This window comes from Variovorax durovernensis (genome assembly GCF_977011995.1).
This window is the reverse complement of record NZ_CDRNCW010000001.1, coordinates 252,501-309,149: the sequence shown is the minus strand read 5'-3', so window position 1 is coordinate 309,149 and position 56,649 is coordinate 252,501. Positions and strand designations below refer to the sequence as shown.

48 protein-coding genes, 2 rRNA genes and 1 riboswitch (2 of these 51 running past the window's edge) are annotated in these 56,649 nt (G+C 67.1%); of the genes, 11 read left to right on the top strand and 39 right to left on the bottom strand.

Annotated elements, in window-relative coordinates; all coding sequences use genetic code 11:
• From ACWV14_RS01440 to ACWV14_RS01385, 12 genes are all read right to left on the bottom strand, one after another.
• Positions 1-1,179 carry the start of a molybdopterin cofactor-binding domain-containing protein gene (locus tag ACWV14_RS01440; protein WP_454902050.1) on the bottom strand. 2,601 nt of this gene lie to the left of the window's left edge, so the window shows 1,179 of its 3,780 coding nt (coding positions 1-1,179); the start codon lies at positions 1,177-1,179; its stop codon lies off the left edge, out of view.
• A complete protein-coding gene (locus ACWV14_RS01435) occupies positions 1,176-1,676 on the bottom strand; it encodes a (2Fe-2S)-binding protein (protein WP_454902048.1) in 501 nt (166 codons plus the stop codon). The genes ACWV14_RS01440 and ACWV14_RS01435 overlap by 4 nt, the downstream gene beginning before the upstream one ends.
• Complete coding sequence (locus ACWV14_RS01430) at positions 1,654-2,814, bottom strand: ABC transporter substrate-binding protein (protein ID WP_454902046.1); 1,161 nt, start codon at positions 2,812-2,814, stop codon at positions 1,654-1,656. The genes ACWV14_RS01435 and ACWV14_RS01430 overlap by 23 nt, the downstream gene beginning before the upstream one ends.
• Positions 2,815-2,858: 44 nt before the next feature.
• The gene (gene pncA, locus ACWV14_RS01425; protein WP_454902044.1) at positions 2,859-3,584 is read right to left on the bottom strand and encodes a bifunctional nicotinamidase/pyrazinamidase; all 726 of its coding nucleotides are present in this window, start codon (positions 3,582-3,584) and stop codon (positions 2,859-2,861) included.
• A gap of 161 nt (positions 3,585-3,745) precedes the next feature.
• Complete coding sequence (locus tag ACWV14_RS01420; protein WP_454902043.1) at positions 3,746-4,480, bottom strand: ABC transporter ATP-binding protein; 735 nt, start codon at positions 4,478-4,480, stop codon at positions 3,746-3,748.
• Between the two features lie 61 nt (positions 4,481-4,541).
• Positions 4,542-5,342 carry an ABC transporter ATP-binding protein gene (locus tag ACWV14_RS01415; RefSeq protein WP_422088843.1) on the bottom strand — a complete coding sequence of 267 codons (801 nt, stop codon included), beginning with the start codon at positions 5,340-5,342 and terminating at the stop codon, positions 4,542-4,544.
• Positions 5,339-7,273 carry an ABC transporter permease gene (locus ACWV14_RS01410; RefSeq protein WP_454902040.1) on the bottom strand — a complete coding sequence of 645 codons (1,935 nt, stop codon included), beginning with the start codon at positions 7,271-7,273 and terminating at the stop codon, positions 5,339-5,341. Before ACWV14_RS01410 ends, ACWV14_RS01415 begins: the two co-directional genes overlap by 4 nt.
• A 29-nt stretch (positions 7,274-7,302) precedes the next feature.
• The gene (locus ACWV14_RS01405; RefSeq protein ID WP_422088845.1) at positions 7,303-8,508 is read right to left on the bottom strand and encodes an ABC transporter substrate-binding protein; all 1,206 of its coding nucleotides are present in this window, start codon (positions 8,506-8,508) and stop codon (positions 7,303-7,305) included.
• 70 nt (positions 8,509-8,578) lie between these two features.
• Positions 8,579-9,163, bottom strand: a complete 585-nt coding sequence (locus ACWV14_RS01400) for an amino acid synthesis family protein (RefSeq protein ID WP_454902038.1) — start codon at positions 9,161-9,163, stop codon at positions 8,579-8,581.
• Between the two features lie 41 nt (positions 9,164-9,204).
• Complete coding sequence (locus ACWV14_RS01395; RefSeq protein WP_454902036.1) at positions 9,205-9,846, bottom strand: amino acid synthesis family protein; 642 nt, start codon at positions 9,844-9,846, stop codon at positions 9,205-9,207.
• Between the two features lie 21 nt (positions 9,847-9,867).
• The gene (locus ACWV14_RS01390) at positions 9,868-10,773 is read right to left on the bottom strand and encodes a UPF0280 family protein (RefSeq protein WP_454902034.1); all 906 of its coding nucleotides are present in this window, start codon (positions 10,771-10,773) and stop codon (positions 9,868-9,870) included.
• 8 nt (positions 10,774-10,781) lie between these two features.
• Positions 10,782-12,401 carry a 6-hydroxynicotinate reductase gene (locus ACWV14_RS01385; protein ID WP_454902032.1) on the bottom strand — a complete coding sequence of 540 codons (1,620 nt, stop codon included), beginning with the start codon at positions 12,399-12,401 and terminating at the stop codon, positions 10,782-10,784.
• 324 nt (positions 12,402-12,725) lie between these two features.
• Here ACWV14_RS01385 and ACWV14_RS01380 point away from each other — a divergent pair, with 324 nt between their 5' ends.
• From ACWV14_RS01380 to ACWV14_RS01370, 3 genes are all read left to right on the top strand, one after another.
• A complete protein-coding gene (locus ACWV14_RS01380) occupies positions 12,726-13,499 on the top strand; it encodes a ferredoxin--NADP reductase (protein ID WP_454902030.1) in 774 nt (257 codons plus the stop codon).
• A gap of 118 nt (positions 13,500-13,617) precedes the next feature.
• Positions 13,618-14,364, top strand: coding sequence for a TetR family transcriptional regulator (locus ACWV14_RS01375; protein ID WP_454902028.1), 747 nt, complete (start codon positions 13,618-13,620; stop codon positions 14,362-14,364).
• The gene (locus tag ACWV14_RS01370) at positions 14,319-15,518 is read left to right on the top strand and encodes an amidohydrolase family protein (protein ID WP_106936149.1); all 1,200 of its coding nucleotides are present in this window, start codon (positions 14,319-14,321) and stop codon (positions 15,516-15,518) included. The genes ACWV14_RS01375 and ACWV14_RS01370 overlap by 46 nt, the downstream gene beginning before the upstream one ends.
• Positions 15,519-15,548: 30 nt before the next feature.
• Here the strand turns inward: ACWV14_RS01370 and ACWV14_RS01365 are convergent, their stop codons facing one another.
• From ACWV14_RS01365 to metH, 4 genes are read right to left on the bottom strand one after another with little or no spacing between them, the layout of a single operon-like run.
• A complete protein-coding gene (locus ACWV14_RS01365; protein WP_454902026.1) occupies positions 15,549-15,950 on the bottom strand; it encodes a GtrA family protein in 402 nt (133 codons plus the stop codon).
• Positions 15,947-16,921, bottom strand: a complete 975-nt coding sequence (locus tag ACWV14_RS01360) for a glycosyltransferase (RefSeq protein WP_454902024.1) — start codon at positions 16,919-16,921, stop codon at positions 15,947-15,949. The genes ACWV14_RS01365 and ACWV14_RS01360 overlap by 4 nt, the downstream gene beginning before the upstream one ends.
• Complete coding sequence (locus ACWV14_RS01355) at positions 16,918-18,750, bottom strand: ArnT family glycosyltransferase (protein ID WP_454905983.1); 1,833 nt, start codon at positions 18,748-18,750, stop codon at positions 16,918-16,920. The genes ACWV14_RS01360 and ACWV14_RS01355 overlap by 4 nt, the downstream gene beginning before the upstream one ends.
• A 54-nt stretch (positions 18,751-18,804) precedes the next feature.
• Positions 18,805-21,519, bottom strand: a complete 2,715-nt coding sequence (gene metH, locus ACWV14_RS01350) for a methionine synthase (protein WP_454902022.1) — start codon at positions 21,517-21,519, stop codon at positions 18,805-18,807.
• 79 nt (positions 21,520-21,598) lie between these two features.
• A riboswitch (S-adenosyl-L-homocysteine riboswitch) is annotated at positions 21,599-21,674 on the bottom strand.
• 188 nt (positions 21,675-21,862) lie between these two features.
• Between metH and ACWV14_RS01345 the strand changes: the two genes are divergently transcribed.
• Together ACWV14_RS01345 and ACWV14_RS01340 are read left to right on the top strand one after the other, a co-directional pair.
• Entirely contained in the window at positions 21,863-22,819 is a 957-nt protein-coding gene (locus ACWV14_RS01345) for an esterase/lipase family protein (protein WP_454902020.1), read from the top strand.
• Positions 22,820-22,829: 10 nt separating this feature from the next.
• The gene (locus ACWV14_RS01340; RefSeq protein ID WP_454902018.1) at positions 22,830-23,768 is read left to right on the top strand and encodes a lipase secretion chaperone; all 939 of its coding nucleotides are present in this window, start codon (positions 22,830-22,832) and stop codon (positions 23,766-23,768) included.
• Positions 23,769-23,780: 12 nt separating this feature from the next.
• On the opposite strand, the gene ACWV14_RS01335 is transcribed toward ACWV14_RS01340, so the two are convergent.
• On the bottom strand, positions 23,781-24,218 hold the full coding sequence (locus tag ACWV14_RS01335) for a PACE efflux transporter (RefSeq protein ID WP_237677728.1): 438 nt from the start codon (positions 24,216-24,218) through the stop codon (positions 23,781-23,783).
• Between the two features lie 119 nt (positions 24,219-24,337).
• Here ACWV14_RS01335 and ACWV14_RS01330 point away from each other — a divergent pair, with 119 nt between their 5' ends.
• Positions 24,338-25,264 carry a LysR family transcriptional regulator gene (locus ACWV14_RS01330; protein WP_454902016.1) on the top strand — a complete coding sequence of 309 codons (927 nt, stop codon included), beginning with the start codon at positions 24,338-24,340 and terminating at the stop codon, positions 25,262-25,264.
• 7 nt (positions 25,265-25,271) lie between these two features.
• On the opposite strand, the gene ACWV14_RS01325 is transcribed toward ACWV14_RS01330, so the two are convergent.
• The 15 genes from ACWV14_RS01325 to ACWV14_RS01255 all read right to left on the bottom strand — a co-directional run bounded on the left by ACWV14_RS01325 (position 25,272) and on the right by ACWV14_RS01255 (position 40,474).
• A complete protein-coding gene (locus tag ACWV14_RS01325) occupies positions 25,272-25,937 on the bottom strand; it encodes an SH3 domain-containing protein (RefSeq protein ID WP_454902014.1) in 666 nt (221 codons plus the stop codon).
• Between the two features lie 167 nt (positions 25,938-26,104).
• Positions 26,105-27,157: a homocysteine S-methyltransferase family protein gene (locus tag ACWV14_RS01320; RefSeq protein ID WP_454902012.1), complete on the bottom strand. Its 1,053-nt coding sequence runs from the start codon at positions 27,155-27,157 to the stop codon at positions 26,105-26,107.
• 40 nt (positions 27,158-27,197) lie between these two features.
• Entirely contained in the window at positions 27,198-28,022 is an 825-nt protein-coding gene (hutG, locus tag ACWV14_RS01315; RefSeq protein ID WP_454905981.1) for an N-formylglutamate deformylase, read from the bottom strand.
• Between the two features lie 11 nt (positions 28,023-28,033).
• Positions 28,034-29,416, bottom strand: a complete 1,383-nt coding sequence (locus tag ACWV14_RS01310; RefSeq protein WP_454902010.1) for a formimidoylglutamate deiminase — start codon at positions 29,414-29,416, stop codon at positions 28,034-28,036.
• Entirely contained in the window at positions 29,413-30,639 is a 1,227-nt protein-coding gene (hutI, locus tag ACWV14_RS01305; RefSeq protein ID WP_454902008.1) for an imidazolonepropionase, read from the bottom strand. The genes ACWV14_RS01310 and hutI overlap by 4 nt, the downstream gene beginning before the upstream one ends.
• Positions 30,640-30,666: 27 nt before the next feature.
• Positions 30,667-31,239: a HutD/Ves family protein gene (locus ACWV14_RS01300; protein ID WP_454905980.1), complete on the bottom strand. Its 573-nt coding sequence runs from the start codon at positions 31,237-31,239 to the stop codon at positions 30,667-30,669.
• A gap of 11 nt (positions 31,240-31,250) precedes the next feature.
• The gene (locus ACWV14_RS01295; protein ID WP_422088865.1) at positions 31,251-31,919 is read right to left on the bottom strand and encodes an amino acid ABC transporter permease; all 669 of its coding nucleotides are present in this window, start codon (positions 31,917-31,919) and stop codon (positions 31,251-31,253) included.
• A gap of 7 nt (positions 31,920-31,926) precedes the next feature.
• On the bottom strand, positions 31,927-32,688 hold the full coding sequence (locus ACWV14_RS01290; protein WP_454902006.1) for a transporter substrate-binding domain-containing protein: 762 nt from the start codon (positions 32,686-32,688) through the stop codon (positions 31,927-31,929).
• Between the two features lie 45 nt (positions 32,689-32,733).
• Positions 32,734-33,468 carry an IclR family transcriptional regulator gene (locus ACWV14_RS01285; protein WP_454902004.1) on the bottom strand — a complete coding sequence of 245 codons (735 nt, stop codon included), beginning with the start codon at positions 33,466-33,468 and terminating at the stop codon, positions 32,734-32,736.
• A gap of 143 nt (positions 33,469-33,611) precedes the next feature.
• Entirely contained in the window at positions 33,612-35,339 is a 1,728-nt protein-coding gene (hutU, locus tag ACWV14_RS01280) for a urocanate hydratase (RefSeq protein ID WP_454902002.1), read from the bottom strand.
• Between the two features lie 30 nt (positions 35,340-35,369).
• The gene (gene hutH, locus ACWV14_RS01275; protein ID WP_454902000.1) at positions 35,370-36,929 is read right to left on the bottom strand and encodes a histidine ammonia-lyase; all 1,560 of its coding nucleotides are present in this window, start codon (positions 36,927-36,929) and stop codon (positions 35,370-35,372) included.
• Between the two features lie 61 nt (positions 36,930-36,990).
• The gene (hutC, locus tag ACWV14_RS01270) at positions 36,991-37,728 is read right to left on the bottom strand and encodes a histidine utilization repressor (RefSeq protein ID WP_422088870.1); all 738 of its coding nucleotides are present in this window, start codon (positions 37,726-37,728) and stop codon (positions 36,991-36,993) included.
• Between the two features lie 139 nt (positions 37,729-37,867).
• Positions 37,868-38,662, bottom strand: a complete 795-nt coding sequence (locus tag ACWV14_RS01265; protein WP_454901998.1) for an ABC transporter ATP-binding protein — start codon at positions 38,660-38,662, stop codon at positions 37,868-37,870.
• Positions 38,647-39,522, bottom strand: a complete 876-nt coding sequence (locus ACWV14_RS01260) for an ABC transporter permease (RefSeq protein ID WP_454901996.1) — start codon at positions 39,520-39,522, stop codon at positions 38,647-38,649. The genes ACWV14_RS01265 and ACWV14_RS01260 overlap by 16 nt, the downstream gene beginning before the upstream one ends.
• The gene (locus tag ACWV14_RS01255; RefSeq protein WP_081271417.1) at positions 39,503-40,474 is read right to left on the bottom strand and encodes an ABC transporter substrate-binding protein; all 972 of its coding nucleotides are present in this window, start codon (positions 40,472-40,474) and stop codon (positions 39,503-39,505) included. The genes ACWV14_RS01260 and ACWV14_RS01255 overlap by 20 nt, the downstream gene beginning before the upstream one ends.
• A 290-nt stretch (positions 40,475-40,764) precedes the next feature.
• Here ACWV14_RS01255 and recQ point away from each other — a divergent pair, with 290 nt between their 5' ends.
• Both recQ and ACWV14_RS01245 read left to right on the top strand, forming a co-directional pair.
• Positions 40,765-42,657, top strand: coding sequence for a DNA helicase RecQ (gene recQ, locus ACWV14_RS01250; RefSeq protein WP_454901994.1), 1,893 nt, complete (start codon positions 40,765-40,767; stop codon positions 42,655-42,657).
• A 20-nt stretch (positions 42,658-42,677) separates the two neighbouring features.
• Complete coding sequence (locus ACWV14_RS01245) at positions 42,678-43,559, top strand: LysR family transcriptional regulator (RefSeq protein ID WP_454901992.1); 882 nt, start codon at positions 42,678-42,680, stop codon at positions 43,557-43,559.
• Positions 43,560-43,561: 2 nt separating this feature from the next.
• Here the strand turns inward: ACWV14_RS01245 and ACWV14_RS01240 are convergent, their stop codons facing one another.
• From ACWV14_RS01240 to ACWV14_RS01220, 5 genes are all read right to left on the bottom strand, one after another.
• Positions 43,562-44,554: a tripartite tricarboxylate transporter substrate binding protein gene (locus ACWV14_RS01240; RefSeq protein WP_454901990.1), complete on the bottom strand. Its 993-nt coding sequence runs from the start codon at positions 44,552-44,554 to the stop codon at positions 43,562-43,564.
• Positions 44,551-45,390, bottom strand: coding sequence for an amidohydrolase family protein (locus tag ACWV14_RS01235; RefSeq protein ID WP_454901988.1), 840 nt, complete (start codon positions 45,388-45,390; stop codon positions 44,551-44,553). The genes ACWV14_RS01240 and ACWV14_RS01235 overlap by 4 nt, the downstream gene beginning before the upstream one ends.
• A gap of 127 nt (positions 45,391-45,517) precedes the next feature.
• A complete protein-coding gene (locus ACWV14_RS01230; RefSeq protein WP_454901986.1) occupies positions 45,518-46,696 on the bottom strand; it encodes a nucleoside hydrolase in 1,179 nt (392 codons plus the stop codon).
• A gap of 152 nt (positions 46,697-46,848) precedes the next feature.
• Complete coding sequence (locus tag ACWV14_RS01225; protein WP_454901984.1) at positions 46,849-48,465, bottom strand: S41 family peptidase; 1,617 nt, start codon at positions 48,463-48,465, stop codon at positions 46,849-46,851.
• 120 nt (positions 48,466-48,585) lie between these two features.
• Positions 48,586-50,910, bottom strand: coding sequence for an ATP-binding protein (locus tag ACWV14_RS01220; protein ID WP_422088878.1), 2,325 nt, complete (start codon positions 50,908-50,910; stop codon positions 48,586-48,588).
• A gap of 115 nt (positions 50,911-51,025) precedes the next feature.
• Between ACWV14_RS01220 and ACWV14_RS01215 the strand changes: the two genes are divergently transcribed.
• The 3 genes from ACWV14_RS01215 (at position 51,026) to ACWV14_RS01205 (ending at position 54,514) form a co-directional block, all read left to right on the top strand.
• Complete coding sequence (locus tag ACWV14_RS01215) at positions 51,026-52,225, top strand: threonine ammonia-lyase (protein WP_422088879.1); 1,200 nt, start codon at positions 51,026-51,028, stop codon at positions 52,223-52,225.
• Positions 52,226-52,336: 111 nt separating this feature from the next.
• Positions 52,337-52,489, top strand: coding sequence for a hypothetical protein (locus ACWV14_RS01210; RefSeq protein ID WP_454901981.1), 153 nt, complete (start codon positions 52,337-52,339; stop codon positions 52,487-52,489).
• A gap of 153 nt (positions 52,490-52,642) precedes the next feature.
• The gene (locus ACWV14_RS01205; RefSeq protein WP_454901979.1) at positions 52,643-54,514 is read left to right on the top strand and encodes a phosphoenolpyruvate carboxykinase (GTP); all 1,872 of its coding nucleotides are present in this window, start codon (positions 52,643-52,645) and stop codon (positions 54,512-54,514) included.
• Positions 54,515-54,675: 161 nt separating this feature from the next.
• Here the strand turns inward: ACWV14_RS01205 and rrf are convergent.
• Positions 54,676-54,788, bottom strand: a 5S ribosomal RNA gene (rrf, locus tag ACWV14_RS01200).
• Positions 54,789-54,916: 128 nt separating this feature from the next.
• A 23S ribosomal RNA gene (locus tag ACWV14_RS01195) occupies positions 54,917-56,649 on the bottom strand; it runs 1,138 nt beyond the window's last position.

Below are 56,649 nucleotides of genomic sequence, written 5' to 3'. Positions count from 1 at the left end.
CTGAACGTCTTCCACGCCCATGAGCTTCGCGAGATCGGCGCGCAGCACGTGGGGGTTCTGCGAACCGGCCCAGCAACGCAGTTGCATGCCGCTGCCATCGGCCGGCTGCCACTCGGCCAGCGCGCACGACGGGCCGATGGACGCATGCATCTGGTACGGCCACACGTAGGTGCGGTGCATCGGCTGCGCAGCGGCGGCGATGGCGCCATCGACATCGCCTTCGTCGACCAGCAATCGCTGCGTCGATGGGTTGTCGCGCAGCGCCTGAGCCACGTCGCTCAGGTCTGGCATGCCGGGCCACGGCTTCCAGGTGACGCGCAGTTCGCGCAGTGCCTGTTCGGCATGCTCCTCGCGCTCGGCCACGACGCCGACGAAGTCGCGGATGACCACCACCGCGCGGATACCGGGGATGTGCGCGATCGACGATTCGTCGACCGCCTCCAGCGTGTTGCCGATGAACTCGCCGTGGTCCGCGCCCGCATACGGCGGACGCACCACGCGGCCGTGCAGCATGCCAGGCACGCGCATGTCGTGCACGAACACCAGCTCGCCGGCGAGCTTGGCCGGAATGTCGACGCGCGCCTGCCGCGTGCCGACCACGCGATAGTCCGCGGGGTCCTTGGGCTGTGCCTTGGGATCGAGCCGCAGCACGGTGCGCTGGCCCGCGACGAGATCGGCGTAGCTGACATGGCGGTCCGGCGCTTCGGTGACGCGCACGATGCCGTTGCGCACCTGCAGCGCATCGACAGGCACGCCGAGCCGTTCGGCAGCGCGCGCCAGCAGCCATGCGCGCGCCTGCGCGGCCGCGAGGCGCAACGGCTGCGCATGGAGCTGGATCGACGCGCTGGCGATGGTCGCGCCCTGGTTGGGCGCGCGTGCGGTGTCGCCGAGCATCATGCGCACGCAGGGCATGCCGAGGTCGAGTTCCTCGGCCACGATCTGCGCGAGCGCGGTCTGGATGCCGGTGCCCAGGTCGACGTGGCCGTTGAGCGCCGAGGCGCTGCCGTCGTCCCACACGGCGAGCAGTACCTCGTCGCCTTCGACGGGGTTGCCGGCGATGAAGGCGGGCTGGCCCTTGGCCGGAGGCGGCGGTGGCGGCGTCTCGCGCAGCACCAGCAGCACGCCGGTGGCGGCGAGGAACTCGGCGCGCGTCTGCGGCAGGTCGGCGCGGCGCGTCATGGCTCTCGCCCGACGCGCATGCGCAGGGAAGCGCGCTGCACGGCATCGAGGATCTCGATGTGCGTGCCGCAGCGGCACAGGTTGCCCGACAGCTCGCTGCGGATGCGCGCCTCGCTCGCATGCGGATCGCGCGCCAGCAAGGCCGCGGCCTGCATGACCATGCCGTTGAGGCAGTAGCCGCACTGCGCGGCCTGCGCGTCTTCGAAGGCGGCCTGCACCGGATGCCAGTTGCCGCGCGAACCCAGCCCTTCGAGCGTGGTGATGGCACGCCCGACCACGCCGTGCGCGGGGATCACGCATGAGCGCGCAGCCACGCCGTCGACGTGCACGGTGCAGGCACCGCACTGCCCCAGGCCGCAGCCGTACTTGGGGCCGTTCAGCCCCAGGTCGTTGCGCAGCAGGTGCAGCAGCGTCGCCTCGCGCGGCACGCCCTCGATCGATTGCGCCTGGCCGTTGACCAGCAGGTGCAGCGGCTCAGCGCCGCAACTGGCCGTCACGGGTGTACATCTCCAGGTCCACGAAGGTCGAGCCGTTGTGGTTCTTCGCGCTGTATTCGACGGGGAAGTCGCCGAAGCGCGTGCTGCCGATGCTCTCGAGCCCGGCGATGAAGCTGTCGCGCGTGAGCGTCTTGCCCGCGCGGCGCAGGCCCTCGACCATCACGCGCGCGACGATGTAGCCCTCCAGCGCGGTGTAGCTGTCGATCTTCTCGCCGAACTCGGCGCGGTCGTGCTGGTAGTCGGCCACGATGGGCACGCGCTGCGCCTGCGGCGGCGGCACGATGCTGGCCGTGACCAGCCCTGCGAGCTTGCCGTCGAGCCGCTTGGCCGAGCCTGCCGCGTCGGTGATGCCGACCGACAGCGTGTACAGCGGCGCGCCCGCGCCGCTGGCACGGTAGTCGCGCATGAAAACCTCGACCATGCGCCCGGCCATGATCATCAGCACGGCGCCGGGCTTCGCATCGGCAAGGCCCGCGACGACCGGCTTCGCGTCTTCGGCGGCGATGGCCAGCGGGAAGGTCTTCACCACCTTCACCTTGTGGTCGGCCGCCAGCTCCTCGCAGGTCGCGAGGTTCGACTTGCCGAAGGCGCTGTCCTGGTAGACCACAGCAATCGACTGGATGCCGATGGTCGACAGGTGGCTGATGATCTTGCGCAGCTCGAGGTCGTAGCCCGCGCGCACATGGAACAGGTAGCGGTTGGTCTTGGTGCGGAACGACGTGGTGCCCACCAGCGGCGCGAACATCGGCACGCCGGCCTTCTCGGCGAGCGGCATCGCGGCCGCGAGGTTGCCGGTTGCCACGTAGCCGGTGAGCGCGAAGACCTTGTCCTCGTCGATCAGCTTCGCGGTGTTGACGGCGGTCTTCGCGGGGTCGTATGCATCGTCATAGGTGACGAGTTCGATCTTGCGGCCGTTGACGCCGCCCGACTTGTTGACGCGGTCGAAGTACAGCTTGATGCCCGCGCGGTAGTCGACGCCGAAGTCTTTTGCCGGCCCGCTGAACACGGCCGACTGGCCAATGCGGATGGCGGTGTCGGTCACGCCGTTTTCCGCGCGTGCCGACCGCAGCAGGCCGGGGCCGAGGGCCAGGGCAGCGCTGCCCGCCACCATGGCGCGCCTTGAAATGGAGAGCTTCATGCGTCGTGGGTCCCGCTTTTTTTGCTGTTCTTCGCGGCTCGGGCTCAGGCGGCCTGTATGTCGGCCGACTGGATGCGCTTGACGCCCTTGGCCGTCATCTGTTTCCACGCCGCGGCCAGCGAGCCGTTGAGGTCGATGCCGCGCGTGGCGTCCTCGATCACGTAGGCCTCGAAGCCGGCCTTGCGCGCGTCCATCGCGGTCCAGGCCACGCAGAAGTCGGTGGCCAGGCCGGTGACGAACACGGTCTTTATGCCACGCGCCTTCAGGTAGCCGGCCAGGCCGGTGGCCGTCTTGTGGTCGGCTTCCTCGAAGGCGGAGTAGCTGTCCATGTCCTTGTGGAAGCCCTTTCGGATGATGAGCTGGGCGGTGGGCACCTTCAGCTCCTTGCCGAGCGCGGCGTCCTCGGTGCCCTGCACGCAGTGGTCGGGCCACAGCACCTGCGTGCCGTAGCTGAGCTTGGTGGTCTCGAAAGGCTTCTTGCCGCTGTAGGTGCTGGCAAAGGACGCATGGCCCGCCGTGTGCCAGTCCTGCGTGACCACGATGTTCTGGAACGCGGGCGCCAGTGCGTTGATGACCGGAATGACTTCGTTGCCGCCCTTCACCGCCAGCGTGCCGCCGTCGAGAAAGCAGTTCTGCACGTCGACCACGATCAGCGCGGCCTTGTCGCCGGGCTTGATCTTGCCCGCCGCGAAAGCGTTGAAACCGACACTGCCGAGGCCGCTTGCCAGCCCGAGGGCGGCGGCGGATTTCACGAGGGTTCTGCGATGCATGGCGTGGACTCCTGTAGGACTGGAAGAGGAACTGGGATCAGGACGCGAGAAACTTTCCAGGAAAACCACGGAACCGGCTTTGCCGGGCCGTCGGTGTTGCCCCCTGCAAGGGGGTTGGCGAAGCGACACGAAGTGTGCGAAGACTGGGGGTGTGCTTCATGCTAGACGCTCAAATACGCACGGCGCACTTCGTCGTTGGCCGCAAGCTCGGCCATGGTGGCGTGATAGCGGATCTGCCCCTTCTCGAGCACATAGGCGCGGTCGGACACCAGTTCGGCGAAGTGCATGTTCTGCTCCGACAGCAGGATGCTCACGCCCTGCGCCTTGAGCTCCAGGATCATGTTGGCCATCTGCTCGACGATCACCGGCGCCACGCCCTCGGAAGGCTCGTCCAGCAACACGAGGTAGGGGTTGCCCATGAGCGTGCGCGCCACGGTGAGCATCTGCTGCTCGCCGCCGCTCATGCGGCCGCCGGGGCGGTTGGGCATTTCGCCGAGATTGGGGAACAGCTTGAACAGGCGCTCGGGCGACCACAGCGGCGCGTCGGTGCCATCGGCCCAGCGGCGCGCGGGCTGCTTGCCGACCTCGAGGTTCTCCATCACCGTGAGGTCGGTGAACACGCGCCGGTCTTCGGGCACGAAGCCCAGGCCCAGGCGCGCCGCATGATGCGGCTCGCTCTTCGAGATGTCGTGGCCCAGGAAGCGCACCGCGCCGCGGCGCTTGGCCAGCATGCCGATCAGCGCCTTCAGCGTGGTCGACTTGCCCGCGCCGTTGCGGCCCATGAGCGCGACCACTTCGCCGCGCCGCACTTCGAGGTCCACGTCATAAAGAATCTGCGCGGCCCCGTACCAGGCGCACAGGGCCTTGGCCTGCAGAAGGGGTTCATGCGTGTTCATCAAACTACCTCCGTGCTTCGCACCACGGTGCGAGCTTGCTTGGGGCGGCCCGGCGCTGCGCTCATGCGGCTTCTCCAACGGCCGCGGCCTTCTTCTCGAATGTCTTGCCGGTGCCGAAGTACACCTCCTGCACCTTGGGATGGTCGCGGATCTCCAGCGGCTTGCCCTGCGCGATGAGTCGGCCGCGCGCCAGCACGATCATGCGGTCGGCATACGCGAACACCACGTCCATGCTGTGCTCGGTGAAGAGCACGGCCATGCCGCGCTGGATGACCAGGTCCTTGGTCAGCGCCATGAGCGAGTTGCGCTCCTTGGGCGCCATGCCGGCGGTGGGCTCGTCCATCAGAAGCAGCTTGGGGCTGTTGGCCATCGCGATCGCGAGCTCGACGCGCTTCACGTCGCCATACGCCAGCACGCTGCAGGGCCGGTCGGCCTGCGACTTCATGCCGACCTGCTCGAGCAGCGCCAATGCCTCGTCGCGCTTGTGGTCGGCCGCGCGGCGCCACATCGAGAACAGCTTGCCGTCGTGCGACAGCAGCGCCATCTGCACGTTCTCGACCACGGTGAGCGAGGCAAAAGTTTCGGCAATCTGGAAGGTGCGGCCCACGCCCCGGCGCCAGATGGCACGCGGCTTCTGGCCCACGAGCTCGTGGCCGTCGAACAGGATCGATCCCTGGTCGGCCTTGAGCTGGCCGTTGACCATGTTGAAGGTGGTGGACTTGCCGGCACCGTTGGGGCCGATGAGCGCGAGTAGTTCGCCGGCGTGCAGCTCGAAGCCGATGCCGTCCACGGCCTTCACGCCACCGAAAGACTTGCCCAGGTTCTCGACCTTGAGCAGGGGGGTGTTGGAGGCGGTCGTCATGCCTTGGCCTCCTTTGCCTCGACGGCCACGGGCGCCGCATCGGGCTTGGCGCGGCGCAGCAGCTTGTCGGTCAACTGCTTCGCGAAGCCGGCGATGCCCTGCGGGAACAGCAGCACGAGGATCAGGATGATGGCGCCGAGCGTGGCGCGCCAGTAGTCGGTGTTGCGCGCCACGGTGTCGTGCAGCCAGCTGAAAGTAACGGCGCCGACCACCGGCCCGGCCAGCGTCTGGATGCCGCCCAGCAGCACCATCACCAGGCCGTCGACCGACTTGTCGACGCTGAGGCTCTCGGGCGAGATGCTGCCCTTGGAGAAGGCGTAGAGCGAACCGGCCAGACCGGCCGCGGCGCCCGCGACGATAAAGGCCGTCCACTGCATGCGCTTGACGTCGATGCCGATGGCGTCGGCGCGCAGCACCGAATCGCGGCCCGCGCGCAACGCATAGCCGAAGGGCGAGAACAGCACGCGGCGCAGCATCAGGATGCCGGCGGCCACGAGCACCAGCGTGAGCCAGTAGTAGGTGCGCTTGTCCGACAGCCATTCCGACGGCCACACGCCCGTGAGGCCGTTGCTGCCGCCGGTGAACGAATCCCACTGGTAGACGACGGCCCAGGTGATCTGCGCGAAAGCCAGCGTGAGCATCGCAAGGTACACGCCCGACAGCCGCACTGCGAACCAGCCGTAGACGAAGGCGCCGATGGCCGCGACCAGCGGGGCCACGATGAGCGCCGCTTCCATCGGCAGGCCGCTCGCGCGCACCAGCAGCGCGGCGCCGTAGGCCCCGAGGCCGAAGTAGGCGGCATGGCCGAACGAATGCATGCCGGCCGGCCCCATGATGAAGTGCAGACTGGCGGCGAACAGCGCGGCGATCAGCAGGTCGATCATCAGCACCGTGGTGTAGGGCGAGTCGGCGGTGAGCAGCGGCATCGCCATGAGCACCACGCCCAGCGCCGCGACCAGCCACAGGTAGCCCTTGCTCGCGCGGCGCAGCGGCTCTTCGGCCATGCCCACATAGCGGCTCGGCGCCTGCGGCCGTCCGAACAGGCCCCACGGGCGCCACACCAGCACGATGGCCATGACGATGAAGTCGACCACCAGCGTGAGCTTCGAGAAGGACACGCTGTAGCCGAAGATTTCCACCACGCCGAGCCAGATGCACACGGCCTTGATCTCCGAGATCAGCAGCGCCGCCGCATAGGCACCCGGAATGGAACCCATGCCGCCCACCACCACGACCACGAAGGCCGCGCCGATGGTGTTGAGGTCCATCGCGAGCGTGGCCGGCTCGCGCGGCAACTGCAGCGCGCCGCCCAGGCCCGCGAGCATGGCACCGAGCGCGAACACCGCGGTGAAGAGCCAGGCCTGGTTCACGCCCAGCGCGCTGACCATCTCGCGGTCTTGCGTGGCGGCACGCACCAGCGTGCCCCAGCGGGTGCGCGTGAGCAGCAGCCACATGAGGCCGAGCACGACAGGGCCGACGACGATCAGGAACAGGTCGTAGGTTGGGAACTGCCGGCCCAGGATTTCGACGGAGCCCGACAGGCCCGGCGCGCGCGGCCCGAGCAGTTCGTCAGGCCCCCAGATGTAGAGCACCGCGTCCTTGATGACAAGGACCAGCGCGAAGGTCGCCAGCAGCTGGAACAGCTCGGGCGACTTGTAGATGCGGCGCAGCAGCACCATCTCGATCAGCGCTCCGAGAATGCCGACCGCGATCGCGGCAATCAACACCGCAGGCCAGAAGCCCATGCCGCCGCCGAGCTTCTCGACCAGCGTGTAGGCCAGGTAGATGCCGACCATGAAGAAGGAGCCATGCGCAAAGTTGACGATGCGCGTGACACCGAAGATCAACGAAAGGCCGGCCCCCACGAGGAACAGCGACGAAGCCGACGACAGTCCGGTGAGGAACTGAAGCAGCAGGGACGAGAGGCTCATGGGTGCAAGCGTTCCGAAAAAGATCAGGGTCAGTCGGTGGCGCGCGACTTTTTGACGTCGGCTGCGGAGGGCTGGAACTTGGCGCCGTCGAAGTAGGTGTAGTCGACCATCACGCCCTTGCCGTTTTCGTTCTTCGTCTTGCCGACGAAGGCGCCCATGGTGGACTGGTGGTCTTCGGCGCGGTAGCTGATCTTGCCGAACGGCGTGTCGACCTGCAGGCCCTTGAATGCTTCGAGGAGCTTCGGCGTTTCGGTGCCCTTGGCCTTGGCGACACCGGCCGCGACCGACTTGATCATGCTGTAGCCGACCACCGAGCCGAGGCGCGGATAGTCGTTGTACTTGGCGTGGTACGCGAGGAAGAAGGCCTTGTGCTCGGGCGTCTGGATGCCGTACCAGGGGTAGCCGGTCACGATCCAGCCGTTGGGCGTTTCGTCCTTCAATGGGTCGAGGTACTCGGGCTCGCCGGTCAGCACGCTGACGACCGCGCGGTCCTTGAACAGGCCTCGTGTGTTGCCTTCGCGCACGAACTTCGACAGGTCGGCGCCGAACAGCACGTTGAAGATCGCGTCAGGCTTGGCGTCGGCCAGCGCCTGCGCCACCGCGCCCGCATCCACCTTGCCCAGCGGCGGCGCCTGCTCGGCGACGAACTCGACGTCGGGCTGCGCGGCCTTCAGCAGCGTCTTGAACGCGGCCACTGCCGACTGCCCGTATTCGTAGTTGGGGTACACGACGGCCCAGCGCTTCTTCTTGAGCTTGACGGCCTCGGGCACGAGCATCGCGGCCTGCATGTAGGTGCCGGGACGCAGGCGGTAGGTGTATTCGTTGCCGCCCTGCCAGGTCATCTTGTCGGTCAGCGGTTCGCCGGCCAGGAAGAAGATCTTCTTCTGCTTGGCGAAGTCGGCCACGGCCAGGCCGGTGTTCGACAGGAAGGTGCCGGTGAGCACGTCGATCTTCTCGCGCGCCACCAGCTCTTCGGCAACGCGCACGGCGTCGCCGGGGTTGGCGTTGTCGTCGCGCGTGATGAGCTCGACCTTCTTCCCGTTCACGCCGCCCTTGGCGTTGATCTCTTCGACGGCCAGCTCCATGCCCTTCTTGTAGGGCTCGAGGAAGGCGGGCTGGGCCTTGTAGCTGTTGACCTCGCCGATCTTGATCACGCCCTGCGCGTGCGCGGGAACGAGAGCGGTGGTCAGCGCGGCGAGGGCCGCGGCGCTGAAGACGTGACGCAATGGATTCATGGGGAAAGCTCCTTGAGATCGAATGAGGAAAGGAAACACCGTGATTGGGCTTGATGCGCGGAAGACGGGGTCAACGAAGACCGTCTTCGCCCTTGATTTCATGCGCCTGCAGGCCGCCGATGCGCGGCAGCGGTCGGCCGCTGTCGGTGACGGCAACCGCCACCACGATCTCGTTGGCGCGCGGCGCGTCGCTCACGCGGGCCTCGATCGCGTCGAAGTGGCTGCGCACGAAGGCCGCGTCCTTGTGGCCCAGCGGCACGTCGACGGCGGTGCCCAGCGAGCCGCGCTTCTTGGCCGAAGGCACCAGCGCGGCGCCCTTCTCGACCGCCACGCGCAGCGGCGCGCCGAGCTTGGGATGCAGGATGGCGGCGGCGTGCTCGAGCTCGCCGTTCTCGCCGACGATCGCGGCCTTGCCGTAGCTCTGGACCTGGCCGGGCTCGATGCCCAGCGCCTTCACGGCCTTCTGGCCCAGCAGCGCGCCGAGTTCCTCGCCGATGGCGATCAGGTCGTCGAGGTTCTCGCTGTAGCGCCCGGCATAGGGGTTGTCGATCACGGCGATGGCGACGGCGCGGCGCGTGGGCGGCGTGATGTCCTTGCCCATTTCCTTGCGGGTTTCGTCGACCTGAATGACGAGCTTGCGGATGTTGGCGGTCATGTTCTGTGTTCCTTGTCTTGTCTCTGTATGGATGCCGCGGCTCAGCGCAGTCCGTCCCATTTGCTGATGTCTTTTGCGAGCAGGCCGCCCACGCGTGCGTGAATGCGGTAGCCGGTGCTCATCGCGAGGATGAAGACGATCTCGTCGGCCGCGGGCGCGCCGGGCACGCGCACCTCGATGGCGTCGAACTGGCCGCGCACGTAGCTGGCATTGATGTTGGTGAGCGGCACGTCGAGCGCGGCGCCGGGCGGTCCGACCTTCTTGGTCGAGGGCACGATCGACAGCGCGTTGCCGGGCTGGCCTTTCTTGTCCTCGGCCTTGCCTGCGGTGTAGGCCGCGCGATCGCCCTTCCAGCCGAGCAGTTCGCGCATCGCGTAGCCGCCGGGCACGTGCCACAGCGCGCCGTGCTCCAGCTCGCCGCCGGCGCCGACGATGGCGCCCTTGCCGTAGGTGGCGATCTGCTCGAGCGGCACGTCCATGGCGGCGTGCAGGCGGTGCGCCATGTCGACGCCCACGGGGTCGAGCAGCGCCATCATCGGCAGGATGTCGGGCTCGTAGCGGCCCGCGAACGGATTGGCCAGCACCGCGCCGATGGCACCGCGCACCAGCGGGGTGTCGGCGCGCGGTCCGAACTCGTGGTGGATGTGCTCGACATGGGTGAAGACGCGGCGGATTTCGATCATGAAAAAGAACCTTGCTTTTCGTTAAGCAAATACTGAACCAACTGTTTTCGGCGGCTCTGTCTCGAGCGCCTTCGAGCATAAGGGTTCGACAAGACGCCACTGCCCCTGGCAAACGAGTAGAGCAGCCCACACGAGCCCGCCTTTTTGCAGGACTTTGGCGCACACCACGCCCGTATCGAGTGCGTTGCGCACCTGCGCGGGGGGCAGCGCGGGCACGTCGACAGTGACGAGTGCGTCGCCCAGGTCGCTGTCGTCCTTGCATTCGCTGGCGGGGCGGCGCGCGATGGCGTCGTCGTCGACATCGACGGCATTGGCGATCACCGTGGCGGCGGCGTCGGCCTGCGCCGCCGTGGCGGCCAGCACCGTCACGCTGTCGGCGATACCCAGCGAGAAACTGCGCCCGCGCCAGCCGCTGGTGGCGACTCCACGCACAGGCTGCTCGGCGCGCAGCTCGAACTGGCCGTCGGTGGTGAGGATGCCGCCTGCATCGCGCAAGTCGAAGCGCGCGAGGTCGGCGTACACGCCCACGCGCGCCGACTGGCCGGGCGCGAGGTGCAGCGCGATGTCGCCGCCGTTGTTGATCCATGCGCGCTCGATGCCGGGGCGCTCGTAGAAAGCGACGAGCTCCTGCGCGACCGAGCCGGCCACGGCGGCCATCGGCGTGATGAACATCGGCGAGAACGCGGCGCACGCGTCCCACATGCGGCGCGCGACCACGTTGCGCGGACGCATCCTGTCGGTCACGGGCAGGCGCAGCAGGGGCAATTCGCGCACCAGTTCGTCGAGCACGTGGACGAAGCGCGCCCAGGCCGCGTCATGCGCGGCAGCCACGGCGTACGGGTCGCCATGCGCCTCGGCCACGATGTCGATCGGGCCGTGGTTGAAGTGCCAGCGCCCTTCGCCGAGCGCGCTGCGTTGGGCGGTCATGGCTCGCCTCAGCCGAGCATCGGGGTGTGGCCCAGGGGCCACGGGTTGGCGTCGTCCATGGCGAGCCATTGGCGCGCGAGCGGCGCGCCGTCTTCCTGCCACGCGCCGCGCGCGAGTGCCTGCTCGAGCGAGAAGATGTGTTCCATGTGGCCACCGAGCGCCTCGTAGTCGTCGCGCCGCATGCTGAATTCGATGGGCGCGACGATGGCCGGCGTGGGCACGGTGCCGAAGCTGTTGTCGGGCATGCGCATGACGTCGGCCATCACGGTGATGCCGCCGCCGGGCCAAACATAGGCCGGCGCGCCGCCGCAGGTGACGTTGACCAGCGCGCGCTTGATGGCGCGCGTGAGCAGCACCGGGTTTTCGGTGACGCCGGCGCGCAGGCTGCCGCCCGCACCGCCGAGGAACAGCACGGTGCACAGGGAAGGCTCGCAGTTCTCGCCGATGCGGTCGACGATGCGGCGCACCTCGGGCGGCATCGGCTGCTCGACGGGATTGAGCGCGTCGTCGAGCACGTACCACTGCGCATGCTCGCCGGTGGTCGATGTCATGAGCAGGCGCAGGCCGGGGCGCGCGACGCCCTCTTCCCAGCCTTCGATGATGGCGAGCGGATCGGCGATGTCGGTGCCGCCCCAGCCGTTACCAGGATTCGCCACCTGGAAGTAGCGCCCCGGCGTCGACTTGCGCCCCAGCATCTGGATGCCCGAAGGCGCCATGTCGAGGCAGCGGCCGGCCTGGTGCTCGGTGAGCACGCCGGTGATGTGGTCGTCGACCACCACCACCTCGTCGGCCACACCCGCGAACTGCCGCGCGAAGATGCCCACCGCCGCGGAGCCGCAGCCCACGCGCATGCGCTGCTCTTCCACACCGTTGACGATGGGCGCCTTGCCGGCCTGTATGACGAGCGTGGAGCCGCCGTCGATGGTGCACTCCACTGCCTTCTTGTTGCCCAGCAGCTGCATCAGCTCGGCCGTCATGCGGCCTTCCTTCTTGCTGCCGCCGGTGAGGTGGTGCACGCCACCCAGCGACAGCATCTGCGAGCCGTACTCGGCGGTGGTGACATGGCCGACCACCTCGCCGCGGTAGCGCACGTTGGCCTGCTCCGAGCCGAGGAAGCGGTCTGTGTCGATCTTCACCTTGAAGCTGCAGTAGCTGAAGATGCCTTCGGTGACGACGGTGACCATGTCGACGCCCTTGGCCTTCGAGGCCACGATGAAGGGCGCGGGCTTGTAGTCGGGGTAGGTGGTGGAGGAACCCACGCCGGTGACGAAGACTTCGTCGGCGTGCAGCAGGTCGCCGTTCCAGTCGGGCTCGGCCAGGGCCTCGGCGGGCGCCGCCCCGGGACGGTCGAAGGGCACCAGCACCGCAGCCTCGCTCTCGACCGCGCGGCGCAGCAGCACCACGGGGTCGACGCGCACCAGCACGCCTTCGCGGTTGGCGTAGCGGTCGCAGGCGCCGGTACGGCCGTCGGAAATCTGGCACAGCACGGGGCAGGCGTTGCACTCGACCTTGGCCGTGCTCATGCGTTCGTTGCGCGGGGGCGCCTTGCCGAAGGCGCCGCTGCCGGCGTCGGCCACCACGGGCATGTCGATGCCGGGCAATCCGTCTGTCTTGGTGTGTTCTGTCATCGGGGCGATCTCGTGGGCGTGTCGGTCGTGTGCGAAGGTGCAAACCAGGAAGCCGGTCTTTGCAACAAACGTGCCGTCTGCCCGCTTGTGCGCCGAGTTCCGTTTGTGTAGCATTCCCTACACTTTCATGTTGCGTTCACTACATTCGAGGGCAATGTAGCAAACAGGCCCGATGCTTGCAATGGTGTTTTCTCGCGATGTTCATCGGGGTTTTTCCGACCAACGACAATGGAGGGTTCGAAGCCGGCCGACGGCTGCATGCCCCACAGGCGTGCATTTCGGCTCAGCCACCTTCCTCCGTCCCAACCAACTCTTGAGTTTCGTATGAGTGCATTCAGCGAAGAACGCGTCCTGAGCGTCCACCACTGGACCGACCGCCTGTTCACCTTCACCACCACGCGCGACCCCGCGCTGCGCTTCTCGAACGGTCATTTCACGATGATCGGCCTGAAGGTCAACAACAAGCCCCTGCTGCGTGCCTACAGCATCGTGAGCCCGAACTACGAGGAGCACCTCGAGTTCCTGAGCATCAAGGTGGAAGACGGCCCGCTCACATCGAAGCTGCAGCACATCCAGGTGGGCGACACCATCATCGTGGGCCGCAAGCCCACCGGCACGCTGCTGATCGACTACACGCTGCCGGGCAAGCGCCTGTACCTGTTCGGCACCGGCACCGGCCTCGCACCGTTCATGAGCATCATCCGCGACCCGGACACCTACGAGAAGTTCGAGCAGGTCATCCTGGTGCACGGCGTGCGCCAGGTCGACGAACTGGCCTACCACGACCTCGTGACCGACCACCTGCCCAAGCACGAGATCCTTGGCGAGATGATCGCCAACCAGCTGCTGTACTACCCGACCGTCACGCGCGAGGAGTTCCGCAACCAGGGCCGCATCACCGACCTGATCGAGAGCAACAAGCTGACCGACGACCTCGGCCTGCCGCCGCTCAACGTCGAGGAAGACCGCGTCATGCTGTGCGGCAGCCCCGGCCTGCTGGTCGACCTGAAGCACATCCTGGAAAAGCGCGGCTTCAAGGAAGGCAACACGAGCACGCCGGGCGACTTCGTCGTCGAGCGCGCCTTCGCCGAAAAGTAATGAAGGCCCACCGGCTTTTCACTCGCTGTGCTCGTGTAACTCCACCCCCCATGGGGGAGGCGCGGTCCGCCTTGGGGCGGCCCGGCGGCGACCGCCTCCCTCTTCATCCCGCCCTCCGATGGAACGCAAGGTAGTCACCAAGCCGCAGCGCCGCACGGGCGTGCGCGAGGCGGCCGCACAGGCCACGCGCGACAGCATCCTGAAGTCGGCGACCAAGGTGTTCGCCAAGTACGGCTACGACGGCGGCAGCGTGGAGAAGATCTCCAAGGCCGCCAAGTCGTACGACCGCATGATCTATTACTACTTCGGCAGCAAGGAAGGCCTCTTCATCGCGGTGCTCGAAGGCATCTACCAGCGCATGGACGACGCCGAGGCCGCCATTGCGCTCGACGCTTCGCGGCCGGTGGAGGCGCTCACCGAAGTCATCCGCTTCGTGCTGGGCTACTACCGCAAGAACCCCGAGTTCGTCACGCTGCTGAACACCGAGAACCTGCACAAGGGCCGGCACATCTCCAAGTCGCTGCGCGCTCGCGAGTATTCGTCGCGCGCGGTGGCCATCATTGCGGAGATTCTTGCCAGCGGCGCCGCGCAGGGCCTGTTCCGCAAGGACCTTGTGGCGCGCGACATCTACCTGCTGATCGCGTCCACCGGCTATTTCTATACCTCCAACAGGCACACGCTCACCGCCTTCCTCGGCGAGCCGTTGGAGTCGCCGGAGGCGATCACGCACTGGGAAGACTTCGTGATCGAGACCGTGCTGCGCACCGTGCGCGCGGACGACGTACAAGACAACACCCCACCCCACGAGGAAAACACGAAATGGCAGAAATCGCAGCCGGCGGCAAGTCGGGCAAGGTCGTCATAAAGAACATCGGGCTGCTGCTCTCGGGCGACATCGACAAGCCCATCCTCGATGCCGACACCATCGTGGTGAACGACGGCCTGATCGTCGCGGTCGGCAAAGAGAAAGACTGCGACCTCGAAGGCGCGAAGACCGTCATCGACGCGAAGAAGACCTGCGTCGCGCCCGGCCTGATCGACAGCCACGTGCACCCGGTGTTCGGCGACTGGACGCCGCGCCAGGGCCAGCTCGGCTGGATCGACTCGACCATGCACGGTGGCGTGACGACGATGATTTCCGCCGGTGAAGTGCACCTGCCAGGGCGCCCGAAAGACATCGTGGGCCTGAAGGCACTTGCCATTACCGCGCAGCGCGCCTTCGACAATTTCCGCCCCGGCGGCGTGAAGGTGCTGGCCGGTGCGCCGGTCATCGAGAAGGGCATGGTCGAGAGCGACTTCAAGGAACTGGCCGAAGCCGGCGTGGGCCTGCTCGGCGAAGTGGGGCTGGGCTCGGTCAAGGCCGGCTACGAAGCCAAGGAAATGGTGGCTTGGGCGCGTAAGTACGGCATCCAGAGCACCATCCACACGGGCGGCCCGTCGATTCCCGGTTCGGGCCTGATCGACAAGGACGTGGTGCTCGAAGCCGACGCCGACATCATCGGCCACATCAACGGCGGCCACACCTCGCTGCCCGAGGCGCACGTGTGCGAGCTGTGCGAGAAGAGCTCGCGCGCCATCGAGATCGTGCACAACGGCAACGAGAAGGTGGCCATCGCCGCGGCCAAGGCAGCACTCGAGCTCAAGTGCCCGCACCGCGTGATCCTCGGCACCGACGGGCCCGCGGGCTCCGGCGTGCAGCCGCTGGGCATCCTGCGCATGGTGGCGATGCTGTCGTCCATCGCGAACATCCCGGCCGAGCTGGTGTTCTGCTTCGCCACCGGCAACACCGCGAAGATCCGCAAGCTCAACTGCGGGCTGGTCGAGGTGGGCCGCGACGCCGACTTCGTGTTCATGGACCGCGCGCAGCATTCGCCCGCGCCGGGCCTGCTCGAAAGCGTGCAACTCGGCGACATTCCGGGCGTGGGCATGGTGATGATCGACGGCATCGTGCGCTGCGGCCGCAGCCGCAACACGCCGCCGGCGACCGAGATACCGGTGGTCGTTTCCGGCGCGCACTGACTGACGGGCATCGCCGCCCGGGTGGCGGCTTCAGCCGCCGCGGTGCGAACGGAAGACCAGGTAGCGCGCCGACAGAAAATTGGCGCTCATGCCGGCAAGGCTGCCCATGGCCACGCCGAGCGCGGCGGCCCAGCGGCCTTCGACCCAGTGCAGGGTCAGCATGTAGGCACCGTAGTTCAGCACCGCGCCTGCGGTCATGGTGGCGAGGTAGCCGAAGTATTCGCGCCAGATGGAACGGCTGGCCGCCGCACCGGCCGCGAAGGTGTAGCGGCGGTTGAAGGCCCAGGTGGTGGTGGCCGCCGCCAGGAACGACACCACGCGCGCGACATACCAGCCCAGCAGCGGTGCCAGCAGGTACAGCACCACCAAGTCGACGACGAGGCCGATCACGCCGATCACGGCGAACGACAGGAACTCCCGTCCGATCTTCATTTGCGAACAGCCGCCCGCACGCCCGGTATCGCGAGGTAGCGCAGCCGCTTGGCCTCCCTCCGCCCGAGCGTGACGGCGTGCATCACGATGCCGCAGACGAAGGACAGCATCGCGGCCAGCATGGCGCCCGTCACCAGCACCGCGGTGGGAAGGCGCGGCACGAGGCCGGTGTGCATGTAGGTCATGAAGAGCGGCACCGCCAGCACGACCGACAGGGCCACCAGGAAGCCCCCGATGATCGAGAAGAACTGCAGCGGCCGTTCGCTCACGAACAGCTTGCAGATGGTCTTGAGGATGCGCCAGCCGTCGCGGTAGGTCGAGAGCTTGCTCTCGGAGCCTTCGGGCCGCGTGCTGTAGGCGGTGCTTTCCTCCGCGTAGGGCATGCGCAGCTCGAGCGCATGCACGGTGAGTTCGGTCTCGATCTCGAAGCCGCGCGACAGCGCAGGGAACGACTTGGCGTAGCGCCGCGAGAACACGCGATAGCCCGAGAGCATGTCGGTCAGGCCGCCGCCGAAGAGCTGCACCACGGCGCCGGTCAGCAGCCGGTTGCCGAAGCGGTGGCCCGCACGGTAGGTGAGCGCGTTCTGCCCGTCGTCGACGCGGTTGCCGACCACCATGTCGAGGTTGCCACCGACCAGCCGGTCGATCAGCCGGCGTGCGGCGGTGGCGTCGTAGGTGGCGTCGCCGTCGGCCATGACGTAGACGTCGGCCTCTACGTCGGCGAACATGCGCCGCACCACGTTGCCCTTGCCGCGCGCAGCCACGTGCGTGACGACGGCGCCGGCCGCGCGCGCGACGGCGGCGGTGTCGTCGCTGGAGTTGTTGTCGAAGACGTGGACTTCGGCCTCGGGCAGCGCCGCGCGAAAGCCCTCGACCACCTGCGCGATGGCCAGCGCTTCGTTGTAGCAGGGGATGACCACTGCAATGCGCAAGGGATGGCGGGCGTGGGCGTGGGTGTCGGCGTCTGTCATGGTGCGACGGGGAGGATACGGTAGACGCGGCTGCCGTCCTGTTCGAACTGCACGGCGAAGTACTTGTCGAAGTCGACCCGGGCGCTGAACACGGGCACGACGGAGTCCGGCAGCACCACGGCGACGAAGCCCAGCCCCGCGAGCTTGCGCGCGAGGTCGCCGCCCGACAGCTTGCCGAAGTCGGTGTAGCGCCAAGGGCCGAGGGTGTCGCCCCAGATCGGGTTGGGGCCGTAGTAGATCGCCTCGTTCAGCGCGACCTGGTAGACCCGGCCGGTGGCGTTGCGGCGCAGGTAGTCCATGGCGGCATAGCCCGGCACGTGCTTGCGCAGGAAGGCTTCGCGCGTCTCGGGCGTGACGGAGATCATGCCGACCTTGACCGCGGTCTGGCGCACCGCCACGGCCGCCAGCACGGCCAGCAGCAGCACGGCCACCCAGTCGCCCATGCGGGCGCCGGCGCGGGCGGTGTCGCGGCTCATGGCGCCGGTCGCGACCGCAGCACCGGCCTCGCGCTCGTCCTTGCGGCCGAACAAGCGGCGCAGGCCCGACGAGATCCAGCCGAACAGCACCTGCCAGCCGACGGCCGAGACCAGGGCCAGCAGCGGGAACGACGCCATCAGGTAGCGCGGGTAGCGCGAGGTCACGACCCACACGGCCACCGAGTAGATGCAGAACCAGCCCGCCGCGCGCACGGCGGCGGAGCGCTTCCACAGCACGCCGAAGGGCGCGAGGAAGAACGACCAGATCAGCGCATTGGGCATCTCGGCGTGCACGCGCACGTCGGCCACCTGCTGCACGTAGTCGGCCGGCGTCCATTCGGTGAAGCCGAACACCCGCGCGCCGATGGGATTGAAGGGATCGCCCGTCATGACGAAGTTGCGCGCGTACCAGTAGATGCACGGCAGCAGGAAGCACAGCAGCGCGAGCCCCCAGGCCTTGGGGCTGCGCTCCTGGCGCACGACGAACAGTGCCACCAGCGGCATGAAGACCAGCGCCTGGTACTTGGAGCCGGCGGCCACGCCAAGGAAGAAGGCCGCGAGCCCCAGCCAGCGCATGCCGCCGTTCACCGGCCTGCCGGGCTGCGACTCGCGCCACCACCACAGCGCCACGCAGGCCGACAGCACGAACAGCGCGACGCCCATGTCGATGAGCGCATTGGAGTAGTCGCCGAGCCCCAGCCAGATGGCCGCGCCGATGCAGGCGGTGAGCCGGTTGGCATGCTGCATGCCGAGGCGGAAGAGCATCACCACCGACAGCGCGCCCGCCAGGGCGTTGAGAAAGTGCGGCAGCACGTCGTCGCCCAGTTGCAGCGCGGCGGCATACAACAGGTTGTAGTTGTACGGGAACCAGGGGTAGCGCAGCCAGTCGTGGATGCCCAGCGTACCCTGCTGCGCGACCTGCCGCGCATAGGGCAGGTGGTACATCAGCTCGTCGAAGGCGAAGGGCGGCGCGAGCGGCGCCACCAGGGCGGGCAGCGCGACCAGCGCCAGCGCGATGGCGGCGATGCGCTCGTAACGGGTCCAGGGCGGCGCGGTCTCGCTGGAGAGCAGCAGGGCGCGCCGCTCGCGCAGCCAGCCTGGCAGCTGGAGCGCGGCGGCCGCCACGCCCGCCAGCACCAGTGCCAGCGTGGCCCCGGGCCGGAAGGCACCGAAGATGGCCAGGGCCTGGAAGCCGCAGATGAAAAGCCCCATGCCCAGCGCCACGGCCATCGCGGCCTCCAGCCATGCGTCCCGGCGGGGCGGCGGGGCCAGGCGGCCCAGCAATGCGCGGCCGAAACCCCAACTGCTGGTGATGAAGACCGCCAGTGCCGCGTAGTGCGCGGCCGCGAATATCAATTTCTGAATAGCAACTCCCGGTGCCGGTCGGCTGGGGACCGGCCGGCGGGTTCAAAGATTGGGTGCCAGCAGGCGCTCCAGGTCAGACTCGCTCTCCTTGCGCCGCGCGGCCTGGTCCTGCAACTGGTCATGCCCGATCTTGCCGACGTTGAAGTAGGTGGAATCGGGGTGACTTAAGTAAAAACCACTCACGCTGGCGGCGGGCATCATAGCGAGGCTTTCCGTCAGGGTCATTCCAATGTCCGCGCAACCCAGAAGGTCGAACATCGGGCGCTTCACGCTGTGGTCGGGGCAGGCCGGGTAGCCCGGCGCGGGGCGGATGCCGCGGTATTTCTCGGCAATCATGTCGTCGTTGCTCAGGCTTTCGTCGCTCGCGTAGCCCCAGAGGTCGGTGCGCGCGCGGTGGTGCAGCGACTCTGCGAAGGCCTCGGCCAACCGGTCGGCCAGGGCCTTGAGCATGATGGCGGAGTAGTCGTCGAGGTCGTCGATGAAGTACTTCTCCTTCTTCTCCACGCCCAGGCCGGCCGTCACGGCGAACACACCCACGTAGTCCTTCAGGCCGCTCGCCTTGGGCGCGACGAAGTCGGCCAGGCAGCGGCTCGGGCGCATCACGCCGTCGATCACCTGCTTCTCGGTCTGCTGGCGCATGCCGTACCAGGTGAGCGCGACCTCGCTGCGCGTCTCGTCGGTGTAGAGCTCGATGTCGTCGTCGTTCACCGTGTTGGCGGGCCAGAAGCCGACGATGCCGCTCGCGCTGAGCCAGCGGCCTTCGATCAGGCGCTTGAGCATGCGCTGGCCGTCGGCGTATACGCGCACGGCCTCGGTGCCGACGATCTCGTCCTTCAGGATGGCCGGGAACGGGCCGGCCAGGTCCCAGGTCTGGAAGAACGGGCCCCAGTCGATGTACTTGGCAAGCTCGGTCAGGTCGAAGTTCCTGAACACGCGCCGGCCGATGAACTTGGGGCAAGGCGGCGTGTAGTTCGACCAGTCGATCGGCGTCTTGTTGGCGCGCACCTTGGCCAGCGGCCACAGTGGCACTTGCTTCTTGTTGGCGTGCTGGTGGCGCACCTTCTCGTAGTCGGCGTTGATCTCGTCGATGTACGCGGTGGCCTGGTCGCTCAGCAGGCTCTGCGCCACGCTCACGCTGCGCGAGGCGTCGGGCACGTAGACCACCGGGCCTTCGTAGTGCGGCGCGATCTTCACCGCCGTGTGCACGCGGCTGGTGGTGGCGCCGCCGATGAGCAGCGGAATCTTCTTGATGCGGAAGTGGTCGTCCTTCTGCATCTCGCCGGCCACGTACTGCATTTCTTCGAGGCTCGGCGTGATCAGGCCCGACAGGCCCACGATGTCCGCGCCCTCGACCTTCGCCTTGGCGAGAATTTCGTGGCACGGGACCATCACGCCCATGTTCACCACTTCGAAGTTGTTGCACTGGAGCACGACGGTGACGATGTTCTTGCCGATGTCGTGCACGTCGCCCTTCACGGTGGCGATGATGATCTTGCCCTTGGTGCGCACGTCGCGGCCCGCGGCCTCGTCCTGGCGCTTTTCTTCCTCGATGTAGGGAATGAGGTGGGCCACGGCCGACTTCATGACGCGCGCCGACTTCACCACCTGCGGCAGGAACATCTTGCCCTGGCCGAACAGGTCGCCCACGATGTTCATGCCGTCCATCAGCGGGCCTTCGATCACGTGCAGCGGGCGGCCGCCCTTCGCAAGGATCTGCTGGTAGGCCTCTTCGGTGTCTTCGACGATGAAGTCGGTGATGCCGTGCACCATCGCGTGCGACAGGCGCTGGTTGACGTGCACCGGGTTCTCGGGCGTGCCGCGCCATTCGAGCTTCTTGCTGTCGTCCTTGGCGCCGCTCTTGGCGGTTTCGGCCACCTCGACGAGGCGCTCGCCGGCGTCGGGGCGGCGGTTGAGCACCACGTCTTCCACGCGCTCGCGCAGGGTCGGCTCCAGGTCGTCGTACACGCCCACCATGCCGGCGTTGACGATCCCCATGTCCATGCCGGCCTTGATTGCGTGGTACAGGAACACGGTGTGGATCGCCTCGCGCACCGGGTCGTTGCCGCGGAAGCTGAAGCTCACGTTGCTCACGCCGCCCGACACCTTGGCGCCCGGCAGGTTCTGCTTGATCCAGCGCACGGCGTTGATGAAGTCGACCGCGTAGTTGTCGTGTTCCTCGATGCCGGTGGCAATGGCAAAGATGTTCGGGTCGAAGATGATGTCCTCGGGCGGGAAGCCCACCTCGTCGACCAGGATGCGGTAGGCGCGCTCGCAGATCTCGATCTTGCGCGCGTAGGTGTCGGCCTGGCCCTTCTCGTCGAAGGCCATGACCACTGCGGCGGCGCCGTAGCGCTTGACCAGCTTGGCCTCGTGCTTGAACTTGTCGACGCCCTCCTTCATGGAGATGGAGTTGACGATGCCCTTGCCCTGGATGCAGCGCAGGCCGGCCTCGATGACTTCCCACTTCGAGCTGTCGACCATCACCGGCACGCGCGCGATGTCGGGTTCGCTGGCAATGAGGTTCAGGAAGCGGACCATGGCTGCCTTGCTGTCGAGCATGGCCTCGTCCATGTTGATGTCGATCACCTGCGCGCCGTTCTCGACCTGCTGGCGCGCCACGGCCAATGCTTCTTCGAACTGGCCGTTGAGGATCATCCGCGCGAAGGCCTTGGAGCCGGTGACGTTGGTGCGCTCGCCGATGTTGACGAACAGCGTGCCTTCGCCGATGGCGACCGGCTCGAGGCCGGACAGCTTCATGGGCGGGGGTGCCAGGGGGGCGGAATCGGGGGTAGCTGGAGCGGAAATCTGGGACATGGCCTCACCTGCGGAAGAGTCGAACAGGCGAGCGTCGTTGTCGCCCCAAGCCTGACGGCGGGCCGCTGTGGCCCGCCGCTGCAACGCTCCTTGGGAAGGCGAGCATTTTAGGGCGATTCAACCCGCCACGGGGAAAACCCCAGTTTCCATTCCCGCCCGCATCCACAGAATGCGGCCACCGTTTCCGAACGAACGTTCGTTTTTTTCAACCGACGCAAGGGAGTGCCGGATGGCGATGAAGTGGAATGTGGTTCTTTGCTGCGGGCTTGCCGCGGCGACGATGGCGATGACCCCCTTGGCCCGTGCGGCCGCCAGCGCCGGCTCGACGCTGGTGACGGCCCGGGCGGCCTCCGACGAGGCGAAGACCAGATACCCCATCGTGCTGGTCCACGGCCTGCTGGGCTTCGACAACCTGCTGGGCGTCGACTACTTCTACGGCATTCCCGACAAGCTGGCCGGCGCCGGCGCGCGGGTGTATGTAGCGCAGGTGTCGGGCACCAACACCTCGGAGATCCGCGGCGAGCAGCTGCTGCAGGAGCTCAAGACCATCCGCGCGCTGGAAAAGAACCCGACGCTCAAGTTCAACCTGATCGGGCATTCCCAAGGCGCGCCCACGGTGCGCTATGTGGCGGCGGTGGCGCCCGACATGGTGGCGTCGGTCACCTCGGTGGGCGGCGCGAATGGCGGCTCCAAGGTGGCCGACCTGCTCGCCAGGCTGCCCGAGGGCGGCATAGCGCAAGGCGTGGTCGTCAAGGCCGTGGGGCTGCTGACCAGCGTGATCGGCTTCCTCTCGGGCAAGGACCCGAGCCAGCTGCCGGAAGTCCCGCTGAACGCGCTGGCCTCGCTGACCACGGCAGGCGGCGCGGCCTTCGACGCCAAGTTCCCGCAGGGACGGCCCGCGCAGGGCTCGTCGTGCAGCGTGAAGAGCGGCGCGGCGGTGGTGAACGGCGTGCGCTACTACTCGTGGTCGGGCGTGTCGACCGGCTTCAGCCTGTTCGACCCGAGCGACGCGCCGCTGTCGGCGCTGGGCACCCTCGCCTTCTTCGGCGAGGACAACGACGGCCTGCTCGCCACCTGCACCACGCGGCTCGGCACCCACCTGGGCGACTACCGCCAGAACCACCTCGACGAGGTCAACCAGGTGCTGGGCAACACCTATGGCAGCCAGTTCCCGTACTACGAGAAGAAGGTGCCGGAGCTCTTCAAGGACCAGGCCGCGCGGCTGAAGAGCGCGGGCCTCTGAGGCGCCGGCCGTGGGAAAGCGGTGGGTGCCCTGGGCGGCGGGCGGCGCGGTTCTGCTCGCGGTAGGCGGCGGCTGGCTCGCGAGCCTCCCCGACGAAGACGGCCCCATCGCCGCCGAACGCGGGCCTGCCGTGGCGACCACCGCCACGGCCAGCCCCGAGCCACGGCCGGCACAGACTGCAACAGCAGCCGCCGTGCCCGACGCCCTGCTGAACAGCTCGCTCATCTCCATCTTCGACCAGGTGCTGTCCGAGGCGCAGGCCGACAACAAGGCCGCCTTCATGGCCAAGGCCCCCGCCCTGCTGGCCAAGTACCTGCGCGAGGACTGGCGCGTGCGCGCGCTCGGACTGCTCGAACGCTATGTCGACATGCAGGAGGCCCTGACGTCGATGCCGCCGCCCGCGCCCGGCGACCCCGCGCAACTGCGCCGCGCCCTGCAGGCGCGCGAGGCGATGCGCCGGCGCTATTTCGCGCCAGAGGAAATCGAAGGCCTGTTCGGCGACCAGATCCGCCAGGACAACTTCATGGCCGACAAGCTGGAATTGCTCGCCAACGCTGCCCTGACGCCCGAGCAGCGCAACGCTGCCTTGAAGCAAAGCGAGCAGGCATGGCTGTCGCCGGAACAGCGCGAAGTGCGCCGGGAAGCCGTCGCCCATGCCGACGTGATGCAGCAGACCGCCGCGCTCGAGGCGCGAGGCGCGAGCCCGCAGGAGCGCTTTGCCGCGCGCAGCGAGGCCTACGGCTACGAAGTGGCCCGCAACCTCGCGGCGCTCGACCAGGAAAACCAGGACTGGAATTCGCGGCTTGACCGCTACGCAGCGGCGTCCGAGGCCGAACAGGCCCAGTTGCGCGAAACCCTCTTCAATGAAACCGAGCGCCTGCGCCTGAGCGGCGCGCTGGCGATGCGCTCGGCCGCGGCGCACAAACCCGCGCCGCCGGGCGGCCAGTAGGCCGCCGGCCCGTCAGGCCGGCTGCGCCTCGCCCATGGCCGAGGCCGGCAGGCCGAACACGCGGTCGAAGGCCCAGTTGAAGACGAAGGTGTAGACCAGGAAGAACACCACCAGGCCCAGGTCCATCACCAGCGCCTGCCAGAGCGACACGCCCAGGCCCCAGGCGAACATCGGCACCAGGAAGGCGATCAGCCCGCCCTCGAAGCCGATGGCATGGGCGATGCGGCGGCGCACGCTGCGCCCGCGCACTGCCTGGCGCGACTCCCAGCGCTCGAACAAGGCGTTGAACGCCAGGTTCCAGAGCACCGCGATGACCGATGCAGCCACCGCCAGCACGCCGGAGTGGCCCAGCCCGGCGTCGGTCATCAATGCCAGGCCGGCGCTGGCGGCAACGATGGCGATCCCTTCGTAAAGGGAGATGTAGACAACACGACGACGAAGCCCCTGCATGATTTTTCCTCTTACGTTTTGAATGGATGAAGCGATGGGTAGACTTTATGTGTCTTTTGCTGATATAAAAAGTTAACTTATTTCAGGTTTACTGATAGATCGACCCGAAAGCGCAAGCCATGGCCTTCACCAGCGACAACGTCGAAGTCTTCCTGGCCGTGATCGACCACGGCTCCTTTTCGGCGGCGGCCCGGGCGCTGCGCCGTGTGCCTTCGGCCGTGAGCATGGCCATCGCCAACCTCGAGGCCGAGCTTGATCTGCCGCTGTTCGACCGCAAGGGCCGCGAGCCCCAGCCCACCGCCGCCGCGCGCTCGCTGGAGCCGCAGGCGCGCATGCTGGCGACCCAGCTCAAGCAACTGCAGGTGCAGGCCCTCGCGCTGACCCAGGGCCTGGAAGACCGGCTCACGCTGGCCATCGCGCCCGAGTTGCTGGCCGCGCCGTGGAGCGGGCCGCTGGCCACGCTGGCGCAGGAATATCCGCTGCTGCAGGTCGAAGTGCTGGCCGCCCCGCAGGCCGATGCGCTCGAATTGCTCCACAGCGGCCGCGCTCAACTGGCGCTGGTGTTCGAACGCCCCAGCCTCGACGGCCGCGAAGGCTTCCAGGAAGTCGGCAGCGACCTCATGGTGGCAGTGATGGCGCCCGACCACCCGGTGCTGCTCGCCGCCCCCGGCGGCAAGCTGCGCGAGGACCACCTGACGAACACGCGGCAGATCGTGGTGGCCGGGCGCGACCTTGCCACCAGCGACCCGCGCTTCGTGTTCGCCCGCCACATCTGGCGCACCGACAACGCGCTGGCCGCGCTGAGCCTCATCACCGCCGGGCTGGGCTGGGGCTGGCTGCAGCGCAACTTCGCGCGGCCTCATGTGGCGGCAGGTGCGCTGGTGGAAATTCCGTTCGAAAACCTCAGCAACGGGCTCGACCTGTGGGTCGACGTGGTGTGGTCACGCGAGCGCCCGCTCGGCCTGGGGGCGCAGCGCTTCGTGTCGCTGATCGGGCGGGATCGCCGGCCCCCCGGCGAATGCGGCCCCAAGACCGGCGGCGGCTGACGTCCGGTCAGGGCCGGTGGCCACCTCCACCGCCGCCATGATGGCCGCCCCCACCGCCGGGATGCGGCATGCCGGGCGGCGGCCCGGGCCGGAAACCCGGATGCGGCCGTGGCGGCCTGAAGCCGGGATCGATGGGGGGACGGATGCCGGGCGGAGGCGGCGGACGCACGCCCGGCCCCGGCGGCCGGAAGCCCGGTCCCGGCCAGGGGCGCGGCTGCCATCCCGGCCTGATTGGCGGCGGCGGCCGCCAGCCGGCCACCGGCGGCGGCGGCATGCCGCCCCACCAGCGCCGGTCACCGTACCAGGAGCGGTCACGGTAATAGTTGCCCCAGTAGCTGCCAATGGCGAAGCCGATGATCGGCACGCCGATCACCGCGCCGTAGGTGGCCAGCGGCACGCGCTGGTCCTGGTAGGCGTAGTCGAGGTTGCGCGCCCAGACCCAGCCGCGCCCGCCGTCGGGCAGCACCACGTCGCACCAGCCATAGCCGCTGGTGCAGCCGACCACCTCGAGCGGCTGGCCGGGCGCCAGGCGCGCCACCAGCGGATAGTCGCCCGACGGGCCGGCCCGCAGGTTCACGGCGCCGCGCGTGAAAGCCTGCTGCGCCGCCGCCGAAAGCGGCAGCACCAAGGCGAACGCGGCGATGCCGGCCCAGCGTTGTGCGAATGAGTTCATGGCAAGGCTCCTTGCGCCCAGCCTATGCCGGGGCCCCAAGCCCGTCAATCAGCGTGGGCCCGATTCGAGGAACACCGAGGAACCGGCTCCGCCAGGCTTCAGGTGTTGCCCCCGGCATGGGGAAGGCGCAGCGACACGAAGTGCGCGAAGCCTGGGGACGAGCCTCTTTATGCCGCCTCGCGGTAGAAACCGGCGCTGTTGGAGCCCAGCGCGCGGCCCTGCATCGGTGCCACGGCCTGGCCGATGGCTGCAATGTGGTCCGGCGTGGTGCCGCAGCAGCCGCCCACGATGTTCACCAGCCCCTCGGCCGCGAACTCGTGCAGCAGGCGCGAGGTGACGTCGGGCGTCTCGTCGAAACCCGTGTCGCTCATCGGGTTGGGCAGGCCGGCGTTCGGGTAGCAGCTGATGAAGGTGTCGCCGGCCACGCGCGCCAGCTCCTGGATATAGGGGCGCATCAGCGCAGCGCCCAGCGCGCAGTTCAGGCCGATGGCCAGCGGCTGTGCATGGCGCACACTGTGCCAGAAGGCGGTGACGGTCTGGCCGCTGAGGATGCGGCCCGAGGCGTCGGTCACCGTGCCGCTGATGATCAGCGGCAGGCGGTTGCCGCTGTTGTCGAAATACTCGTCCACCGCAAACAGCGCGGCCTTGGCGTTGAGCGTGTCGAAGATGGTCTCGACCAGGATCACGTCGGCGCCGCCCTCGACCAGCGCTTCGGTCTGCTCGTAGTAGGCCGCGCGCAGCTCCTCGAAGTTGACGTTGCGCGCGCCCGGGTCGTTCACGTCGGGGCTGATGCTCGCCGTCTTGGGCGTCGGGCCGAGGGCGCCGGCCACGAAGCGCGGCTTGTCCGGCGTGCTGAACTTGTCGCAGGCCGCGCGCGCCAGCCTGGCCGATTCGAGATTCATCTCACGCGCCAGGTGGGCCATCTTGTAGTCCTCCTGCGCGATGGTGGTCGCGCCGAAGGTGTTGGTCTCGATCAGGTCGGCGCCGGCCGCGAGGTAGCCCTCGTGGATGTCGCGGATCACGTCGGGCCGCGTGAGCGACAACAGCTCGTTGTTGCCCTTGATGTCGCGATCGAAGTCCTTGAAGCGCTCGCCGCGGTACTGCTCCTCGGTGAGCTTGAAGCGCTGGATCATCGTGCCCATGGCGCCGTCGAGGATGGCGATGCGCTTTGCGAGGATGCCGGGCAGTGCCTGGCCGTGGGTGTAGATGACGGGCTTCATATCCTCTGATTGTAGAAAGCGGGCCCGCCCCTGGCGGGCGTCAGCCCTTTCGGCGGCTCTCCACGAAATCCAGCACCGCCTCGATCATGCGCCGCACATGCGGCTGCACGCCCGCCGCCACCTCGGGCAGGTAGTCGAACGGCAGCTTCTCCTGCATGTAGCTCGACTGCGTCATCTCCAGTTGCACCGCGTGCACGTTCTGCGCCGGGTTGCCGTAGTTGCGCGTGATGTAGCCGCCGGTGAAGCGGCCATTCAGCACGCCCGTGTAACCGGTGGCGCTTTCTGCGATACCCAGCAGCGTCTGCGCCAGCGCCGGATCGCAGCTGACGCCCTTGCCGGTGCCCAGGTTCAGGTCGGGCAGCTTGCCTTCGAAGAAGCGCGGCAGCACCGAGCGGATGGAGTGCGCGTCCCACAGCGCGGCCACGCCGTGCTGGGCGCGGATGCGGGCGAGTTCTTCGGCCAGCTTCGCGTGGTAGGGCTGCCAGATGGCATCGCGGCGCGCGGCGATCTCTTCGTCGCCCGGCAGGTCGGCGGGGTTGGCATAGATCGGCGTGTCGTCGAAGGTGTCGACCGGACACAGGCCGGTGACGCTCTGGCCGGGGTACAGGCTGGCGCCGTCCGGCGGACGGTTCAGGTCGACCACGTAGCGCGAGTGCGTGGCCACGAGCACGGAGGCGCCCAGTTCATCGGCAAAGTCGTAGAGCCGTTCGAGGTGCCAGTCGGTGTCGGGCACGTGGCGCGCTTCGTCGGTGAAGCGCTCGGCGAGCGCGGGAGGCACGTGCGTGCCGACGTGCGGCATCGAGATCAGCAGCGCTCGCGTGCCCTGGCGAAAGCGGAACGGCGGCTCGGTGGTGGTGAAGGCCATGGTGGTGTCGGTCAATCCTTGAGAAGTTGGGTGCGTGCGGCCACGAAGGCGGCCGCGGCTTCGTCATGCAGCGCGTGGCGGCCGGCCGACACGCGTGGGCGGCCCGCCACCCAGACGCTGTCGATGGCCGAGGTGCGGTGGCTCGCGAAGACGTGGGCCGAGAGCATATCGGGCGCAGACAGCCCCTGCAGCGCGAGGTGCGATGCGTCGAGCACGGCGAAGTCGGCCTGCTGCCCTGCAGCAAGACCCCCGACCGCGCGGCCCGAGGCCTGCGCGCCGCCCTGCACCGCCTCGAGCGTGAGCGCGGTCGCGACATGCGGCTGCGCCGCGCTGGCGCCGACGTTGCGCTGGCGCTTGGCCAGGCGCTGGCTGTATTCGAGCATCAGCAGCTCTTCGGCCGCATTCACGCTGGCGTGGCTGTCCGAGCCCACGCCCAATGCGCCGCCGTGGCTGCGCCATTTGGCGAAGTCGAAGATGCCGTCGCCGAGGTTGGCTTCGGTCGTCGGGCACAGGCCCGCGACTGCGCCGCTCTGGGCCGCGTACTCGTACTCGGCGTCGTTCATGTGCGTGGCGTGCACGAGGCACCAGCGCGCATCGACCGGCGCGTGGTCGAGCAGCCACTCGACCGGGCGCAGGCCGCTCCAGGCCACGCAGTCGTCCACTTCCTTCGTCTGCTCGGCGATGTGGACGTGGATGGGCGCTGTGCGGTCGATGGCTTCGAGCCCCGCGATCGCATCGCGCAAGCCTTCGGGCGGCACGGCGCGCAGCGAGTGCGGTGCGAGGCCGAGGCGTGCGCCCTGCGCGTCGCAAACCGGCTTGAGCGCTTCGAGCAGCCGCAGCATCGAATCGGTCGAACGGATGAAGCGGCGCTGCCCGTCGGTGGGCGGCTGGTCGCCGAAGCCGCCGGTCTGGTAGAGCACCGGCAGCAGCGTGAAGCCGATGCCGGCCTTCTTCGCCGCGCGCAGCAGGGCGAGGCTCAGCGTCGCGTCGTCGGCATAGGGGCGGCCGTCCACATCGTGATGCACGTACTGGAACTCGCACACGCTGGTGTAGCCCGCTTCGAGCATCTCGGCGTAGAGCCAGGTGGCGATGGCTTCCATGTGCTGCGGGCCGAGGCGCGCGGCAAAGCGGTACATCAGCGTGCGCCAGCTCCAGAAGCTGTCCTGCTGCTCGGCGCGATGTTCGGTAAGACCGGCAAAGGCGCGCTGGAAGGCGTGCGAATGCAGGTTGGGCATGCCGGGGATCACTGGGCCGCTGACGGCTTTCGTGTCTGCCGGGCGTTGCGCACCGGCTTGCACCTGCGTGAGCTGGCCCGCATCGTTCCACGTCAACAGGACGTTCCTGGCCCAGCCTTCGGGCAGCAGCGCATCGGCCGCGAAAAGTGTGTGTGTCATGCGTTGGCTCCGATGGCGATGCGGCCCTGGCGCACCACGGTGCGCACGGGCCGCTGGCCGAACCAGTAGGCGAGTTCGGCCGCTTCGCGCACGTTCCACAGCACGAAGTTGGCGGGCATGCCGGGCGCGATGGCGCCGTGTGTGTCTTGCAGGCCCAGCGCGCGCGCTGCGTGCACGGTGACGCCGTCCAGCGCCTCGGGCACGGTGAGGCGGAACAGCGTGCAGGCCATGTTCACCATCAGCAGCAGGCTCAGCGCCGGCGAGGTGCCGGGGTTGTGATCTGTCGAAACCGCCATCGGCACGCCCGCGGCGCGCAGCGCGGTGATGGGCGGCAGGTGCGTGTCGCGCAGCGTGTAGTAGGCGCCGGGCAGCAGCACGGCCACGGTGCCCGAACGGCGCATCGCCTCGATGCCCTCGGCCGACAGGTGCTCGATGTGGTCGCACGACAGCGCGCCGTAGCGCGCGGCCAGCGCGGCGCCACCCATGTCCGACAGCTGCTCCGCATGCAGCTTCACCGGCAGGCCCAGCGCCTTCGCGGCCTTGAAGACTTGTTCGGTCTCCTCGAGGGAGAAGGCGATGCGCTCGCAGAACACGTCGACCGCATCGACCAGCCCTTCGGCTGCGAGCGCGGGCAGCATCTCGCGGCAGACGAGGTCGATGTAGTCACCACTGCGGCCCGCGTATTCAGGAGGCAGCGCGTGCGCGCCGAGGAATGTGGTGCGCACCGTCACGCCATACGCTTCGCCAAGACGCCGCGCCACGTGCAGTTGCTTGCGTTCGTGTTCCAGCGAAAGGCCGTAGCCCGACTTGATCTCGATGGCGCACACGCCGTCGGCCAGCAACTGTTCGAGCCGCGCTGCGGCCTGCGCGAACAGCGTGTCTTCGTCGGCCTCGCGCGTGGCGCGCACCGAAGACACGATGCCGCCGCCGGCCTTGGCCACCTCTTCGTAGCTCGCGCCGGCGAGCCGCATCGCGAATTCGTTGGCACGCTGGCCGCCGTAGACCAGGTGCGTGTGGCAATCGACGAGCCCCGGCGTGACGAGTGCGCCGCCGCCGTCGTGCTGCTTGAGGCCGGCGAATTCACCCGGCAGTGCTGTGCGCACGCCGACCCAGCGGATCGTGCCCTGCTCCACGACGATGGCACCCTCCACCGCGGCATCGGTAGCGAGGCGAAGACCGGTCCAGAGGCCGTCGGCGGAAGGGAATTCGTTGGCGGGTTTCATCGTCTTTCTTCTCGTTGGCTTTGCGGGTCAGGCAGGCAGGATGCGCACCGCGAGCAATCGTGGATCGGCGCCCTCGGGCACCGCCTGCCACGCCTGTGCCGCGTCGGCCCACTGCAGGCCTTCGCCTTCTCGGCATGCTTCGTCGTTCAGGCGCCATGCACCGCGCAACGCGAGCAGCACGCCATGCGGCGCGGCGTCGATGGCCGAAGCGCTGTCGAGAACCCGCACCTCGGCGCGCCACTGTCCGCGACGCGTCATCACGTTGAAGTCGTTGGACGCACCGCCGAGCAGCGTGCAATCGATGGCCTCGTCGCCGCTGAAGGCAAAGGGCCGGTGCGGCACGTCGAGGCGATGGTCGATGCGCCCGTCGTGCGTGAAGAGACGCACGCCATCGCCTTCGAGCAGCGTGATGCTGCGGTCGACGCCCGCGAATACCGAGAACGGCCCCGCCGCCGCGATGGTCGCGATGCTCACGCGCCAGCCGAAGCTGTCGAGCCCCGCGCCTTGCGGCCAGCTCATGATTTCCTGCGTGGTGCCGCCGCCGTTTTTCCAGGGCGTGACAGGGAGAGAAGTGCGCGAGAAGCGCTGCTTGCCGCTCATTGCCGCACCGCTCATCGCATCAACCCGCCTTGGCGCAGCTTCTGCTCGAAGTGCCGCAGCACCAGCGTCATCGTCCCGGTCAGCACGAAGTACACGACCGCAATCGCCAGGTACACCTCCAGCGAACGGTAAGACACGCTGATGATCTTCTGCCCCTCGTGCATCACGTCGTGGATGGTCAGCAGCGACACCAGTGCCGAATTCTTGATGAGCGCGATGAACTCGTTGCCCAGCGGCGGGATCATGCGCACCACCGCCTGCGGCAGCACGATCTGGCGCATGGCCACGCCGGGCGTCATGCCCAGTGACTGCGCCGCCATCGTCTGGCCCTTGTCGATCGACTGGATCGCGCCGCGCACGATCTCCGACACGTATGCACCCGAATACACGCCGAGCCCCAGCACGCCGCAAAGGAAGGCCGGCAGCAGGATGCCGAAGTGCGGCAGCCCGAAGAACAGGATGAACAGCTGCACCAGCAGCGGCGTGCCGCGAATGGCGGCCACATAGGCGGTGCACGCGCCGTAGATCCAGCGCCGCTTCGGGTTCAGCCGGCCGATGCCGACCAGGAGGCCCAGCACGCAGCCGAGCGCCAGCGCGCAGGCGGTGATCTCCACCGTGACCAGTGCGCCGCGCAGCAGATCGGGCCAGCCCTGCCAGACGGGCGAGAAATCGAGATCCATGGCCCGCTTACTTGGTGGTCGCGCTGAACCACTTCTTCACGATCTGGTCGTAGGTGCCGTCGGCCTTGAGCTTCTCGATGGCGCCGTTCACCGCCTTGGTGAGTTCCGGCGTGTCCTTGCGGATGGCCATGCCGTATTCCTCGGTGGTGATCTGCTCGGGCAGCACCTTCAGGCCGCCGCGCGTGCGCACGTACTGGTAGGCGGCGGGCTTGCCGGTCACGGCGGCATCGGCGCGGCCGATGTCGACGAGGTTGAACATCTCCTGGTTCTTCTCGACTTCCATCAGCTGCACCTGCGGGAATTTCTCCTTGGTGTACGACACCGACTTGGTGCCCACCTGCACGCTGACCTTCTTGCCGTTGATGTCGGCCGGCGTCTTGATGGCGGTGTTGCCGTCCTTCACCATCACGACCAGGCCGCCCGCGTAGTACGGCACGGTGAAGTCGACGACCTTCTTGCGTTCGTCGGTGATGTAGATGCCCGAGACGGCCATGTCGAAGCGCTTGGAAATGAGGCCCGGCACGAGGCCCTTGAAGTCGATGTCGATCCACTCGATCTTGCGGCCCAGCGTCTTGCCGATGGCCTCGACCAGCTCCACGTCGAAGCCGGTGCGCTTGCCGTTCTCCACGAATTCCATCGGCGGGAAGGTGGCATCGGTGGCCACGCGCAGCGGCTCGCCCTGCGCCTGGGCGGCGCCAGCGAAACCGAAGAGAGCAAGGCCGGAGAGTGCGGCGGCAGCAACGCAGACGAGGGTGCGACGGGTGTTCATGGTGAAAGGCTTCCGTGGGAGTAAAGAAGAAAAAGCAGCGCGCGACTACTGCAGGGCGCGAGAGATGCGGGCCGCCGTGACGACGGTCATGTGGAGCAATGCAGCTTCCATGCCCTCGACGCGCGTGAGCGGCGCCATGAGCGTGATCGCGCCGCGCAGCCGGCGGCCCGAGGCCAGCACCGGTGCGCTCGCGCCCCACACGCCGGCATCGACCTCGCCGTGGGTCACGGCATGGCCGGCTTCGCGGATGGCATCGAGTTCGGCGGCGCGTTCGGCGCGGCGCCCGGGGCTTTCGTCGAGACCGTCGAGCAAGGCGTCGCGCTGGTCCAGCGGCATGTGGGCCAGCAGGCACTTGGCGCTGGCGCCGTCGCGCGCGGGCACGCTGCGGCCGCGGTCGAAGGAGCAGCGCAGCGACTGCTCGCTGTCGATCATCTCCAGGCACACCACGCGGTCGTTCACCGCCGTGACCAGCGCGACGCTTTCATGCGTCTGCCGGGCAAGCTCGCGCATGTCGGCGCGCGCGGCCATCACGAGGTCGGAGTTGCCGTCGAAGCCGCTGGCGAGCTGCACGCTCACCGGGCCCGGCGAGTACCGGCCCTCGGACTCCATCACGAAGCCCCAGCGCCGCAGCGTGGCGATCTGACGGTACAGCGTGCTCTGCGACAGGCCGGTGGCCTGCACCAGCTCGGCCGCCGTCATCGCCGACTTGCTCTGCGCCAGCACCGACAGCACGAACAGGGCGCGGTCGTTGTGGGCAGGAGCGTCGGTCGGAGACGTCATCGAAGGCAGTCGCTGAAGGTCGAAAGTGGATGAAGCGGCGTGCAGTATCTTGCTCGCCGTTCTCACTTCCAAGCCTTGATTCCCATTCGATGGGAATGAGCGCGTTTTTTCTTTCTACCTTCGTCTTACCGCCCGGCTGGCCTTCACTTCGCCATCGGCAGCTTCAGGCCCTGCTTCTTCGCGGTGGCGATGGCGATGTCGTAGCCGGCGTCGGCATGGCGCATGACGCCGGTGGCCGGGTCGTTGAAGAGCACGCGCTCGATGCGCTTGGCCGCGGCGTCGGTGCCGTCGCACACGATCACCACGCCCGAATGCTGCGAGTAGCCCATGCCCACTCCGCCGCCGTGGTGCAGGCTGACCCAGGTGGCGCCGCCGGCCGTGTTGAGCAGCGCGTTGAGCAGCGGCCAGTCGGACACGGCATCGGTGCCGTCCTTCATGGCCTCGGTCTCGCGGTTGGGGCTGGCGACCGAGCCGGTGTCCAGGTGGTCGCGGCCGATGACGATGGGCGCCTTCAGCTCGCCGTTCTTCACCATCTCGTTGAAGGCCAGGCCGGCGATGTGGCGCTCGCCCAGGCCAAGCCAGCAGATGCGCGCCGGCAGGCCCTGGAAGCTGATGCGCTCGCGCGCCATGTCGAGCCAGCGGTGCGTGTGCTTGTTCTCGGGGAACAGCTCCTTGATCTTGGCGTCGGTCTTGTAGATGTCTTCCGGGTCGCCCGAGAGCGCCACCCAGCGGAACGGGCCCTTGCCTTCGCAGAACAGCGGTCGGATGTAGGCCGGCACGAAACCTGGGAAGTCGAAGGCGTTCTTCACACCCTCGTCGAACGCGACCTGGCGGATGTTGTTGCCGTAGTCGACCGTGGGGATGCCCATGGACTGGAAGTCGAGCATGGCCTGCACGTGCACGGCGCAAGACCTGGCGGCGGCCTTCTTCAGCGCGTCGTGCTGCGAGGCGTCCTTCATGGCCGCTTGCCATTGCGGCACGCTCCAGCCCGAAGGCAGGTAGCCGTTGATCAGGTCGTGCGCGGAGGTCTGGTCGGTCACGAGGTCGGGCTTCAGGCCACCGGCCTTCGCGCGCTTCACGAGTTCAGGAAGGATGTCGGCCGCGTTGCCCAGCAGAGCGATCGACACGGCTTCCTTCGCGTCGCAGTGCTGCTTGATCAGCTCGAAGGCATGGTCGATGTCGCGCGCCTGCTTGTCGACGTAGCGCGTGCGCAGCCGGAAGTCGATGCTCGACTGCTGGCATTCGATGTTGAGCGACACCGCGCCGGCCAGCGTGGCCGCCAGCGGCTGCGCGCCGCCCATGCCGCCCAGGCCGGCCGTGAGGATCCACTTGCCAGCGAGGCTGTTGTTGTAGTGCTGGCGGCCGGCTTCGACGAAGGTCTCGAAGGTGCCCTGCACGATGCCCTGGCTGCCGATGTAGATCCAGCTGCCGGCCGTCATCTGGCCGTACATGAAGAGGCCCTGGCGGTCGAGTTCGTTGAAGTGCTCCCAGTTGGCCCACTTCGGCACGAGGTTGGAGTTGGCGAGCAGTACGCGCGGTGCGTTCTCGTGCGTCTTGAACACGCCGACCGGCTTGCCCGACTGGATGAGCAGCGTCTCGTCGTCGTTCAGTTCCTTCAGCGACGCGAGGATCTGGTCGTAGCAGGCCCAGTTGCGCGCGGCGCGGCCGATGCCGCCGTACACCACCAGGTCTTGCGGGCGCTCGGCCACCTCGGCGTCGAGGTTGTTCTGCAGCATGCGGAACGGCGCTTCGGTGAGCCAGCTCTTGCAGTTGAGCTCGCTGCCGCGCGGGGCGCGGATCACGCGGGTCGGGTCGTGGCGCGGGTCGGCAGCATCAGGGTTGTTCAGGGCGAATTTCTCGGGAGCGTTCATGGCGTGGTTCTCCTATCTGTCGGGTGTGTTTTACGAGTGGCTGGGCAGGATGTCGAGCAGCGCGGCCGGCAGCTCGGCCTTCAGCGCCCACTGGCGCATGGCTTCGATGTCGGGGGCGAGGTAGCGGTCGCGCTCGAGGAAGGCGACCTTCTGGCGGATGCTGGCGAATTCGGCCTCGACCAGCGGCGAGCTCTTGAGCTTGCGTTTGAGTTCGATGCCTTGCGCGGCGGCCATGGCTTCGATGCCGACGACCACGGTCGTGTTGTCGACCATGTCGGCCAGGCGCCGGCCCGCGAAGGTGGCCATCGACACATGGTCTTCCTGGTTGGCGGAAGTGGGCAGGCTGTCGACGCTGGCGGGATGTGCGAGCGACTTGTTCTCCGAAGCCAGCGCCGCGGCCGTGACCTGCGCGATCATGAAGCCGGAGTTGAGGCCGCCGTCGCGCACCAGGAAAGGCGGCAGGCCCGACAGGCCGCTGTCGAGCAGCAGCGCAAGACGGCGCTCGGCAATCGCGCCGACTTCGCTGACGGCCAGCGCAATGATGTCGGCCGCGAAGGCGACGGGCTCGGCGTGGAAGTTGCCGCCCGAAATCACTTCACCGGTGTCGCAGAACACCAGCGGGTTGTCCGATGCGGCGTTGGCTTCGATCACCAGCACGCGCGCGGCATGCGCGAGGTTGTCGAGGCAGGCGCCCATCACCTGCGGGATGCAGCGCACCGAGTACGGGTCTTGCACGCGGCCGCAGTCGGCATGCGAGGGAACGATTTCGCTGCCTTCGAGCAAGGTGCGCACCGCGCCCGCCACGGCGATCTGGCCCGGCTGGCCGCGCGCGGCGTGGATGCGTGCATCGAACGGCTTGATCGAACCCTGGATGGCTTCGAGCGACAGCGCGCCCGACATCAGCGCCGAGGCGAACACGTCTTCCGCGCCGAACAGGCCGGCCAGCGCCAGCGCGGTCGACACCTGCGTGCCGTTGAGCAGCGCCAGGCCTTCCTTGGGGCCGAGCACGAAGGGCTCGAGGCCGATGCTGCGCATCGCCTCGGCACCGCCGACCAGCTTGCCGTCGGCCAGCATCGCCTGGCCTTCGCCGATCAGCACACAGGCCATGTGCGCGAGCGGCGCGAGGTCGCCGGAAGCGCCGACCGAGCCCTTGCACGGAATGCTCGGCGTGACGCCCGCGTTGAACAGGGCCAGCAGCGCATCGACCAGCGCGGGCCGAACGCCCGAATGGCCGCGCGCCAGGCTCACCGCCTTGGTCGCGAGGATCATGCGCACGACAGGCGCAGCCAGCGGCTCGCCCGTGCCCACGCTGTGCGACAGCACCAGGTTGCGCTGCAGCTCGGCCAGGTGGTCGTTGCCGATGCGCGTGCTCGCGAGCTTGCCGAAGCCGGTGTTGATGCCGTAGACGACCTGGTCGTTCTCGACGATGTGGCGCACGGCGGCCTCGGCGCGCAGCATGCCCTCGCGCACCGACGGGTCGAGCGCAAGCTGCACGCCGCCGGCCTGGATGCGACGCAGCGTCGCAAGGTCGACCTTGCCGGGCATGAGGGTCAAAGTGGCATCTGGAGTGGCGGTGTGATTGCTTGGCATGTGAACCTGTCTATACAAGTGGTTGCGAGAGAAAACGTAGGTCTTTGAGGACGAAAAAAAGCTACCCGAAGCTCGGGTTGCCGTCGGCTCGGAAGCGGCTGCCCAGGCTGTAGCGCGAGGCGGGATGCAGGCAGCGCACCCAGGTCACGGGCGTGTTGCGTATCCAGGTGCGGCGCGTCAGCAGCAGGCAGGGGTCGGTGGGTTCCATCGCGAGCCTCTTTGCCTGCTCGACGTTGGGCAGCACGGCGTCGACAACGTGTTCGATCTGGTCGAAGGGCACGTTGCGCACCAGGTACTCGCTGGGTGGCATGGCGGTGAAGTCTTGCTCGAGGTAGTCGGGCACGACCTGCGGATTGACGTAGCGCTCTTCGAGCTGCACCGGCGTTTCGTTCTCCAGGTGCAGGCAGGCGCTGTGGAAGACCGAGTCGCCCGGGCGCAGGTCGAGCCACGCGGCCACGTCGGGCGAAGCGGCAATGCGTTCGACCTCGATCATTTCGCATCGGTAGTCGTGCCCGCGCTGGCGGATTTCGCTGGCGATGTTGGCGATCTGCAGCAGCGTGGACTGCGGCTTGTTCTCGGCCACGAAGCTGCCGACGCCGGCCACGCGCACGATGCGGCCCTGCTCCACCAGCTCGCGCAGCGCGCGGTTCACCGTCATGCGCGCCATGCCGAACTGCGCCACCAGCTCGTGCTCCGAGGGCAGGCGGTGGCCGGGCGGCCACGTGCCGTCCTGGATCTTGCGGGAGATGTGATCCTTGACTTGCGCATAGAGCGCGAGGGTTGGGAGGTCGCGCTTCATCTCTGCACTTCCGGTCGCTGTTCTGGGCGCGCGCACAGGCCACCGGGTACTCCCCTCCGCGAAGGTCCCCCGTCGGCGTGAGCGCGCCCTGAACGACGCACCTCATGCACAACGCAAGTAACAGAAGAGCAAGCGATCATCAGTGGTCCGCCGCAGCCATCGACTCGGCGCGAATCTCTTCCGTCAGCCGCGCCTTGATTTCCATGAACTCCGGCGAAGTCTTGATCGTGTAGCTGCGCGGATGCGGGAAGTCGACCGCGATCTCCGTCTTGATGCGCCCCGGCCGCGCGCTGAACACCGCCACGCGGTTGGCCATGAAGATCGCCTCGTCGATGTCGTGCGTGACGAACAGCACCGTCTTCTGCGCCGACTCCCAGATGCCCAGCAGCAGCTCCTGCATCAGCACGCGGGTCTGGTTGTCGAGCGCGCCGAAGGGCTCGTCGAGCAGCAGCATCTTGGGGTCGTTGGCGAGTGCGCGCGCAATGGCCGTGCGCTGCTGCATGCCACCCGAAAGCTGCTTCGGAAAATGGTGCTCGAAGCCGCGCAGGCCGACCTTGGCGATGAAGAACTCGCTGCGCTCCTTCTGGTCTGCTTCGCTCATGCCGCGCTCGCGCAGGCCGAAGCGGATGTTCTGCGCCACCGTGAGCCACGGGAACAGCGTGTAGCTCTGGAACACCACGCCGCGGTCGGCGCCCGGGCCTTCGATGCGCTCGCCGTCGAGCAGCACCTGGCCGGTGGTCGGAAAGTCGAGCCCGGCCACGATGCGCAGCAGCGTCGACTTGCCGCAGCCCGAGGGGCCGAGGATGGTGACGAAGTCGTTCTCCTTCACCTCGAAGTCGATCGGCTGCAGCGCCTGTGTGCGCTGGCCCTTGGTGCCGGTGAAGACGCGCGACACGCCCTGGATGGAAAGTTGGTTCTTCACAGTGCGGCCCATGCGAACAGACGGCGGTTGAGTGCCTTGAAAGCGAAGTCGGACAGCAGGCCGATGACGCCGATTACGATGATCCCGAAGATGATCTGGCCGGTGTTCAGCAGCGCCTGGCTGTCGGTGATCATGTGCCCGATGCCCGACGAGGAGCCGATCAGTTCCGCCACGATCACATACGTCCAGGCCCAGCCCAGCACCAGGCGCAGCGTTTCCGCGATGCCCGGCGCCGCGCCCGGAATGAGCACGCGCGCCACGATGCCTCGGCTGTTCGCGCCCAAGGTGTAGGCGGCCTCGACGAGGTCGCGCCGCGCGCCGCCCACGGTGACGGCCACCATCAGCACGATCTGGAAGAACGAGCCGATGAAGATCACCAGCAGCTTCTGCATTTCGCCCAGGCCCGCCCACAGGATGAGCAGCGGAATGAAGGCCGAGGCCGGCAGGTAGCGGCAGAACGAAACGAAGGGCTCGAAGAAGGCCTCGACGGTCTTCCAGGTGCCCATAGCGATGCCCAGCGGCACCGCGAACACGGCCGCCAGCAGGAAGCCGCCGAACACGCGCCACACGGTCATGCCGATGTCGCCGATGAAGCCGTACTCGGTGAAGAGCAGCCAGCCTTCCTTGACCATGGTGGGCGGGCTCGCCAGGAAGGTCGGCGGCACGAAGCCGCCGAGCGTGGCAATGGCCCAGACCAGCACGAAGACGACGAAGAACGCGAGCCCCAGCAGCACGCGCGCACGCGTGCCGATGGGTTCGAGCGGCGCGAGCGCGCGGCGGCGCGCGGGCACGACGACGGCCGGCGACGCAGCCGCCGCGGCGGACGGCGCCTGCGCCATCTGCGGCATGGCCTTACTTGACGAAGCTTGCATCGAAGGTCACGGAAAGATCTTCAGGCGCCTTGCGGATCACGCCGGCTTCCAGAAGGATGGGCGTTGCCTCCTTCATGAAGCTGGTGAGTTCACCCGCGAAGAACTTCTGGTTGGCCGCCTTGTCCTGCCAGCGCAGGAAGGCCGACGACTTGGCGAACTGCTCGCCGCTCTGCTTCACGGCCGAGCCCATGAGTTCGTTCGACTTCTCGGGTTCGGCCTTGATCATGTCCAGCGCGTCGAAGTACGACTTGGTGAGCGCGGCGGCGGCCTTGGCGTTGGCCTTGAGCCAGGTGGGCGCGCAGCCGACGGTGTCCATCACCATCGGGTAGTCGAGCGTGGTGGCCAGGATCTTGCCGGCGGCGGGGTTGGCGCGCACGGTCGACAGGTACGGCTCGTAGGTCATGGCGGCGTCGTTCTGGCCGGCCACGAAGGCCTGGGCCGAAGCCTGCGGCGACAGGGTGGTGGTCTTCACGTCCTTCAGCGTCATGCCGTTCTTGCTGAGCATCCATGCCAGGCCGAAGTAAGGCGCGGTGCCCGGCGCGTCCACGCCGATGGTCTTGCCCTTGAGGTCGGAGAACTTGCTCACGTCGCCGCGCACCGCGAGGCCGTCGGCGCCGTAGGACTTGTCCATCTGGAAGATCTGCACGATGGGCACGCCGTTGGCGTTCCAGGCCACGTGCGTTTCCACCGTGGTCGCCGCGCACTGGATGGCGCCGGAGGCCAGCGCCAGGTGGCGGTCCTTCTGGGGGATCATCTTGAGTTCGACGTCCAGCCCGTTCTTCTTGAAGATGCCGGCCTTGTCGGCCAGCGAGAGCGGCGCGAAGCCGGTCCAGCCCGACATGCCGAGCGCAATCTTCGTTTCCTGGGCGGCGGCCGTTCCGGCCATGCCCGCTGCACATGCACCTGCTGCCAGCAGCGAAGCGACTTTCACAACTACCGTCTTCTTGACCATGGGTACTCCTGGGTCTGTTCTTTGGAAAAAGGCTCGGCGGCGGGCCGGATGACCGGACTGCGCGCGCCTCGCATTGTTGCCAAGCGCCCCAACTTGTATATACAGGATAACCCGAAAGGTCATTTTTGGTGCACCTCATTGGGAAAATGCACCGTTTCGCTGTCTAGACAAGGAAGGTCGCGGGACGGGGACAACTATTGCAAACCCCGTGCCACGGCCACTTGGGTGCCACTGGGGGACAATCGACGGCCCGCGCCCCCAGTCCCTTTCCGCCCCCTCATTCCCCGCCTGTGTCCTCTCTCGCTCCCCGCCCCATCGACGCCTCCGGCAGCAGCGCTCCCGCCGACATCCTCCACGAGGTCTTCGGCTATTCGCAGTTCCGGGGAGCCCAGCAGGACATCGTCGATCACGTGGTGGCCGGCGGCGACGCGCTGGTGCTGATGCCCACGGGCGGCGGCAAGTCGCTGTGCTACCAGATTCCGGCCATCGCCAGGCAGCGCGCGGGCAAGGGCGTGGCGATCGTGGTGTCGCCGCTGATCGCGCTGATGCACGACCAGGTGGGCGCGCTGCACGAGGCCGGCGTGAGCGCGGCCTTTCTCAATTCCACGCTCGACTGGGAAGAGACGCAGGACGTGGAGCGCCGCATGCTGCGCGGCGAGATCACGCTGCTGTACGCGGCGCCCGAGCGGGTGAACACGCCGCGCTTCCTGTCGCAGCTCGATTCGCTGAAGGAGCGCGGCAAGCTGTCGCTCTTCGCCATCGACGAGGCGCATTGCGTGAGCCAGTGGGGCCACGACTTCCGCCCCGAGTACCGCGCGCTCACCGTGCTGCACGAGCGCTATGCGGGCGTGCCGCGCATCGCGCTCACGGCCACTGCCGACAACCTGACGCGCGCCGACATCGTCGAGCGGCTGCAGCTGGAAGAGGCGCGCCAGTTCGTCTCCAGCTTCGACCGGCCGAACATCCGATACACCATCGTCGAGAAGAAAGACGCCACCACGCAGCTGCTGCGCTTCATCGAGCGCGAGCACGAAGGCGACGCCGGCGTGGTCTATTGCCAGTCGCGCAAGCGGGTGGAAGACGTGGCAGTGACGCTGCGCGACGCGGGCATCAACGCCCTGCCCTATCACGCGGGCCTGGACGCGGCGGTGCGCCAGAAGCACCAGGACCGCTTCCTGCGCGAGGAAGGCATCGTGATGGTCGCGACCATCGCCTTCGGCATGGGCATCGACAAGCCCGACGTGCGCTTCGTCGGCCACCTCGACATGCCGAAGAACATCGAGGGCTACTACCAGGAAACCGGCCGCGCCGGCCGCGACGGCGGCCCGGCCGACGCCTGGATGGCCTATGGCCTGCAGGACGTGGTGAACCAGCGCCGCATGATCGACGAGAGCCCCGCCGGCGAAGAGTTCAAGCAGGTGATGCGCGGCAAGCTCGACGCGCTGCTCTCGCTGGCCGAGGCCAGCGACTGCCGCCGCGTGCGCCTGCTGGGCTACTTCGGCGAGAAGAGCACGCCCTGCGGCAACTGCGACAACTGCCTGAACCCGCCGCAGGTGTGGGACGGCACCGATGCCGCGCGCAAGCTGCTGAGCACCATCTACCGCGTGCAGCAGCTGAGCGGCATCAGCTTCGGCGCGGGGCACATCATGGACATCCTGCGCGGCAAGGCCACCGAGAAGGTCAAGCAGTTCGGGCACGAGCGGGTCAGCACCTTCGGCATCGGCGCGGAGTTCAGCGAGGTGCAGTTGCGCGGCGTGCTGCGCCAGCTGATCGCCACCGGCGCGCTGGCGGTGGACGCGGAAGCGTTCAACACGCTAAAGCTCACCGAAGGCTCGCGCGCGGTGCTCAAGGGCGAGGCCCAGGTGACGCTGCGCGAGTCGGTGTCGTCGCCGGCGGAGCGCAAGTCCCGGCGCGAGAAAACCGTCAAGGGCGCGCCCTCGCCGGCCGCCGCCAAGCTCGACGACACCGGCAAGAAGCGCTTCGAGGCGCTCAAGGCCTGGCGTGCCGAGGTCGCAAAGGAACACAACCTGCCGGCCTACGTGATCTTCCACGACGCCACGCTGGCGGCCATTGCCGAGCGCGCGCCGGCCACGCTCGAAGACCTGCAGGGCATCAGCGGGATCGGCACCAAGAAGCTCGAGGCCTACGGGGCCGAAGTGCTGCGGGTCTGCGAAGCGTTCTGACGCAAAAAGAGAGCGCGGCCTTGGACACCCGGCAGATGCGCTGCGTCGTCGCGATTGCCGAAGCCGGCAGTCTCACCAAGGCGGCCGAGCGGCTGGGCCTGGCACAGCCGGCACTCACGCAGACGCTGAACCGGCTGGAGCAGGAACTCGGCACGCGGCTGTTCACGCGCTCGCGCCGCGGCGCTGCGCTGACTGACGCGGGCCTGGCCGTCATCGACGACATGCGCGCCAGCCTTGCCTATGGCGACACGGCCGCCGAGCGTGCCCGCGCGATGGGCGCCGGGCGCGCGGGCCGGCTCACGATCGGCTTCGTGACGCACGCGGTCTACGAGGTGCTGCCGAACGCGCTGCGCCGGCTGCGTGCCGAGCATCCGCAGCTCGACGTGGTGCTGCGCGAGATGAGCAATGCCGAACAGGTGGCGGCGCTGGAGGGCGGGCGCATCGACATCGCGCTGCTGCATCCGCCGGTGTCGGTCACGGCCCGGGTGCACGAGCTGCGGCTGGGCGAGGAGTCGCTGATCGCCGCGCTGCCGGCCGCATGGCCGCTGGAGGCGGACGGCTGCGTCTCGCTCGCCGACATCGCGCGGCACGGGCTGGTGTGGTTTCCGGAGCAGCAGATCCCCGCCTTGCGCGCGCAGCTGCTGGGTGCGCTGCGCCGTGCCGGCCACGAGACGCGGGTGGTGCAGGACGCCAACCGCACGCTGACGGTGCTGTCCTGCGTGGCGGCGGGGCTGGGGTGGTCGCTGCTGCCGCGCTCGGTGCGCGCGCTGCGGCACGAGGGCGTGCGCTATGCCGAGGTGCGCGACGGCGCGGGGCTGCCGCCCTTCGAACTGTCGGCGCTGTGGCTGGCGCGCTCACGGCCGACCTTCGCCGATGCGTTCGCGGCGATGCTGCGCGGCTGACGTCAATCCATCTGGATCTTGTTGTCCTTCGCCAGCTTGGTCCACTTGGCGATCTCGGCACGGCGGAAGCCGTCGAGTTCGGCGGGGCTGGAGCCGATCACCTCGGCGCCCAGCGCTTCGAGCCGGCCGCGCACCTCGGGGGCCTTGAGCGTGGCCGCGAACTCCTTCGAGAGCCGCTGCGCCACCGGCGCGGGCGTGCCGGCCGGCACGAACACCGCATTCCATTCGTAGACCTCATAGCCGGGCAGGCCGGCCTCGGCCACGGTGGGCAGTTGCGGCAGGGCCGGCGCACGCGCCTTGCCGGTCACGGCCAGCGGGCGCAGCTTGCCGTCCTTGATGAAAGGCAGGCTCGAAGCCAGGCTGGCGAAGAACACCGGCACATGGCCCGACATCACGTCGGTGAGCGCGGGACCGCCGCCCTTGTAGGCCACGTGCGTCATCTGCACGCTGGCCATCGAGGCGAACAGCTCGCCCGCCAGGTGCTGCGCCGAGCCGTTGCCCGACGAGGCGTAATTGATGGCGCCCGGCTTCGCCTTGGCCTGCGCGATCAGGTCGGCCACGCTCTTGATCGGCGCCGACGGGTTCACCACCAGCACGTTGGGCACCCTCACCAGCAGCGACACCGGCGCCAGTTCGCGCAGGGTGTCGAAGGGCATCTTGCGCAGCGCCGGGTTCTGCGCGTGGTTGGAAGCGTCGAGCAGCACGGTGTAGCCGTCGGGCGCGCTCTTGGCGACGAGGTCGCCGCCGATGGCGCCACCGGCACCGCCGCGGTTGTCGATCACCACCGGCTGGCCCAGCTTCACCGACAGCTTGGGCGCGACGATGCGCGCCACCGCGTCGACCGTGCCGCCCGGCGGATAGCTGACGACCAGCCGCACCGGCTTGGAAGGCCATGTCTCGGCATGGGCGCAGAAACCGCTCAGCAGCAGGGCCGCGCCCGCGAGGGCGAGGGGAATGGCGCGCAGCAGACGCGCGCGTGGAATTTCATTGGTCATTTGTCGATGTCTCCTGTCTTGAACTTGAACAACCGGGCGGGCGTGTCGACCAGGATGCGGCGCCGCGCGGCGGCATCGGGCACCCAGTCGGCCAGTGCCGCATGGGCGGCGGCGTAGTCGGCAATCTCGCGGTGCTGGGTGTGCGGCCAGTCGCTGCCCCACACCAGGCGATCGGGGCCGAAGGCCTTCAGCAGCGCCTGGGCGGCGTCGCGTGCGGCGACGGCTTCGGTGGCCACGGGCCAGTTGCGGTAGGCGGCCGAGAGCTTGACCCAGACCCGCCCGCAGGCCGCGGCATCGAGCAGCCAGGCAAAGCCTTCATCGGAAGATGCGGGCGCCGATGCGGGCCGGCCGAAGTGGTCCACCACCAGCGCGCAGCCGGCGTCGAGCACGGCTTGCGCGGCCAGCGGCAGGTCGCGCGATTCGCGGTGCAGCTCCACATGCCAGTCCAATGCGCGCACGCGGGCGAAGAGCCGCCGCCAGTCGGGCTGCGAGAAATCGGGCAACGGCATGCCCACGAGGTTGAGGCGGATGCCGCAGACACCGGCGGCGGCCATCGCCTGCAGCGTGGCGTCGTCCACCCCGGGGTCGACCACGGCAACGCCGCGCAGGCGCGCCGGGCACGCACGCAGCGTGTCGATCAGAAACCCGTTGTCAGTACCGAGAAAGCTGGGCTGCACCAGCACGCCATGCGAGGCACCGTGCGCATCGAGCAACCCGAGGTACTCGTCCAGCGTGGCGTCATAGTCGGGCGCATGCCGGCGCGTGGCCGCCAGGGGCAGGCCGCGCACGAACACGTGGGCGTGGCTGTCGATGGCGGTGATGGCGGCGGAGGGCACGGCGTTGTCTCTGGCGGAATCGTTGTGCGTCCGCGAAGTTGCGGACGTGGGCGAGTATCCGAAGGACGGCGCCTGCCTGGAACGTATCTCCCGGTTGTGTTTGGATAAGCGCGGCTTATGGAACCGCTCAGTTCGCCGCCGGCAGCGTGATGGGTACCGGCCGCGTCAGCAGGTCGACATACAGCTCGAAGAAGCGCGCGTTGTCGAACTTCTTCACCACCGTCATCTTTTGCAGCGTGGGGCCGGAGGGCTGAGAGGAATAGCCGATGGAGCGGCCGTTGTCGGGCGCGCCGGGCTTGGCGATCACGTCGACATAGCGGTCGGCGGTCTGCGTGGCGTAGCTAGGGTCGAGCAGATAGGCCAGCGTGAGGGTGTCCCAGATGTTCTGGGTGTAGTCGGGGTTGGTCTCGAAGCCGTTCTTGCCGTCGAAGCCATAGCCGTTGAGCTTCTGGAACACATCGGTCACGGCCGTGGGCTTGGCCGGGTGTGCGATGCGGTCGTAGATGGGCTTGGTGAGGAACACGGTGTCGGTCACGTCCAGCGGCACCACCACCTGCGGGATCGGCAGGCGCACCACGAACTGCGCGGCGTCGGGGTCGAACCACCAGTTGAACTCCGCCGCCTTGGTGGTGTTGCCCGGCACGTCGATGGCGCCGCCCATGTAGATGATCTGCTTGATGAGCGGCACGATCTCGGGGTTCTGCCTGACCGCGAGCGCGATGTTGGTGAGCGGGCCGATGGCCAGGATGGTGATCTCGCCCGGGTTGGCCTTCACCGTATCGACGATGAAATCGACCGCGCCCTTGCGCTGCGCCACGGTGTGGGTGGCAAAGCCGTCGGGCGAGGGCTTGAGGTCGGCGTCGGTCTTGGGCTCCGGGCCTCCCCAGGCGCCCAGGTAGCCGTCGCCGCCGGCACCCGCTGCCAGCTCGGCCTGCACGTCGGCATAGGTGTGGTTGAGCGCGTAGTTGGCTCCCACGTAGACGCCTATGCGGTCGCCCACGCCGAGCCGCTCGACCGACTTCAGCGCATCGGCCACGCCTTGCCTGAGCCACTGGTTGCCCGAAACCACGCTGATACCCATGACCTGCACCTTGCCCTGCGCCTGCAGTTGCGCGGCCATGACGCCGAGCTGGCCGTCGTCGCTCATGGTGTTGTAGTCGCTGTCGATGATGATCTTCTGCGCGGTGGGCGCGGACGTTCCGCCGAAGCCCGGGCCGAGGCCGATGCCCCCTTCTCCGCCACCCCCGCCGCAACCAGCCAGCACCGCGATGACGACGATGAACATCGTCCCGATCCATTTGCGCATTTGCTTCTCCTAAGCGTTTGGTTTTCAGTCGAGAAATCTGAAAGACAAACGTTTCGCAAAGGTTTGCGCAAACGTTTGCCAAACTTTAGGGCGCAAGCCGGCAGCGTGGCAAGCGCTCCGGCTCAGGGTTTTCCGCGAGGTGCGGTGGAGGGTCAGCCCGGCTCGGGGGCGAAGTCGAGCAGGCGGTTGCGGCGCAGCGGCGACTGGTCTATCAGGAAGGGCGCCTCGGCTTCGGCCGGCTGGGCTTTCTCGAGGCCTCGCGCCATCGCCTTGGCCATTGGCGCGGGACAGGAGCCTCCGCTGCGCAAAGCGAGGGCCGCGGCCAGTCGGGCTTCGTTCGGGTCGCCGAGCTGGTGGTCGTAGTCGTCGGCCACGGTGCAGTTGGGCGCAAAGCCGTCGCCGTAGTCGCCGAAGCCCTGCTGGTTCACGCCCTTGACCTGGATCGCGAAATAGGTGGTGCCGCAGTTGTCCTGCGGGTAGAAGCCGTAAGGCTTGCCGCAGGTGGTGCCGCCCACGAGGTTGACCGTCACGCCCACGCCGCGCAGGCTGTTGATGACCGACTCGCTGGCCGAGCAGGTGTCGGGGCTGGTCAGCACGGTCACCCGCGACAGGCCGAGCGAAGGCAGCGCCGCACCGGCGCTGTTGGTGCTGTAGAACGGCATCAGGCTCTGCGCCACCGAGAGGCGGAACGGGTTCTTGTCGTTGAAGGTCAGCAGCTCGAAGGTCTTGCCCGCCGTGGTCGACGGCGCGGCGATCATGTAGGCCAGCCGGCTCGCAATGGCCAGCTGGCCGCCGCCGTTGTAGCGCATGTCGAGCACGAGGTCCTGGATGCCGCCGGGGCTGGACTTGAAGGTGTTCACCGCGTTGATGAGCTGCTGCTCGGAGGTCGCGATGTGGTCGTTGAACAGCATGTAGCCCACCTTGGTGCCGCCGCCCACGTCGAGGACCTTGACGTTCTGCACGGGCGTACTCGTGACGTTGGCCGCCGCCAGGGAAAAGGACGCGTCCGGATCGTTGCCCAGCTTGAAGGTGAAGTTGTGCGACTCGCCCACGGTCTTCGGCGAGAGCGCGTTGTTGATCGTGGCGGCGTTGGCGGCTCCGGTCGCATTGACGAAGTCGACGCCGTCCACGCTCAGCAGCCTGGCGCCGCGCTTGAGCCCGGCGCGGTCGGCGGGCGAATCAGGCTCGACGAGGACCACGCGCAGCTCGCGCGGCGGCCTGGTGGCGATGGAAACGAACTCCGCGCCGTAGCTGACAGACACGCCGCCCTGCGACAGCTGGCGGTATGCCTCGGTGTCGTACACGAAGTGGAAGCGATCCTTGGGCTTGCCCGACGACGTGGTGAGCGGCGTCTTGAGCACGTTGAACCATGCGACTGGCGTGGCGTAGTCGGAAGCCTTGAGCGTGGTCGGCACCTCGCTGTACCAGAGGTAGGTCTCGTCGATCCAGGCGCGCACCCAGCTCTTCTCGTTGTCCAGAGAGCCGGCGCTGTCGGGGTAGGCCAGGCCGGTTTTGGGGTTGGTGCCGGTGCGCGGCGCGGCGCAGAGGCCGGCAACCGATGACGACGCAACGATGCCCGTGCTCGTGCCGGTGCTGGCGGGGGGCGTCGTGTTGTTGCCGGGCAGAAGGCCGATCGGCAAGCCGCCGCCACCACCTCCGCCGCCTCCCCCGCCGCAAGCCGCCACGAGGCAAGCCGCTGCAAGCGCGGCACATGCTGCCCACGTCTTAGAACGCGGCGAGCGCCGCACGTCGACCTTGCGAAATTCCATCTGCTGCTCCTCCTCCTCGTGTCCGCGCCGGCGGACGGGTGTTCCGCTTCGAGGGCGAAGGCTCGCCTTCCAAGCGCTCCTGCGGGTTTCGAACCCGGTTGTTCTTTTTGCTGTCCGCTGCTACTGCAGGAAGCCCATGCCGCGTGACTCGCGCACTTCGGGCTTGATGCGGTGTTCGGCCTCGAGCTGGTCGAGGAATTCGGCCGCCGAGAACTCGGTCGCGAGAATATCGGTCTGCCGTTTCACCGCCGCGAAATCCCCTGGGCACAGCTGTGTCAATTGCGCGAGCCGCGCCTGGATGGCGCCCGTGATGCGCCCGGCATCGCCCGCCAGCGCCTCGGTCACGAACATGCGTTCGCGCTGTGCGGACGTGAGCGGCATGAACTTGATCTTGAAAGTGAAGCGCCGCAGGGCCGCCTGGTCGAGCCGCTCGAGCAGGTTGGTGGTGCAGACGAAGACGCCGTTGAAGCGCTCCATGCCCTGCAGCATCTCGTTGACCTCGGTGACCTCGTAGGTGCGCTGCGCGCCTCGGCGGTCCTGCAGGAAGCTGTCGGCCTCGTCGAGCAGCAGCACGGCCTTTTCGTTCTCGGCCTCGCGGAACATGGCAGCCATGTTCTGCTCGGTCTCGCCGACGTACTTGCTCATGAGGTCGCTGGCCTGCTTGATGATGAGCGGCCGGGCCAGGGCCTTGGCGATGTGCTCGGCCAGCGCGGTCTTGCCGGTGCCGGGCGCGCCGTAGAAGCACAGTGTGCCGTGGCCGCGCGCCTTCAGCGCCTGGACGATGCGCGGGATCTCGAAGCGCGTTTCGACATTGAGCATGTCGAGGTCGTAGGTGGTGACGCTGCGGCGCTCGCCGCGGCCGGTGTCGAGCGTGCCCAGCGCGAGGTCGGCATTGCGCAGCTGGCGCTCGATGAGCGCCTCGACCGAGGCCTCGTCGGTCTTCGCGAGTCCCGCGAAGCGCACGGCGGTGCGGATCTGCGCGGGCGTGAGGCCCTTGCGCTCGGCCAGCTTGGCAGTGAAGGCCTCGGACACGACCACGCCTTCGAGCGTCTTCTTCACGAGCTGCTCGCGCGCGCCGGGCGGCGGCGACTTGAGTTCGAGGTGGTAGGCAAAGCGGCGGCGGAACGCCGGGTCGATCTGCTCGATGCGGTTGGTGACCCACAGCGTGGGCACGGGGTTGGCTTCGAGGATCTGGTTGACCCAGGCCTTGCCGCTGACGCTGCCGCTGGTGGGCGCGGGAATCTGCTCGGCGCGCGCCATGAACTGCGCGGCTTCCGTGCTGATGGGCGGGAAGACGTCCTCGACCTCGTCGAACAGCAAGGCCGCCTGCGCGCTGCCCTTGAGAAACACCTGCGCGATCTGCAGCGAGCGGTAGCGGTCGCGGCCGCTGAGCGAGTTGCCGTCGCGGTCCGCGTATTCGACTTCGAAAAGCTCGAGTCCGGCGGCCTGCGCGACGACCTTGGCCAGCTCGGTCTTGCCGGTGCCCGGCGGCCCGTAGAGCAGCACGTTGACGCCGGGCTCCTTGCGCGCGACGGCGGCGCGCAGCAGCGTGACTAGCATCTGTGCGTCTTCCTGCACGAATGAGAAGTCATGCGGCGTGAGCGCGCTCTTGGCCGAGGGCCGCGTGAACACGGCCATCAGCTCGTTGTGATCGCGGTACTCGCGCATGAGCACCGGCGGCAGCTTCTCGCTGACCTTCATGAGGTCGGCGAGGTCGGTGATGTTGTGCTCCGAGATGAGGTTCTCGACGAGGCCGATGCGTTCGAGCCGCGAGCCCGCGCGCAACGCCTCGCCGACTTCGCTCGCATTCACGCCGGCGATGTCGGCGATGGCGGCATAGGCCTCGGGGGCGTTGTTGACCTTGAACTCGACCAGCAGCGAGCGCAGGTCACGCTGGTAGCGCGCGAGCGTGCCGTAGAGCAGCAGAGCGCGCTCGGCCTTGTTGAGCTGCAGCAGGCCCGCGAGCGCATCGATATTCTTCTCGACCAAGGTCGATTGCTTGCGCAGCGCATGCGTGAGCCAGTCGCGCGTGACGGCCAGCACCGAGAGCAGGTCCTTGGGCTGGTCCTTGGCGTATTCGTCGAGGTAGAAGAACAGCGTGCCTTCTTCGTATGGACCGCGCCATACGCCGTGGCGCTCCAGCAGCGTGCGGCCGTCGAAGTCTTCGACGCCCTTCCATGCTTCGTTGCCGGCGCAGCGGCGTCCGAGGAATTCGCGCAGGCGCTGCAACACCGCAGCGGGCCACACCAGGTGCCGCCCGGTCAGCGACAGCAGGCCGTTGATATCTCGCCGCACATTGAAGCGCGGCCCCTGCTTGGCGGCGAGCGTGAGCACGAAGTGCGAGCACATGAGCTCGAGCACCGGCGCCTCCTTGAGGCCGGGCGACGGCAATGCCTGCCCGCGTACCGCAGCAGCCACGACATCGACACCCGCACGCTTCGCCATCAGGCAACCTCCAACGAGGAAAATCTCGGAGAGACCATAACGCAGACTTTTGGCTTCGGGAAGACCGGCAAACGGTAAAAACCCTCATGGTGCGATTCCAGCCACAATGCGCGCCATGGTCGGAATCGAAGAAATCCAGCGCGCCGCGGCGCGCCTGCAAGGCCAGGTGCTCGATACGCCCTGCGTCGAATCGCGCACGCTGTCGGAGATCGTCGGCGCCCAGGTGTTCCTGAAGTTCGAGAACCTGCAGTTCACATCGTCGTTCAAGGAACGTGGTGCGTGCAACAAGCTGGTCGATCTTTCCGAGAACGGTACACGGGGAGTGATCGCCATGTCTGCCGGCAACCATGCGCAGGGTGTGGCCTATCACGCGCAGCGGCTCGGCCTGCGAGCGCTCATCGTGATGCCGCGATTCACCCCCGGCGTGAAGATCGAACGCACGCGCGGCTTCGGGGCCGAGGTGGTGCTGCACGGCGACACCCTCGACGCAGCCCGCGCCCATGCCCTGGAGCTCGCGGCGCGTGAAGGACTGACCTTCGTCCACCCCTACGACGACGAAGCGATCATCGCGGGCCAGGGCACCGTGGCGCTCGAGATGCTCGACGCGGTGCCCGATCTCGACACGCTGGTGGTGGCCGTCGGCGGCGGCGGGCTGATCGCCGGCATGGCCGTGGCGGCGCGCGAGCGCAAGCCCGGCATCGAGATCGTCGGCGTGCAGACCACTCGCTTTCCGGCAATGGTCAATGCGGTCAAGGGTACGCATCACGCGCAGGGCAAGAGCACGATCGCCGAGGGCATCGCGGTCGGCACGCCGGGTGTGCTGACGCAGGAAATCATCGCGAGCAAGGTCGACGACCTGCTGCTGGTGGACGAAGGCGACATCGAGCAGGGCGTACTGATGCTGCTCGAGATCGAAAAGACACTGGTCGAAGGCGCCGGCGCGGCGGGGCTGGCGGCGCTGATCCGTCACCCGGAGCGCTTCAAGGGCAAGCGCGTCGGACTGGTTCTTTCCGGCGGCAACATCGATCCGCTGCTGCTCGCAGCCATCATCGAACGGGGCATGGTGCGGGCCGGGCGGCTGGCCCGCGTGCGCGTGAGTGCGCGCGACGTGCCGGGCTCGCTGGCCCAGATCACGGCCACTGTGGCAGAAGCGGGCGCTAACGTCGATGAGGTTCACCACCAACGCGCATTCACGATGCTGGCTGCGCAGAACGTCGACATCGAGCTCGTGCTGCAGACCCGTGGACGCGCCCACTTGGCAAGCGTGCTGACGGCGCTGAAGGATGCGGGCTTCGAGGCCGAGGAGCAGCATTAGCCGTCAGCCGGCGGACGGCCAGGGGGCTCGGAAGCCCCTAGAGCCGTTCGCGGCTACCCGCCGGTAAAATGCCCCTCAGTCTGTCAATTTGTGTATTCGAGGTACTTCCCGATGTCCAACCCCACTCCCGTCGAGCCCGGCCAAAGCGCCGCGGTTGAAAAGGACGCCGTCGAATCGGTCGTTCACCTGATGCCGCTGGTGCTTCCACTGGCAGGCGGCGTGCTGATGCTGCTGCTGGCGTCGATCGCGGTGTACATGGCCTGACACTGACAGTCATTGGCGCTTTTGTCCGCGGGCAGTGCGGCCCGCGTTGACGCAGTCTCCCTAAGCGAAACGTTTTCTCAAACGGACCTCCGTGCCTGAGCAGGCACGGCGCCCCGTTCGGAAAGACGATTTTTCAACTTAGGAGATTTTCCGATGAACGCACCCACGATGAAGGGCCTCACCATTCAGGCGCCCTCATACGTCAAGAACGCCAAGCTGATCGCCTGGGTGGCCGATATGGCCGCGCTGTGCAAACCCGAAGCCATCCATTGGTGCGACGGCAGCAAGGAAGAATACGACCGCCTCTGCCAGCAGCTGGTCGACGCCGGCACGTTCAAGAAGCTCAACCCGGTCAAGCGCCCCAACTCGTTCCTCGCGGTTTCCGACCCGAGCGACGTGGCGCGCGTGGAAGACCGCACCTACATCTGCTCCGCGCAGAAAGAGAACGCCGGCCCGACCAACAACTGGATGGCGCCCGCCGAGATGCGCGCGACTCTACAACCGCTGTTCGACGGCTGCATGAAGGGCCGCACTATGTATGTCGTGCCGTTCAGCATGGGGCCGCTGGGTTCGCCCATTGCGCACATCGGCATCGAGCTGTCGGACTCGCCGTATGTGGCGGTCAACATGCGCATCATGACCCGCATGGGCAAGGCCGTTTACGACGTGCTGGGCACCGACGGTGAATTCGTGCCTTGCGTGCACACCGTGGGCGCACCGCTCGAGGCCGGCCAGAAGGACGTCTCCTGGCCCTGCAACAAGACCAAGTACATCGTCCACTACCCCGAGACGCGCGAGATCTGGAGCTATGGCTCCGGCTATGGCGGCAACGCACTGCTGGGCAAGAAGTGCTTCGCGCTGCGCATCGCCTCGAACATGGGTCGCGACGAGGGCTGGCTGGCCGAACACATGCTCATCCTGGGCGTGACGAATCCTGAAGGCAAGAAGTACCACGTGGCGGCTGCATTCCCGAGCGCTTGCGGCAAGACGAACTTCTCGATGCTCGTGCCCCCGGCCGGCTTCGAAGGCTGGAAGGTCACGACCATCGGCGACGACATCGCCTGGATCAAGCCGCAAGCCGATGGCTCGCTGCGTGCCATCAACCCCGAAGCGGGTTATTTCGGCGTGGCCCCCGGCACGAACATGCTGACGAACCCGAACTGCATGCGCAGCCTGGACGACGGCGTGATCTTCACCAATGTCGCGCTGACAGACGACGGCGACGTGTGGTGGGAAGGCATGGAGCAAGATGCACCGGGCAAGGCGCTTCCGTCGCACCTGATCGACTGGCAGGGCAAGGACTGGACGCCGCAGATCGCCAAGGAAACCGGCGCCAAGGCTGCTCACCCGAACGCCCGCTTTACCGTGGCCGCGACCAACAATCCCGCGCTCGACGAAGCCTGGGACGATCCGAAGGGCGTGACCATCGACGCCTTCATCTTCGGCGGCCGCCGCTCGACCACCGTGCCGCTCGTCACTGAAGCCCGCAACTGGGTCGAGGGCGTCTACATGGCCGCGACGATGGGTTCGGAAACGACTGCTGCCGCCGCTGGCCAGCAGGGTGTTGTACGTCGCGACCCATTCGCGATGCTGCCGTTCATGGGCTACAACATGAGCGACTACTTCCAGCATTGGCTCGACCTCGGGAAGAAGCTCGAAGCCTCTGGCGCGAAACTGCCGAAGATCTACACGACCAACTGGTTCCGCAAAGGCGCAGACGGCAAATTCGTGTGGCCTGGTTATGGCGAAAACATGCGCGTACTGAAGTGGATGATTGATCGTGTCGAAGGCAACAAGAAGGAAGGCATTGAGCACATCACCGGCGTAAGCCCGCGCTATGAAGATCTAAACTGGACGGGGCTCGATTTCAGCGCCGAGCAATTTGCGACGGTGACCAGTATCGACAAGGCAGCTTGGGAGGCCGAGCTGAAGTTGCATTCAGAGCTGTTCAAGCAGTTGGAGCATCATTTGCCGAAGGAATTGCCGCAGACGAAGGCTGCGATCGAGCAGCGCCTGGCTGCCTGATTAGCATCAGCGCTTGAATAAGAAAGCCCGATGGATGCGAGTCCATCGGGCTTTTTGTTTCTGCGTATTTAAAAAGCAGAGCTTTTCGCAATGCATTCTCCAGATCTCCAAAGCAAAAAACCCCAGTCAATAGATTGACTGGGGTTTTCTGGGCTGTAAGAGCCTGACGATGACCTACTTTCACACGGGAACCCGCACTATCATCGGCGCTGAGTCGTTTCACTGTCCTGTTCGGGATGGGAAGGAGTGGGACCAACTCGCTATGGTCATCAGGCATAAAGGGTTGTCCGGTTGATCACGCGATCAATCGAACGAATTCATAGAGTTTGGAATCAGCTTTTGGCGAATTGTTTTGAATGCGTCAACTTGGCATAACACCTTGATCTGATCGATCAAAGTTATAGGGTCAAGCCGCACGAGCAATTAGTATCAGTTAGCTTAACGCATTACTGCGCTTCCACACCTGACCTATCAACGTCCTGGTCTTGAACGACTCTTCAGGGGGCTCAAGGCCCCGGCAGATCTCATCTTGAAACGAGTTTCCCGCTTAGATGCTTTCAGCGGTTATCTCTTCCACACTTAGCTACTCGGCAATGCCACTGGCGTGACAACCGATACACCAGAGGTGTGTCCACTCCGGTCCTCTCGTACTAGGAGCAGGCTTCCTCAAATCTGCAGCGCCCACGGAAGATAGGGACCAAACTGTCTCACGACGTTTTAAACCCAGCTCACGTACCTCTTTAAATGGCGAACAGCCATACCCTTGGGACCGGCTACAGCCCCAGGATGAGATGAGCCGACATCGAGGTGCCAAACACCGCCGTCGATATGAACTCTTGGGCGGTATCAGCCTGTTATCCCCAGAGTACCTTTTATCCGTTGAGCGATGGCCCTTCCATACAGAACCACCGGATCACTATGTCCTGCTTTCGCATCTGCTCGACTTGTCAGTCTCGCAGTTAAGCACGCTTATGCCATTGCACTATCGTCACGATGTCCGACCGTAACTAGCGTACCTTCGAACTCCTCCGTTACGCTTTGGGAGGAGACCGCCCCAGTCAAACTGCCTACCATGCACTGTCCCCGATCCAGATAATGGACCTAGGTTAGAACCTCAAACACACCAGGGTGGTATTTCAACGTTGGCTCCACAAGATCTAGCGACCCTGCTTCAAAGCCTCCCACCTATCCTACACAGATCTGTTCAAAGTCCAATACAAAGCTACAGTAAAGGTTCATGGGGTCTTTCCGTCTTTCCGCGGGGAGATTGCATCATCACAAACATTTCAACTTCGCTGAGTCTCAGGAGGAGACAGTGTGGCCATCGTTACGCCATTCGTGCAGGTCGGAACTTACCCGACAAGGAATTTCGCTACCTTAGGACCGTTATAGTTACGGCCGCCGTTTACTGGGACTTCAATCAAGAGCTTGCACCCCATCATTTAATCTTCCAGCACCGGGCAGGCGTCACACCCTATACGTCCACTTTCGTGTTTGCAGAGTGCTGTGTTTTTAATAAACAGTCGCAGCCACCGATTTTTTGCAACCCATTCATGCTCCGTTGTTCACTTCACACTAATAGGGCACACCTTCTTCCGAAGTTACGGTGTCAATTTGCCGAGTTCCTTCTCCTGAGTTCTCTCAAGCGCCTTAGAATACTCATCTCGCGCACCAGTGTCGGTTTGCGGTACGGTCGTATATAGCTGAAGCTTAGTGGCTTTTCCTGGAACCTCGTTCAGTCACTTCACCAGCAAGCTGGCTCGATCGTTGGCCTCGGTATATGTGCACCGGATTTGCCTAATGCACGCCTACATCCAACTAAACCGGGATATCCAACACCCGGATGACCTATTAAGATCCGTCCCCACATCGCACTATATATCGGTACAGGAATATTGACCTGTTTCCCATCAGCTACGCATCTCTGCCTCGCCTTAGGGGCCGACTCACTCTACGCCGATGAACGTTGCGTAGAAAACCTTGCGCTTACGGCGAGGGGGCTTTTCACCCCCTTTAACGCTACTCATGTCAGCATTCGCACTTCTGATACCTCCAGCACGCTTTACAACGCACCTTCACAGGCTTACAGAACGCTCTCCTACCACTTGCAATAAATTGCAAATCCGCAGCTTCGG

What these genes read in the sequence shown, in the direction of transcription:
- ACWV14_RS01430 (WP_454902046.1), bottom strand. Translation starts at nt 2,814, where the DNA reads ATGAAGCTCTCCATTTCAAGGCGCGCCATGGTGGCGGGCAGCGCTGCC.
- pncA (WP_454902044.1), bottom strand. Translation starts at nt 3,584, where the DNA reads ATGCATCGCAGAACCCTCGTGAAATCCGCCGCCGCCCTCGGGCTGGCA.
- ACWV14_RS01420 (WP_454902043.1), bottom strand. Translation starts at nt 4,480, where the DNA reads ATGAACACGCATGAACCCCTTCTGCAGGCCAAGGCCCTGTGCGCCTGG.
- ACWV14_RS01415 (WP_422088843.1), bottom strand. Translation starts at nt 5,342, where the DNA reads ATGACGACCGCCTCCAACACCCCCCTGCTCAAGGTCGAGAACCTGGGC.
- ACWV14_RS01410 (WP_454902040.1), bottom strand. Translation starts at nt 7,273, where the DNA reads ATGAGCCTCTCGTCCCTGCTGCTTCAGTTCCTCACCGGACTGTCGTCG.
- ACWV14_RS01405 (WP_422088845.1), bottom strand. Translation starts at nt 8,508, where the DNA reads ATGAATCCATTGCGTCACGTCTTCAGCGCCGCGGCCCTCGCCGCGCTG.
- ACWV14_RS01400 (WP_454902038.1), bottom strand. Translation starts at nt 9,163, where the DNA reads ATGACCGCCAACATCCGCAAGCTCGTCATTCAGGTCGACGAAACCCGC.
- ACWV14_RS01395 (WP_454902036.1), bottom strand. Translation starts at nt 9,846, where the DNA reads ATGATCGAAATCCGCCGCGTCTTCACCCATGTCGAGCACATCCACCAC.
- ACWV14_RS01390 (WP_454902034.1), bottom strand. Translation starts at nt 10,773, where the DNA reads ATGACCGCCCAACGCAGCGCGCTCGGCGAAGGGCGCTGGCACTTCAAC.
- ACWV14_RS01385 (WP_454902032.1), bottom strand. Translation starts at nt 12,401, where the DNA reads ATGACAGAACACACCAAGACAGACGGATTGCCCGGCATCGACATGCCC.
- ACWV14_RS01380 (WP_454902030.1), top strand. Translation starts at nt 12,726, where the DNA reads ATGAGTGCATTCAGCGAAGAACGCGTCCTGAGCGTCCACCACTGGACC.
- ACWV14_RS01375 (WP_454902028.1), top strand. Translation starts at nt 13,618, where the DNA reads ATGGAACGCAAGGTAGTCACCAAGCCGCAGCGCCGCACGGGCGTGCGC.
- ACWV14_RS01370 (WP_106936149.1), top strand. Translation starts at nt 14,319, where the DNA reads ATGGCAGAAATCGCAGCCGGCGGCAAGTCGGGCAAGGTCGTCATAAAG.
- ACWV14_RS01365 (WP_454902026.1), bottom strand. Translation starts at nt 15,950, where the DNA reads ATGAAGATCGGACGGGAGTTCCTGTCGTTCGCCGTGATCGGCGTGATC.
- ACWV14_RS01360 (WP_454902024.1), bottom strand. Translation starts at nt 16,921, where the DNA reads ATGACAGACGCCGACACCCACGCCCACGCCCGCCATCCCTTGCGCATT.
- metH (WP_454902022.1), bottom strand. Translation starts at nt 21,519, where the DNA reads ATGAAGCTGTCCGGCCTCGAGCCGGTCGCCATCGGCGAAGGCACGCTG.
- ACWV14_RS01345 (WP_454902020.1), top strand. Translation starts at nt 21,863, where the DNA reads ATGACCCCCTTGGCCCGTGCGGCCGCCAGCGCCGGCTCGACGCTGGTG.
- ACWV14_RS01335 (WP_237677728.1), bottom strand. Translation starts at nt 24,218, where the DNA reads ATGCAGGGGCTTCGTCGTCGTGTTGTCTACATCTCCCTTTACGAAGGG.
- ACWV14_RS01330 (WP_454902016.1), top strand. Translation starts at nt 24,338, where the DNA reads ATGGCCTTCACCAGCGACAACGTCGAAGTCTTCCTGGCCGTGATCGAC.
- ACWV14_RS01325 (WP_454902014.1), bottom strand. Translation starts at nt 25,937, where the DNA reads ATGAACTCATTCGCACAACGCTGGGCCGGCATCGCCGCGTTCGCCTTG.
- ACWV14_RS01320 (WP_454902012.1), bottom strand. Translation starts at nt 27,157, where the DNA reads ATGAAGCCCGTCATCTACACCCACGGCCAGGCACTGCCCGGCATCCTC.
- hutG (WP_454905981.1), bottom strand. Translation starts at nt 28,022, where the DNA reads ATGGCCTTCACCACCACCGAGCCGCCGTTCCGCTTTCGCCAGGGCACG.
- ACWV14_RS01310 (WP_454902010.1), bottom strand. Translation starts at nt 29,416, where the DNA reads ATGACACACACACTTTTCGCGGCCGATGCGCTGCTGCCCGAAGGCTGG.
- hutI (WP_454902008.1), bottom strand. Translation starts at nt 30,639, where the DNA reads ATGAAACCCGCCAACGAATTCCCTTCCGCCGACGGCCTCTGGACCGGT.
- ACWV14_RS01300 (WP_454905980.1), bottom strand. Translation starts at nt 31,239, where the DNA reads ATGAGCGGCAAGCAGCGCTTCTCGCGCACTTCTCTCCCTGTCACGCCC.
- ACWV14_RS01295 (WP_422088865.1), bottom strand. Translation starts at nt 31,919, where the DNA reads ATGGATCTCGATTTCTCGCCCGTCTGGCAGGGCTGGCCCGATCTGCTG.
- ACWV14_RS01290 (WP_454902006.1), bottom strand. Translation starts at nt 32,688, where the DNA reads ATGAACACCCGTCGCACCCTCGTCTGCGTTGCTGCCGCCGCACTCTCC.
- ACWV14_RS01285 (WP_454902004.1), bottom strand. Translation starts at nt 33,468, where the DNA reads ATGACGTCTCCGACCGACGCTCCTGCCCACAACGACCGCGCCCTGTTC.
- hutU (WP_454902002.1), bottom strand. Translation starts at nt 35,339, where the DNA reads ATGAACGCTCCCGAGAAATTCGCCCTGAACAACCCTGATGCTGCCGAC.
- hutH (WP_454902000.1), bottom strand. Translation starts at nt 36,929, where the DNA reads ATGCCAAGCAATCACACCGCCACTCCAGATGCCACTTTGACCCTCATG.
- hutC (WP_422088870.1), bottom strand. Translation starts at nt 37,728, where the DNA reads ATGAAGCGCGACCTCCCAACCCTCGCGCTCTATGCGCAAGTCAAGGAT.
- ACWV14_RS01265 (WP_454901998.1), bottom strand. Translation starts at nt 38,662, where the DNA reads ATGGGCCGCACTGTGAAGAACCAACTTTCCATCCAGGGCGTGTCGCGC.
- ACWV14_RS01260 (WP_454901996.1), bottom strand. Translation starts at nt 39,522, where the DNA reads ATGCAAGCTTCGTCAAGTAAGGCCATGCCGCAGATGGCGCAGGCGCCG.
- ACWV14_RS01255 (WP_081271417.1), bottom strand. Translation starts at nt 40,474, where the DNA reads ATGGTCAAGAAGACGGTAGTTGTGAAAGTCGCTTCGCTGCTGGCAGCA.
- ACWV14_RS01240 (WP_454901990.1), bottom strand. Translation starts at nt 44,554, where the DNA reads ATGACCAATGAAATTCCACGCGCGCGTCTGCTGCGCGCCATTCCCCTC.
- ACWV14_RS01230 (WP_454901986.1), bottom strand. Translation starts at nt 46,696, where the DNA reads ATGCGCAAATGGATCGGGACGATGTTCATCGTCGTCATCGCGGTGCTG.
- ACWV14_RS01225 (WP_454901984.1), bottom strand. Translation starts at nt 48,465, where the DNA reads ATGGAATTTCGCAAGGTCGACGTGCGGCGCTCGCCGCGTTCTAAGACG.
- ACWV14_RS01220 (WP_422088878.1), bottom strand. Translation starts at nt 50,910, where the DNA reads ATGGCGAAGCGTGCGGGTGTCGATGTCGTGGCTGCTGCGGTACGCGGG.
- ACWV14_RS01215 (WP_422088879.1), top strand. Translation starts at nt 51,026, where the DNA reads ATGGTCGGAATCGAAGAAATCCAGCGCGCCGCGGCGCGCCTGCAAGGC.
- ACWV14_RS01210 (WP_454901981.1), top strand. Translation starts at nt 52,337, where the DNA reads ATGTCCAACCCCACTCCCGTCGAGCCCGGCCAAAGCGCCGCGGTTGAA.
- ACWV14_RS01205 (WP_454901979.1), top strand. Translation starts at nt 52,643, where the DNA reads ATGAACGCACCCACGATGAAGGGCCTCACCATTCAGGCGCCCTCATAC.